Source organism: Novosphingobium endophyticum (assembly GCF_014640675.1).
Classification (GTDB): Bacteria; Pseudomonadota; Alphaproteobacteria; order Sphingomonadales; family Sphingomonadaceae; genus Novosphingobium; species Novosphingobium endophyticum.
Map to the genome: position 1 here is coordinate 1 of NZ_BMHK01000003.1, position 57,671 is coordinate 57,671.

The window sequence follows — 57,671 nt, forward strand, 5'->3', positions numbered from 1 at the left end:
GACCCGCGTCGCCATCTCCGAAATCTCCCCATCAAACAATTGGGGACTCACAGATTCAGCACTCTCACCAAATGTCACGCGCTAATTCACCCGATTGCCCTGCCCGCAGACCACGTTCCCGTTGACGGCCGCCTGCGAGCACTATGTCCTGCATGCCCTAAGGGGAAGCAAGCCGAGATAAGTCCTGCCCGAGCCCTCGTGGTCGCAGAAGACGGCGCCGGCCAGAACCGCGCCATCGGGTAAAACATAAGGGGGCAGCACCGCAAACGCTGCCCCTTTTATATCCATGTATGCAGTGGCGCTCAGGCCTCCATCGCGTTGCGCGTATCCTCAAGCGCCAGGTCGACAAGCACGTTCATGGCCTCAGCCGCGGCCTCAGGGTCTTCGGCCACGATGGCGTCGTAAACGCGGACGTGATCAGGGAGGGGATTACGCGGCAACGTGGGGGAGCGATGCTTGAACTGCGTGGTCCAGTTGACCGCCGCACCGATGCTGGCGCTGAGCGCTATGAGTGCCTCATTGCGTGTGGCATGGAGTATCGCGCTGTGGAAGTCGCGGTCCGCCGCTCGCCCTGTTTCAGTTGTCAGGGTATGCTGACGCATCGCCGCGAGCGCGTCCTTCATCGCCTTCAGGTCAGCCTTGTCGCGCCGCTGCGCGGCGAGGCGGGCAGCGGCCGGTTCAACGATGGCGCGAAGTTCGAAGAGGTTGCGAACGAATTCGATGTCGGGCTCACCGGCGAAGGCCCAGCCAAGAACCTCGGGATCGAGCAGATTCCAGCGATCGCGCGGCAGCACCCGCGTTCCGGTCTTGGGGCGGCTGGCGACAAGCCCCTTGGCCGTAAGCACCTGAATCGCTTCGCGATAGGCGCTGCGCGAGACGTTGAGTTCCTCCGCGAATGCCACTTCACCGGAAAGGATGTCACCCGGGACATATTTGCCCGACAAGATATCCGTTCCCAGCTTGTGGGCGATCGCGCCATGCAGCCGCCGCCCGGGACCACGCGCCACTTCGGTCTGTTTTGCAGTCACTTCATCTTTCACCAGCTTGGCTTCGGTCACAACTACCTTCCTTGATAGCCCCTATCAGCGCCCGCGACCTGAAGAAACGACAAACATTTGCGCTTCCCCTCATTCCATAATATGTCGGAGTAAATGAGAGTCTCCAGATGATCGAATTCCGTTCCGTGATCGCCGAAACCGGTGAGCCTATGGCAAGCCGCTTTCGACTCACGCACCCGCCGATGGAGCGTCCCCCCTGCGTCGCAGCGGACGCCGCATTCGACATCTGCCGCGCCGCCGCGCGTGAGGCATTCCCCCCTTCCCCCGAACGAATCGCGGCAGAAAATCTTGATCTGGACGATTACACGATCAGAACGACCACGACCGGAACTGTTTCGCCGCGCGCGCGTCTGGAGGGCAGGCGGGGCCGCACGGTCCGCCAGGTGCGCCTGTTCGCCGAGTTCATGCGCGATGGGATAATGTCTGGCAAAAGACCATACTGCGCGGGCGTCGTGAGATCGTCGCCGCATTTCACGACTGATTTTTTCCGAGGGGACCGATGAAACTTTCCATGAACGCCCGGCTTCGCCGCGCCACCGCCGCACTGCTCCTGAGTTGCGTGCTGGCGTCCGGCTCAGCTCACGCCGACACCAACGGGCAGCCGACCTCGGCGGTGATCCATGGCAACCAGCCCGGCCCGGTCTATGACAAGGGCATCTTCACCCAGTTCGCCGAGCACCTTGGCACCGGCATCTACGGCGGTCTCTGGGTGGGCAAGGACAGCGCGATCCCGAACACCAACGGCTTTCGCAACGACGTTGTAGCGGCGCTGCGAAAGCTTTCAGTGCCGGTGATCCGCTGGCCGGGCGGCTGCTTTGCCGACGAATACAACTGGCGCGAGGGCGTGGGGCCGCAGAGCCAGCGTCCAGTCAAGGTCAACACCCATTGGGGCGGCGTGACCGAGCCGAACAGCGTCGGCACGCATGAGTTCTTCGAACTGCTGCGCCAGGTCGGCGCCGAAGCCTACATCTCAGGCAATGTCGGCAGCGGTTCACCGCGGGAAACCGCCGAGTGGGTCGAATACATGACCGCACCCGCCGGCAGTCTCGCGGAGGAGCGGGGCAAGAACGGCCAAAAGGAGCCCTGGAAGCTTCCCTATTTTGGCATCGGCAACGAACTCTGGGGCTGCGGCGGCAACATGCGTGCTGAATACGCCGCCGACATGACCCGCCGGTATGCCACGTACGTCAAGGCGCCTGCCGGCACCCTGATCATGAAAATCGCGTCAGGCGCCAGCGAGGGCGACTACGACTGGACCGAGACCATGATGCGCGTCGCCGGCAAGACGCTCGATGGTCTGTCGCTCCACTACTATACCGTGCCCGGCGGTTGGCCGCCCAAAGCCGATCCGGTGAAATTCGACGAAGCGGCCTGGGCCGAAACGCTGCATAACACCATGCGCATGGACGAGTTCATCACCAGGCACAGCGCAATCATGGACAAGTACGATCCCGAAAAGCGCATATTCCTGGCCGTCGACGAGTGGGGCACCTGGTATGGGCAGGACCCAGGAACGCACTCCGGCTTTCTGCGTCAACAGAACACCCTGCGCGACGCGCTGGTCGCCTCGGTCAATCTCGACATCTTTGCCCGGCACGCCGACCGGGTGCGCATGACGGCAATCGCGCAGATGGTGAACGTGCTGCAGGCGATGATCCTCACCGATGGCGACAAGATGGTCCTAACGCCCACCTATCACGTCTTCGAGATGTACAAGCCATGGCAGGACGCCACGGTGCTGCCGATCGACTTCCAGACGCCCCGGTACCACAAGGGCGAGTACACGATGCCTGCCGTCAGCGGATCTGCAGTGAGAGGCAAGGACGGCAAGATCCACGTGGCCTTGTCCAATCTGGACCCCAATCAGCCCAACACGGTGACGATCAGGCTCGACGGCCTCAAGGCATCGATCATCTCGGGACGCGTGCTCACGGCGAGTTCGATAAACGCGCACAACACGTTCAAGGCTCCCGAAGCGGTGAAGCCGGCAGCATTCACCGGCGCGCGCATCAAAGGCAGCGATCTCGTCGTCACCCTGCCCGCCAAATCCGTTGCGGTGCTCGAACTGCGATGAGCGATACATACGTACTCGGCGATTGGGGCACGAGCCGCCTCAGGCTCTATCGGATGACCGATGGGCAGTTGACGGGCCGTCTCGACGGTCCCGGAGCCGGGGTGCTGGACACGCCCGCAGCAACTGTGCTGGCCGAACGCCTCAGCGTCTGGCTGGACGAAGGCCCGATTTCCGACGTTACGCTTTGCGGCATGGCGGGCGCGCCCGGAGCGCTGGTGGAGGCCGGATATGCCGCCTGCCCCGCCGCACCCGGTACATGGCTTGAGTCATTGACGCCGATTGATATCAGAGGCGTCGGCGTCCAGGTCCTGCCCGGCCTCAGTTGCCGGAGCGCGGCGAATGTTCCCGAAGTGATGCGCGGGGAGGAAACCCAGGTCTTCGGCGCTCTTGCGCTGCATCCGGAACTAAGCGAGGGCACGCATCTGATCGTGCTGCCCGGCACGCATTCGAAGTGGGTGGAGATAGAGGACGGCACGATCCTGCGGTTCCGCACCCACCCCACCGGCGAACTGTTTGCCTTGCTGGCCGCAAAGTCGACGCTGACCGGCACCGACACTCCTGGCGAAGGCACGTTCGACGACGGCTTCGCGCGCGGCCTCAAACGCTGCGGAGAACCGCTGACGGCAGCGCTGTTCGAGGCACGCGCGGCACGCATGCTCGATCGACGGTCGAAGGACTGGTCGTCGGGTTACCTCTCCGGCCTGCTGATCGGCAGCGAGGTTGGAATGGAAGCGCGAACACGCCCGGCCGTCGTGGTGATCGGCGATGCGGCGCTTTCCCATCTTTATGAACGCACCCTGGCACACGCCGGTTGCGCCATCCGCCGTATCGACGGCGATGCGGCCGTGGTTGCGGGTCTCGATATGGCAAGGAGAATGAAGGCATGAAGATCAACGCGGCACTTGCGGATGAAGCCCCGCCGATCGTGGCTATCCTGCGCGGTATCGAGACTGCGGAGGCGGTAGAGATTGGCGAAGCGCTGATCGAGGCCGGTATCCGATTGATCGAAGTTCCATTCAATTCCCCCGACCCCGCCGGATCGATCCGCGCCATGGCAATGGCGCTGGGTGGCCGCGCTGCCGTCGGGGGTGGCACGGTCACGACGCCCGAGCTTGCCGACGCTCTGGCCGACGCCGGGGGAACCTTCATGGTTTCGCCCAATGTCGAACCGGCAGTGATCGGTCGGTCGCTCGAACGCGGGCTTGACGTCCTGCCCGGATTCCTGACGCCTACCGAGGCATTCGCCGCTGTGCGCGCCGGCGCGCGCGACCTCAAGCTGTTCCCCGGGACAGTGCTGGGCAGCGGCTACATCAGGGCAATCCGCGAAGTCCTTTCCCCCGGCACCCGCATCTGGGCCGTGGGCGGCGTGGGGATAGCCAATATCGGCGAGTTCCGCGCGGCGGGAGTGTTCGGCATCGGCGTGGGCGGCAGCCTCTACAAACCGGGCCATGACGCGGTCACAGTCGCCGCCAAGGCGCGCGAACTCGTCGCCGCGTGGTCCGACGCGGCGGCATCAGAAGGCTGATCGTGTTCGGCGCGTCCCGGCGCTTCTCGCAATCGCGACCGGTGAAGGTTCGCTTCACCGTTTGATCCCTACCGGCCGAGGCGGGCATCCATACCCGTCCCGGTCGGCGATTGGCGGCCGTTCACCGGACCTCTCTCCTCCCGCTTCATCCCAACTGAAGCGTTCGGAGAACGGCCGCCATCGAAATCAAGCAAGGAAACGACCAATCGCATCGCGGTGAAGTATGGGCTTTCGGACATCCGACAAGCCCATACTTCACCGCCGAGCATCACTGCGCGCCCTGTCCGGCATCATCCGGAGCCGAGGCGAACGGCACGATTCTGAACCCGAACGTGATTGGCTTCAGGGGTATTCTGTACTTGCCGTGCGGGCGCCCGTCAGGGCTCCAGGCATCGTCTCCGCCCACGCCCGCCTGCACGGCATCCACGAGCAGCGAAACCTGCTTTCCTGGCACAACGTCCGAGCTGCGCCAGGTGCCGGGCTTGCGACGGGAAAGCAAATCGTAAGGAAATGCCAGCGCGTTGATCGATAGCGGTCGATCGCCTTCGACGCGAAGGCCCGGGCCTTTGTCGGCGGCGATTTCCAGCCAGCGCACATCCGTCTTGTTGCCGGTTTCCTGGGGGCGCATGTAATCGTGGTTCTGATCGGCGATGCGGCCCGTCCAGATGCCCAGCGCCGCGCCGCTGTTGCGATCGGCATAGCTTTCCTGCGGCCCCCGACCGTACCAGGCGAGACGGGTCATGCTTTCCGGGGCGCTGAAGGCAAAACCGACGCGCAGCGGGCCGACCAGGTTATCGCGCAAAGGCTCGAATTCGCCTTCCACGGAGAGGCTGCCATCGCTTGCCATGCTGTACCGCGTCGTGAAATTCACGGCGCCGGCGCCGGTGGCATAGGTCACCGTGACTGCCGCATTGTCCCGGTCCAGGGAAATGCCCGCCACACGGCGCTCCTCGCTCATCTGCTTCCAGATTGCGTGGGTCTTCTCCACCCCGGTGCCGATGTCATTGTCGGTCAAGGCGCGGTAGAAATTGGGAGTGCCGCCCGCAAGAAGCTGCCGTCCATCAAGGCTATACCGGCTGACAAGCCCCGTCGCGCGGTCGATTTCCAATCGCGCCTTGCCCGCCGCCAACACAATGGCACCGCCAGCTTCCGAGGCCGCGACCTTGCCGCTGCCCGCGAAGGTTGCCGGTTTCTCCGCTGCCGGGGAAATGACGAACTGCTCCCAAGCGAGGGTTTCGCCGGCCGGCACGAGCGCATAGGCCCCATTCCTGGCTTCGGCGCGCACCGTAAGGATGCGCTCCCCGCCGTCCCGGCTGGCCTTGTCCGGAAGTGGAATGCGGATGTTGCCGGTCCCGCGAGCGGTCACCTCGGGCGTGGGCAAATCGCCCTCCGCCACGGGCCGTCCATCGTCAAGCAAGGTCCAGCTGAACTTCAGACCGGACAGGTCGCGAAAGTCCTGGCGATTGGTAAGCTGGATCGTGCCGCTGGCCGGGGCCGCCGCCGTGAAAGTGACGGGCTGATAGACCTTCTTCACTTCGAAGAGATGCGGATTGGGCCGCCGGTCCGCGTGGACCAGACCGTCTCCAAACTCGATGTCACCGCCGGGATTGGGGCCATAGTCGCCGCCCATCTTCCAATAGAAGCTTCCGTCGGCCGTCCGACCGTTCATGCCTTGATCAACCCAGTCCCAGATGAAGCCGCCCTGCAGTTTGTCATGGGCGTTGATGACATCCCAGTAGTCCTGGAGGTTGCCTCCGCTATTGCCCTGCATATGGGCATATTCGCACTGGATCATCGGCTGTTTCATAGCCGGATCAAGCGCATAGTCCTGCATCTTCCAGAGACTGTCGTACATCGGCGCATAAATGTCGACGTAGCTGTTAGGGCGATGCTCCGCCCCCAGCGTTCCCCAACCGAGATAGCTGACAAGACGGTTCGGATCCCGCTTGCGGATCCAGGCGGCGGCCTTTTCGAAATTGGGACCGATGCCCGCCTCATTGCCCAGCGACCAGAAGATGATCGACGGATGGTTCTTGTCGCGCTCGACCATGTTGGCGACGCGCGAGACGTGCGCTGCCTCCCATGCAGGATCAAAGCCGATCTGATAGCGCGAACGGTGCGAAGGATCCTTGTTCCCGGCCTCCATATAGTCGTGCGATTCGATATTCGCCTCGTCCATCACGTAGAGGCCGTATTCGTCCGCCAGTTCGTACCAGCGTTCGGCATTCGGATAGTGCGAAGTGCGCACCGCATTGATATTGTTGCGCTTCATCAGTTCGATGTCGCGGCGCATGTCCGCTTCGGAAATCACATGAAAGGTATCGGGATCGTGTTCGTGGCGATTGACGCCGCGGATGCGGATCGCACGCCCGTTCACCATGACCAGGCCGTCCTTGATCTCGACGGTTCGAAAGCCGATGCGGCGGGCCGTGGACTGGATGAGCTTTCCATCGTGATCGAGCAGCTCGACCACGAGCGTATAGAGGTTGGGCGTTTCCGCCGTCCATTGCCTGGCGGCCGGGACATTGGCCTTGAGCGTCAGCTTCCGCCCCCTGCTCCCCGCCGGCAGCGCCGTCTCGCGGGTAAGAAGCGCTTTTTCCCCGTCCATCAGGCTCATGCGCGCCCTCGCCGCCTTTCCCGGCGTCACGGACAGGTCCACACCAAGCACACCGTCCCGGTACTGCCGATCCAGCCCCGCGTGGACGAAGAAATCCCGGATACGCTCCTTGGGGGCGGCCATCAGCCAGACGCTGCGCTCGATCCCCGACACACGCCAAAAATCCTGGTCTTCCAGATAACTGCCGTCCGACCAGCGATAAATCTCGATCGAGACATTGTTGGCGCCGGGACGCAGCAATCGCGTGATGTCGAATTCGGACGGGAGCTTGGAGTCCTCGCTGTACCCGACCTTGGTGCCGTTTACCCAGACATAATAAGCCGATCCCGCCGCACCGATGTGGAGGATCACATCGCTGTCATCGTTCAGCCAATCCGCCGACACCGTGAAGTCGCGTCGGTAGGAACCTACCGGATTGATCTGGTGGGGAATAAGTGGACGATTGGCGGGAAAAGGTTGGTTGATATTGTTGTAGCGCGGCTGGCCATAGCCTTCTGCCTGCCAGTTCGCCGGAACCTTGATCTCATCCCAGCCGGAAACGTCGTAATCGTCGCGCCAGAAACCCTTCTGCCTGCCATCCACGTTCGGCGAGAACCGGAATTTCCACTGACCATCGAGCGTCTGAAAACGCTGCGAGGCGGCCATATCCGCTGCCATGGCCTTGCCCCGATCCTCGAAAGGGAAGCCGGTGGCCCGCGCCGGCTCCTTGCCGATCGCGAAAACCGCCGGATTTTCCCAATCCGGCCGATCGGCAGAGACCTGGGGTTGGAGGGGCAACGGAACATCGCTGGCCATCCCGGCCGACGCGACACCGAGCACGAACCCTCCGGCGATCAATCTGGAAACAGTCGTACTGCGCATGCTGCCTTCCTTAGGGGTTGTCCACCCTGGTTTGAATTGCGGCTCCCGCCTCCCGATTCGATCAAGGGAGCAGGCTTTCGATCTATTGTATTTGTCGGAGTATATCCGTATCGTCAATGAGGCATTCAAGCGCATCCACCTCGGAGAACGTCGGGTTCAAACCGATGCGCTGCTGATGCGCGGAGTTGACACCCGGCCCCTCTCCGATAATGAGAGAATCTTCTTTATAGTATTGATATGATAATTAGCGGCAAGTGGTCCGTGCATGGAGGGCGTCAGTAATGGGCGGAAATCTCGTTCCCGGCTCACGCCGGTTTGCAACCCTGTTCCGGATCGTCGCGGCCGCTTTTGGCCTCGTCGCAGCGCAACCTGCTTTCGCCGGTGCCGGTTCGGGAACGGAAAACCCGCTCGTTGTCAGCACTCATGCACGAGGCGGTTTCGCGCTCGTGTCGGGTGGTGCGGCAACGCCCATTCTGATCGACCGGGGCGATGATACGCTCATCGTTCATGCCGCCGCCGATTTCGCCGAGGACCTTGCCGCCGTATCGGGCGTTCGGCCGGACGTTGTAACCAGCCCCGCCGGGAAGCCGTCCGTCATCATCATCGGAACTTTGGGACACAGCGCTCCCATCGACCGCCTTGTCTCCAGCGGCAAGCTGGACGCAGCCAAGCTGGGCGGAGCGTGGGAAAGTTTCATCATTGCCACCGTCGCCGATCCAGCGCCTGGGGTCGCGCAGGCGCTGGTGATCGCGGGGAGTGACCGGCGCGGTACGGCGTTCGGCGTCTATGAACTCAGCGAGGCGATCGGCGTCTCGCCCTGGTCGTGGTGGGCCGATGTCGCCCCGCAGCGGAAGGAAACGCTGGTGGTTCCCGCCGGTACGCGCAAGTTCGGTCCGCCGTCGGTTCGCTATCGCGGCCTCTTCATCAACGATGAGGACTGGGGGCTCTTCCCCTGGTCGGCGCGGACCTTCGATCCGAAGGGCGGCAACATCGGCCCGAAGACCTACGAACGCGTGTTCGAATTGCTGCTGCGGCTCAAGGCCAACACCTTGTGGCCGGCGATGCACAAGACGACCGCCGCGTTTAATGCCGATCCGGCCAATGCCCGACTTGCCGACGAATACGGCATCGTCGTGGGTACATCGCATGCCGAGCCGATGTTGCGCAACAATGTCGGCGAATGGAACGATGCCCCCGACCAGTACAACTATGCGACCAACGCCGAGGGCGTGCGCACCTATTGGGAAGAGCGCGTCCGCGAAAATGCCAGCTACGAAAGCCTGTGGACGCTCGGAATGCGGGGCATTCACGATTCCGGCATGGTAGGAGGCGGCGGCATTGCCGATCGGGTTGCGCTGCTCGACCGGATCATCGCCGATCAGCGCAAGATGCTGCACGACATCATCGGTCCGGATCCGCGCCGGACGCCGCAGATGTTCGTGCCCTACAAGGAGGTGCTCGAACTCTACCGGAACGGGCTCAAGGTGCCAGAGGACGTAACGATCGTCTGGCCCGACGACAATTTCGGCTACATCCGCCAGTTTCCTAGCGACGACGAGCGCAAGCGGCCGGGAGGATCGGGCGTCTATTATCACCTGAGCTATCTCGGCGCGCCGCTTTCTTATCTCTGGCTTTCGACGACACCGCCGGCGCTGGTCCAGGAGGAGATGACCCGCGCTTACGATCAGGGTGCGAGAACCATCTGGATCGCCAATGTCGGAGACATCAAGCCAGCCGAGATCGGAATGAGCCACTTTTTCGACCTGGCATGGGACATCGGCCGCTGGCGCGGTCACACCCAGCGGAATTATCTCGACGACTGGGCGAGCCGGACTTTCGACAGTGACACAGGCCGCGCGATTGGCGGGCTGCTGGACAGCTATTTCCGGCTCAACTTCGAGCGGCGGCCCGAACATCTCTGGTGGCAGAACCTGCGCGAGCGTTCCCATTCCTTCTCGTCCGCCGAAGTCGATGCGCGCCTTCGCCGCCTGGGCGATCTGGAATCCGCGACCATCGCCCTTCGTAAGCGCGTGCCGCCGAGCCTCGCAGATGCCTATTTCCAACTGATCGAATACCCGATCCGCGCCTCCGCTGCAGCCAATCTTCGCTATTTTGGCGCCGAGCGCTATGCCGAGCGTATCGACGACGAACCGGCATTCGCCCGTTCCGCCGGCGCCGCCGCGATCGCTGCCGACGAACAGATCAAGCGCCTAACCCGGCAATACAATGAGCAGCTTGACGGCAAATGGCGCTGGATTATGGCCGAGGAGCCGGCCGACAATCAATGGCGTCAATATCGCACGGCGCCCATCGCCCTGCCCGCGCCGGGACTCGCGGGCGAAGCGCGTCCATTTCTGGACCATATCGCGCGCGCCGACCTGACGCCGCCAGCGGACATCGTCGAAGCCGAGAACTATGCCCGCAGCAGCGCGTGGCGGATCGTCGAAGGTCTGGGGCGTGGCAGAGGGACGATGATGGCGCAGCGTCCCGGCGCGCGTATGCAGTTCCGCGTTACGGTGCCGGACGGCGAGGCGCGCAGTCTCCAACTCGGCCTGCTTCCTCTTTTTCCCAACGCCTCGGAAAGTGCGCTGGTGCTGGACGTGTCCGTCGATGACGGGGCGCCCCGTCGTATCGAGATCCCGCGTGAGGCCCAGACGCCCGAATGGTCGCAGGCCGTCCTCGACAATCTCCTGCGCGTCGGGGCGTCCGATCCGCTGCCTCCCGGCCGGCACGAAATCTCGGTAATCGCACGAAGCTCAGGCGTGGCGCTCGATCGCATGTTCCTGATCGCGCCGGAAACCAAGGCCCACGGGGGGCACTGAAGCCTGCCCTGCTGAAGGCGCCTCGCGCGTTTATCGGCAACCGGGCCGTCGATATGAAGTCAAGCCGGTGAGTGATCCGATCCGTACGGCTGGAAGGACCGCGTGGCCACCGCTCGGGCTTTTCGTTGCATCAGGCCTACCGGCGTCATCTGCTTTTCGGGGAAGTGCTAAAACGCTTGTCCGGCCGCCCAGCCGCTGGCCCACGCCCATTGAAAATTGTATCCGCCGAGCCAGCCGGTGACGTCCACCGCCTCGCCAATCACGTAGAGGCCGGGAACGCGCTTCGCCATCATCGTCTGCGAGGAAAGCTCGGCGGTGGAGATGCCCCCTGCGGTCACCTCGGCCTTGCCGAAACCTTCGGTGCCGTTCGGTGCGAAGACCCAGTCCGAAAGCCGGGACTGCGCGGCGCGCAATGCCTTGTCGGGCAGATTGGCGAGTTCGCCGCCGAGCCCCATGCGATCGAGCAGCGCGTCGACGAGACGCTCGGGCAGCCTCTCGGCCAGCACACGGCGCAGGCTGACACGCGGGCGCGCCCGCTTTTCCGCAAGCAACCAATCGGACGGCGCCTCGGGCAGGAAATCGACGCGGATGGGTGTGCGGGACTGCCAGTAGGAGGAAATCTGCAGCATCGCGGGTCCGGAGAGACCCCGATGCGTGAACAGCGCGGCCTCGCGGAAGCGGACCTTGTTCCAACGCACCGATATATGCGTCGAAACGCCCGAAAGCTCTTTGAACAGCGCGCAGTCCGGGCCGAGCGTCAAGGGCACAAGCGCCGGGCGCGGCTGCACCACTGCAAGGCCGAAGCGGCGTGCAACGTCATAGGCAAAGCCGGTCGCGCCCAGTTTGGGTATCGAGGGCCCGCCGGTTGCGAGGACCAGCGCACGGCCATGCAATTCCTTCCCGTCGATGGTTACCCGGAAACCCTCGCTGCCGTGCTCGATCGCGGTCGGCGGATGACCGAGCGCCATCGTGACCCCGGCCCTCGCGCAGTCCTCGACCAGCATGTCCACGATCTGCCGGGCCGAGCCGTCGCAGAACAGTTGCCCCAGCGTTTTCTCGTGCCAGGCAATCCCATGGCTCTCGACGAGTTCTATGAAGTCCCGCGGCGTGTAGCGGCTGAGCGCCGATTTGGCGAAATGCGGATTCGCCGAAAGAAAGCGGTCGGCGGCGGCGCCAAGATTGGTGAAGTTGCACCGCCCGCCGCCCGAGATCAGGATTTTCTTCCCCGGCGCATTCGCATGATCGACCAGCAACACCTTCTTGCCACGAGCGCCAGCGGTCATGGCGCACATCATGCCTGCCGCGCCTGCTCCCAGGACGATTGCATCATACGTCACGCCGTTATCTTGCCCTTGGCAACCGTTCCCGGTCCGCAAAGGCAATTTGCGCGGGGCTCGCCAAATGTTTGCGCCTCACCAATTCTGGGCAACAACTTGTTCCTGGTCTTTCTCATACGGCGCTAGAGCATAGATCAATAAGCATATGAAAAACATGCCCGCCGCTAATCAATATTTCTAACAATAAATACCATAAATAATATACAATCGCACCATATCAAACCTTACGGAATACGTAAGGTGACAGGGAAGTCTTCCAAAGCCATTTCTACGAAACCCTCATCCCAATGCGATTCAGTTAACTCCCAACGCCTATTCTCCGCATCTATAAAAGATTCCAGGCTGCCAAACAGCTTATTAATGATCGATACGCTCCGTTCACGCGACATACCATTACGCGGTGCACTTCGGGGGTAAATGCTCACCACCGCGAAATCCCATCCATCGACCCTATGAGACTGTGCCTTGTAAAGCTTGGTACCGGAACTTGATGATGTCAGCTCACGCAAAAACTTTAAGTGATAGTTTTTATATAGAGAAAGCCATTCATCCTGTTTTCCAGGCTTTATTCTATAATATGCTATCGATATTTGCTGCCCATCCAAAGAAATATTTCCTTGGGGAACCTCTTCAGATGATGCCCCATCCGCAGGACTTTGCGCGTATACTGCGCTATGCGCACCACAGATCAGCAGGGCAAACACTGCCAAATTACTACGAAAGCCTCTCATGCCAGCTCCATCTGATTGATTTTTGAAATCCAAGGCCTCCATCTGCCCCCCGAACTTCACGCCGCTCCCATTCCTCGCAAGGCCGGGTTCCATCGGCGCTTACGCTCAAAGACGCCAAATGTCGCGCCTCATCCTTTCTTCTGGGCGGCCGAAGCTCTATCTGGCGGCCGGAGAAGCAGAATCTATCGGGCAGTCGTGACTTCGCATCATTCCCGCACAAGCCTGAAAGCCGCGTTTCTCGATCACCGGGAGAAGCTGTTCAGATTCCTGCGCGCGCGCGGCGCGGGTGATGCGGCGGAGGATCTCGTGCAGGAAATCTGGTTGAAGATTTCGGCGCTCCCGACGGGAGCGGTGGACTCGCCGTTGTCCTATTTGTTTCGCGTTGCCGACATGCTCATGGTCGACCGGTTTCGGTCGATACGGCAGGCCGAAAAGCGCGATCGTGACTGGACCGAAATCAACGTCGGAGCTGAAGGCGGGGCCTCGCCCGAGCCTTCCGCCGAGCGCCGCATCGCGGCGGCGCAGGAAGCGACGCGGGTCCTGTCGATGCTCGACCGCCTCGGCCCGCGCGTGGCCGCTGTCTTTCGACGCCATCGCATCGACGGAGTGGGGCAAAAACAGATAGCGGCAGAGTTCGGAGTCAGTCTGAGCACGGTAGAAAGCGATCTGCGCACCGCCTATCGGGCCCTCAGCACATGGAAGGAGCGCGGCGATGAGGTTTGAGCCGATCGTTTCCGTCTTCGTCGCGGAAGGAGTGCGCGATGGCGAATGACGATACGACCCGCGAACAGGCTCTCGACTGGGCCGTGCGCGCGCTCGACCCTGCATTCGAGGATTGGGAGGGATTCTCCCGCTGGCTCGAACAGGACGCATCTCACGCGCGCGCCTACGACGAGGTCGCCGGAGCAGTGACCGAGGCAACCGAGCTCATAGCGGTCGCCCCAGCGAATGACGATACCGTCGAGGAAGCGGACGCGGCCCCTCAAGTGCGATCAGTCGCGCGCCGGCGCTGGCTTGGCGGGGCCCTCGCCGCCTCGATAGCGCTGGTTTCGGGACTGGCGCTGTGGCACGGCAGCGGGCGCGATCTCTACCGGATCGAGACCATGGCCGGACAGATCCACACGATTGCGCTCGATGATGGCAGTCGTATCGATCTGGCGGGTGGCTCCGCGATCGAACTCGACCGCGACGACGTACGCTTTGCCCGGCTTGAACAGGGGCAGGCGCTCTTCACGATCCGTCACGACGATGCCGATCCGTTCCGTGTGGCCGTAGGCGAAAACAGGCTGGTCGACATGGGCACCGTCTTCGATGTGCGCAACGATCGCACCGGGTTGAGTGTCGCCGTGTCCGAGGGTGCGGTGCAGTTCAATCCCGATGGCGAAAACATACGCCTTTCGCCGGGTGAGATGCTGAAGACGCACAAGGACGGCGGCGGATACGTGGTCAGCCCGATTGCGTCCGCTCGGGTCGGCGAATGGCGCGAGGGACGGCTGACCTTCACCGATGCCCCGCTGGAGCAGGTTGCCGCCGATCTCACGCGTGCCAGCGGCATTGTTTTCGTGGTCGCGCGTGGAAGCGGCGGACAGCCCGTCTCTGGCTCGGTTCTGATCGCGCCGCTCAAGGACGATCCGCGAACCCTGGGGCCGCTGCTGGGTCTCGCAGTGCATGCCGAGGGTGATCGCTGGATCATCGGCGCGCGCTGACCATGCGGGCTTCGCGCTGGATACTGGCCGTGCTGCTGGTCGCACCCATTCCTGCTATCGCGCGCGAGACCGCCGTCGCGACGCGAGCGGGGACGGCCGGTGATGCAGTGAGCGAGCTGGCGCGGCAGACGGACACGAGTATCGTCATCACCGACCCGGACATTGCCCGGCGTGCCATTCCGTCCTTGCGTGGACGCATGGACGCGGCCGAGGCGATCAGGAGGCTGGCTCGCGCCGCCGGCGCGCGCGCGGTCGCGGTCGGCCCCTCCGCATGGCGGATCGAGCCGGCGCCGGGACACGCTCGGCCGCTGACATCGACCCGCAAACCGGCACCCCGCGCCGACACCGAAGTACAACAGCAATCTCGGCCTGAACCGATCGTGGTGCTGGCATCCAAGCGTGACCTCAGGCTCGAGCAGGTTCCGGGCCAGGTTTCGATCCTCGACGGCAAGGTCCTGGAGTCCGGCGGTGTGGGAGGTACCGACAAGATCACGCAGCGGCTCGCCACGGTGTCCTCGACGCACCTCGGCAGCGGGCGCAACAAGGTGTTCATCCGCGGCATCGCCGATTCGAGCTTCACCGGGCCGACGCAGGCGACGGTAGGCCAGTATCTCGGAGACCTGCGCCTCACCTACAATGCGCCCGATCCGGACCTGCGCCTGTCGGACATGGCCCGCGTCGAAGTGCTCGAAGGGCCGCAGGGGACGCTCTATGGCGCAGGTTCGCTCGGCGGGATCATCCGGCTCGTGCCCCATCCCCCGGTCATAGGTGTGGCGAGCGCATCCGGCATAATCGGCGGCTCGCTGACGCAGGACGGTGACCCCGGCGGCGACCTGAGCGCGACCGTCAACCTGCCGGTTTCCGGGCAGAGGGCGGCGCTGCGGGCCACCTTCGATGCGACGAGGCGGGGCGGCTACATCGACAAGCCCGTACTCGGCCGCGACAACGTCAACCGCACGGACATCCTTGGCGGCCGCGTGAGTGCACGCGTCGAGATCGCGCCGGACTGGTCGGTCGAACTGGTTGCGCTGGGCCAGACGACCCACGCCGTCGACAGCCAGTACGCCGACCGCGGCGGCGCACCGCTGGCCAGTTCCGCGCGGGTGCGCGAGGGTTCCGAGGCAGACTATGCCATGGGGCAGTTCGTCATTTCCGGACACATCGGCGAGATCAGGGTCCGCTCGACGACCGGGCTGGTCCGCCAGCATCTCCACGAACGCTACGACGCCAGCCTGCCTGACGGCCCGCCACGCACCTTCGCGCAGGCCAATCGCACGCGGATGATCGCCAATGAGACACGGTTCTGGATGCCGGAGCGCCGCGGCTTCGGGTGGCTCGTCGGCGCCAGTTTCACGCACAACAATACGGTACTGACGCGCACGTTCGAGACCGCGAACACGCGCAGTGCCGCCACAGGTGTACGCAACACGATCGACGAGGCGACGATCTACGGCGAGGCGAGCCTGCGCGTGATGGGAAGCCTTGTCGCGACGGCGGGCGGACGCCTCACCCGTTCGCGGCTCGGTGGCGAGGGCGAGGACGTCCTGCCCGCGATTGCCCTCGCCAATGCCCGGGTCACTGCCAATCGCACGCTCGCGACCTTTCTGCCTTCACTGGCACTCCATGCCGAACTGGGGCCGGAGAGCGCGCTCTACGTGCGCTACCAGGAGGGCTTCCGGCCCGGCGGTTTCGCCATCGAGAGCGACTTCGTCCGCCGTTTCCGCAACGACCACACCGCAACCTTCGAGATCGGCGCGCGCCATGGGCGTCCTGGTACGGGGCCTTTCGATCTCTCCTTCAGCCTGTCCCATACGCGCTGGCAGGATATCCAGGCAGACTTCATCGACGATATCGGCCTGCCCAGCACGGCCAACATCGGCGATGGCCGCGTCTGGTCGGCGAGCGCCACGGGCGGGCTCGCGGTCACGCCCGGCCTTCGGCTCGAGGCCGGGCTGACCTGGAACGAAAGCAAGATCGACAAGCCGCCGCTTGCGCTGCTGACCCGGACCATGCAAGTGCCCAACATCGCGCATATCGCCGGACGCGCGGGCTTCACCTGGGACCACGAGATTGGCGAGGACCTGCGGCTCACGGCGAATGGATGGGTGAGCTATGTCGGCCGGTCGCGTCTCGGGATCGGGCCTGAACTGGGCGAGCCGCAGGGCGACTACCTCAACAGCGGCCTTGCTTTCCGCGCCGGTTCCGAAGGGCTGGGCGTGACACTCAGCCTCACCAATATCGCCAATTCGCGCGGCAACCGCTTTTCGCTCGGCACTCCGTTCAGTACGGGCCGCGACCAGATGACGCCGCTGCGGCCGCGTACCGTGCGGATCGGTCTCGACACGCGTTTCTAGAAATTTTTTCCAAGGCTGCCGACGCGCGTCTCCGTCTCAAGGGTCGATACCGACCTGAAGGGATTGAGATGTCGCGCTACCTGCTTGCCTCCACAGCACTGCTTGCCCTCGTCGCCGCCACGAGCGCCGGTGCCGAAGACGTTGCCACCAAGAAGACCAGCCCCCTGCGCACCTCGACCATCAAAGGCGGCGGCGCGGACACGATCAACATCACGAAAGACGGCTCGGTCGTTTTGACCGGCGGCACTGCCGTCACCATGGACAGCAACCACGCGGTCAGCAACGCCGGCGCGGTCACCATCAGCAACGCGAACGGTGCGATCGGTATTCGGGCCGTGGCCGGAACAAGCGGTGACATCGTCAATACCGGCACAATTACGATCGACGAACCCTACAGCGCGACGGACGAGGACAAGGACGGCGATCTCGACGGTCCCTTCGCGCTCGGATCGAACCGTTACGGAATTCGCACCGACGGCGCCCATACAGGTAAGATCGCCAGCAGCGGCACGATCATCATCGAGGGCAACAACTCCGCCGGCATCTCCCTGGGAGGCACGTTGACCGGCAATTTCATTCACGACGGCAAGATCGAGGTTCTGGGCGATCACGGCGTAGGTATCGAAACCGGCGCGATCAACGGCAACGTGCGCCTTGCCGGCAGCGTTGCGGCGAAAGGCGAAGGCGCCGTGGGCGCCCGCATTTCGGGGGATGTGAATGGCGCCGTGACCGTGCAGGGCGCCGTCGTATCGACCGGGTATCGCCACACCACGGTTCCCGGCGACACGTCGAAGCTCGACGCCGATGACCTGCTTCAGGGCGGTTCGGCGCTGGTGATCGAAGGCAATGTTTCGGGCGGCGTGATCCTCGCGGTGGCGCCCAAGGACAGCGATCCCAACAATGCCGACGAGGACGCGGACGGCATCGAGGACGCCAAGGAGGGCGCCGCAAAGGTCGTCTCCTTTGGCGCGGCTCCGGCCATGATGGTCGGCGCCGCCGGCCGGGACATCGCAATCGGACCGGTTGCCGGTACCGCGAACCAGTTCGGGTTGCTGATCGACGGTGCAGTCGAGGGGCGCGGGCTCTATTCGGGCGTCGGCGCCACAGGCCTCGCCATAGGCGGTCGCGGCGGCGATGTTTCCATCGCAGGCGGCATCGGCATTGCCGGATCGGTACTCGCCGAAGCGAAGGGGGCGAGCGCGACAGCCGTCAGCATTGGTTCGGGCGCTTCGACCCCGGTGCTGCGGGTTTCGGGCAGCGTGACGGCAAGCGGCGGCAATACCGCTACGACGCATGCCAGGGCACTTCACGTCGCCGAAGGGGCCTCGCTGCCCGCGATCCGCAACAGCGGCACCATCAAGGCGACAGCGGTGGGCGAGACCGGATCGGCCGCTGCCATCCTTGACGAGAGCGGCACGGTAACGCTGGTCGAGAACAGCGGCGCGATTTCGGCGGGCGGCGCCAAGACGGGCTCGGGGCGCAACATCGCCATCGATCTCTCGTCGGCGGCCGGCGGTGTCACGGTCAGGCAGACGCAGGTGGCTTCGGGCTTCGCGGCCCCGTCGATCACCGGCGACATTCGCCTTGGCGGCGGGGACGACGTGGTCGATATCGCCGATGGCGCTCTGGCGGGCGATATCGCATTCGGCAGCGGCAGCAATCGGTTGAGCCTGTCGGGTGACACCGCGCAGAAGGGAGCCATTGCCTTCGATGGAGGCGACGATACGATAACGCTTACCGGAAGCGCCAGCTTCACTGGCGCGGCGGATTTCGGCGGCGGCAATGATCTGCTCACGATTTCCGGAAGCTCGCTGTTCTCCGGCAGCCTGTCCAACGCTGCGAACCTCGCGGTCACAGTCGAGGGCGGCACGCTCGACGTCCGCGCGCCTTCGGGCATCGCCTCGCTCTCGGTCGGCGAAAGCGGCGTTCTGGCGGTCACGCTCAACAAGGCCGGCGGTTCGGCATACACCGTCGCGGGAACCGCCTCCTTCGCCGAAGGATCGAAGCTCTCCATCCGCCTGGCGGATGTTTCGACAGCGGAAGGCAGCTATCAGGTGCTCACCGCCGCAGCGATCGAGGGACTGGACGACCTCAAGAGGGTTACCGACCTCGTCCCCTTCATGTTCAAGGCGGAGCTGGACGAAAGCGCGGCAGCGAACACGATCGTCGTCGACGTGGCCAGGCGCTCGGTCGCGGAACTGGGCCTCAACCGTTCGCAGGCCTCTGCCTACGATGCAGTTTTCGCGGTGCTTGGCAACGATGACGAAATTGAGGGAGTCTTCCTCGACATCACCGACGGCGACCGGTTCCGCGAAGCCGTGGGGCAGATGCTGCCGGATCACGCGGGCGGTGCCTTCGAGGGCATCAGCCTCGGCGCGCGCACGCTGGCGCGCCAGCTGCAGGATCCGCAGAGTCCTCTTGTGGCGAGCGGACGCATGAGCGCAACCGTCAACCTTGCCTTCTGGGGCAGCGACAAGGACACGGGAAGCAGCGCTTCCTACGATCTCACCGGCTATTCCTGGTCCCTCACCGGAGAATACGAAACCGGCATCGGCCGCTTCGGCGCTACAGTCGCGCATCACTGGAACCGGCACACGAGGGGCCCCGCCAGTGAAGTGAAGTCAGGAGCATGGGAACTGGCGGGCCACTGGCGCGGCAACTGGGGCGCATTCAGCGGCTTCGGTCGCGCCTCGATCGGCCGGGCCGACTTCGAAAGCGAACGCAAATTCGCAGGTACGGCCGGGGCCGAGGACGTGAAGCGCACCATCGACGGCGACTGGAATGGCGACTTCGTGACCTTCGCCGCTGGCGCTTCGGCGGAAGGCGGCAGCCGATACTTCTATTTTCGCCCGGCGGTCTCGGTCGACTATGTCCAGCTAAAGGAGGACGGCTACACCGAGACGGGCGGCGAAGCGCTCGATCTTACCGTCAATTCGCGAACCAGCGACGAATTCGGGATCAACGGCGGCATGACGCTCGGCGTCGACCTGATGGGCATGGGCGCGCGTGACGCGAACTGGTTCCGGGTTGAAACGGAAGGCGGCTGGCGCGAGATCCTGAGCGGCGGGCTTGGTTCGACAACTGCGAGATTCGAGGAAGGCGAGGCATTCACGCTCGATGGAGAAAAGGCGAGCAGCGGCTGGTTCGCACGCTTGCGGGCCTTCGGCGGATCGGCCGGCTTCGTCCTGGGCGGCGAGCTCTCGGCCGAGGACCGGCACGACCATGTCAATCTGGCCCTGCGCGGCAGCGTGAAGGTTGCCTGGTAAACCTTGCAAGCAATGTTCCGGCGGAAAACCATGGCCGCCGGAAACAGGCCTCGCCGGTTGCCTTGCAAGGCGGCACGCGAAAGGGCGCGGCCGCCCGACCGCTCAGACCAGCAGCTCTTCCGCCTCGATCGTGGTGCGGTGCATCAGGCGATTTTCTTCCAGCGGATACTGGTCGACGCGGTGCATGGTACCGGTATTGTCCCAGATCAGCATGTCGCCTTCGGTCCAGCGGTGGGTATAGACGAACTGCGGCTGCGTGGCCCACTCGCGCAGTTTGGTGAGAAGCATGCGCCCCTCGGCCGGATCCATTCCCTCGACGTAATGCGCGGTCGAACCAAGGACCAGCGACTTGCGCCCGGAACCATGAGTCCACACCAACGGATGCACCTTGGGCGTGCGCATCTGCCAGAACTCCAGCTCGCGGGCGGTGGGCTCCGGGTTCACGTAGCGCTGCGAAATCTCGAAGCTATGGACCACCCTCAGGCCTTCGTAGCGGCGCTTGTCTTCCTCGGGCAGGTCATCCCAGGCGGCATAAGTGTTCGCGAAATGCGTGTTCCCCCCTGTCTTCGACAGGCTTTGCGCATTCAGCGTCGCTGCGAGGTTGGGAACGTCGTCGCTCGCGCCGTCGATATGCCAGAAGAAGGCACCCTTGATGTATTCCGCTCCGGGGTTCACGTCGGGGTCGATCGTGACCTTGAACACCCCGCCTTCCCCCTGCGGCTGCACCTTGCCGAGCGAACGGGAGAACGCCAGTTGCTGCTCGTTGGTCATGTGAAGGCCGCGAACGACGAGCACGCCGCGCTGTTCGAGCAACTCGCGGAGTTCAGGCCCATATTTGCCGGACGCAAGCGTTTCAGCGTCAGTCTTGAGCTCGGTGCCGATCCGCGGGGTGAGGTCGATTCTTTCCAGTGTCATGTCGTTTGCATACTGTGATCAGCTCCCGACTTCCATACGTCATGCAATGAGGTCGCCAGCGCAAAAACACAACCATCGTCCCTGCGGAGTTTTGAGATTTGCAACCAAACCGGCGCCTGCTTCGTCGCGCGGCCATGGGCAGGGGATCAGGAGGTGGCAGGCGCCGCGATGGCTCCGGCTGGGGCGACAGCCAGGCCTTGCCGGTCCGCGATGTTAGCTCGACCGCCGTATAAATTCAGGTTATCGACCACCCCCGAGAGCCTTCTGGCGAACCTCATGAGGGCACGGATCGAGGCCATTGGGGAGACCGGGAAAGCCCCTCGCCAAGCCCCTGCGTGAACGGCTGGGCTCGGCGTTCGGATAAGCGCTACAGCGCGTTAGGGAGTTGAAAATGGGAGGTTTGATATCGCAGCAACCAGCGGCGGCCGCGGAATGGCGGTCCCATTGGCCGCTCGTGCTCGCCGCTGCGATCGGCTTTTCGTTTCACTCCGTTGTATCCAATGCAATTGGTCTCTTCATCGAGCCCCTGAACGCCGAATTCGGATGGAGCCGAGCCGAAATTACAGCGGGCCTCTCGCTCACCGCGTTCATGACCGTACCGCTCGCACCTGTCGTGGGCGCGGCTATCGATCGGTGGGGGGCGCGGCGCCTGGCCCTTCCCGGACTCGTCCTCACGGCGGGTGCGGTAGCATCGTTCGGGCTTGCCAGCGGATCGGTCACGCAGTGGCTGGCGCTCTGGGTCATGTACGCCTTCATTTCCCTCAGCGTGAAATCCACCGTCTGGACGGCGGCCGTATCCGGGACGTTCGATGCGGGGCGCAGCCTTGCCCTTGGGCTCACACTCGCCGGCACTGCCGTCGCCCAGACTATCGTTCCGCCACTCGCCCAGTGGCTGATCGCGGACTTTGGCTGGAGGCAGGCCTGGTACATCCTCGGGTTCGGATGGGGTGCCCTGGCGTTTATTACCAGCGTCTTCTTCCTTTACGGCGCGCACGAACGAACGCGCGAGCGCGCCAAAGACCCCCGGGCCAAAGCCCCGCCGGTGCTGTACGGGCTCGACCTGAAGGAGGCGCTCAGAGATCCTGCCCTGCTCCGGATTGCGCTTGCCACGCTGATTACAATGTTCCTGGGGATCGCGGTCATCGTGCATCAGGTCCCCATCCTGACCGACGCCGGGGTTTCCCGCGAAAGCGCGGCCCTGCTGGCCAGTCTCGCCGGGATTGCGGGAATAGTCGGGAAGATCACGACGGGCTGGCTGATGGATCGCTTCACCAGCGGATGGATCGGCGGTTTCACTCTGTCCGCAGCCGCGATCGGGTTCCTGCTTCTGCTCGAGCCGTTTCGAACCACAGCCCTGATCGTGGTCGCGATGATCATCATCGGCTATTCGACCGGGGCCAATTTCCAGATCACCACTTATCTGACCAGCCGCTACGGCGGGATGAAGAGCTTTGGCAAGATTTTCGGAACGATGTCGATCCTGGTTACCGTCGGTGCGGGATTGGGGCCGGTCGTTGCCGGCGCAATCTACGACATGGCGGGAAGCTACACGCCGCTCCTGATCGCCGGCATTCCAGGAGCCATCATCTCGGGGCTGCTGATCGTGGGTCTTGGCCCCTATCCCGAGTGGAACGAAGGCCGAGTACAGGCGGAGGCATAACGCTCCGGTCGTTGCCCGTTGCCGGCGCGCGGCCTTTGCGCCACGTCGCGCCGGTCTTCACGTGCTGGATGCTCTTCTGGCGCGGCGGGCGGAGGTGTCACGCAGCGCCCATCGCAGAACCGCCGCCGCACCTTGCGCACCGCCACGGATCAGCAACCGCTCGGGTTCGTGGAGTGCGAAGCCGTGCATCCGCGCCGCCCACGCAGGCAGAAGGTCGATAGCGGCCTTATTGGTCACGGATTGGAACAGCGATGCTTCCAGCCTGCCGGAGCGAGGTTCCAGCAATGCGCGCGCGACGTCGCGCGTTCGTTCGTCGGCCCGCAACCGGGGGCGGACGGTCCTGAAGTAGGCTTCCATTTCCCCGAGCGTGACGGGCACCGAAACCGCCCCCAGCCGACGGGCGATATCGGACATCTCTGCAAGATACCGATCCTGGTCGGCATAGCGCAGCATCGGATCGCGATAACGGACGTAGGCGCGCAGGAAACTCGACGTCGAAGTGACATGCACCCATGTCAGCAAATCGGGATCGCGGGCCGAATACGGCGTGCCATCAGGAAGCCGCCCCTGAATCCGGCCGTGTATCTCGTTGATCCTGTCGATGAGCAGCAGCGCCTGCCGGGTGGAGCCGTAGGTCGTGCCGGAAATGAATTGGGCCGTGCGGCGCAATCTTCCAAGAGCGTCCTCGCGAAAATTGGAATGATCCCAGACCCCCGCGAGCACCTGGGGATGAAGCATCTGCAGCAGCAGCGCCGAGAGCCCGCCGATCATCATCGCCGTGAAATCGCCATGAACCCGCCATGTCACGGAAGAAGGACCGAACAGGCCGTGATCGCCGGCGGGACGATCCAGATCGACCTCGCCCGAACCGAAGCCGATCAGCTGATGAACCTGCCTTTCAATGGATCTGCGAACCTGGTCCATTCAATCGAGATAGGAACCGCGGCCCGCATGCCAATGGCTGACGAGCGGAACTTCGGTGCGCCGTGCTGGACGGTCATGCTCCGGCCGCGTAAGCTCGATGGTCCAGACACCTGATATTCAGGCACGTTTCGAGCGATGAAAATGCACGCGGAACAGACGCTCATCTTTGCGGAAGCGGCGCAAGGGGCGGCCGTTGCGGAGCGCCAGATCGCCGAGCTTCAGGTTCCGCTTGACGCTCTCGGCCGCAAGCTGCGCGATCTGGATCCGCCGCTGGTCCTCACGTGCGCCAGGGGGAGTTCCGATCACGCCGCGACCTTCGCCAAGTACCTTGTGGAAACCCATGCCCTTGCCCCTGTGGCTTCCTATGCTCCCTCGGTTTCCTCGCTGTACGAAACCCACTGGCGCAAGCTGGAAGGCACGCTCTTCCTCGCCATCTCGCAGTCGGGGCATAGTCCCGACGTCGTGATCTCGGCGCGGGCGGCGCGTCAGGCCGGCGCGCTGGTGGTGGCTCTGGTCAACGACCCGCACTCGCCGCTGGCGCTGGCATCGGACGTGGCGATACCCTTGCACGCCGGCACGGAACGGAGCGTGGCGGCAAGCAAGTCGTTCATCGCCTCGCTGCTGGCGATCATGGGGCTCGTCGCCGCCTGGACCGGGAGCGAAGAACTGCGGCGGCCTCAGGCAACCGTACCGCAGGCGCTCCGCGACGCCTGGCAGCTTGACTGGTCGCCGGCGGTCACCGCCTTGGCCGGAACGGACAACCTCTTTGTGCTCGGTCGCGGATTGAACTTTGCCGCGGCGCAGGAAGCGGCTCTCAAGCTGAAGGAGACCTGCGGCCTGCACGCCGAAGCGTTCAGTGCCGCCGAGGTGCAGCACGGTCCGGCAGCGCTCGTCGGCCCCGGTTTTCCGGTCTTCATGCTGACGCCCGGTGACAAGGGACGGGAGGACTTCGGACGGCTTGCGGATCAATTCGTTCGTCGCGGCGCCCCGGTAATCGTCGTCGGAGGCCCGCATTCCGGCACGTTGTCCTTGCCATTCCTGACGGAATTGCATCCGGCGGTTGCCCCGCTTGCCACGATCCAGAGCTTCTATCGCTTCGTTGCCGAGCTGGCCATCGCGCGAGGCCGGGATCCGGATCGCCCGCCTCATCTGCGCAAAGTGACCGAGACCCGATGAGCCGCATCGCGTTCATGCCTTCACGCGTCCTGACCCCGGCGGGATTTGAGAGCGACCGCTGCGTCGTCGTCGGCGAGGGGCGCATTGCCGGCGTCTTGCCAGCAAGCGAATGTCCGCCGGACGTCCCGGCAAGGAAGCTGGCGGGTGATCTCCTGCCCGGCTTCATCGACCTGCAGGTGAACGGTGGCGCGGGGGTGCTTTTCAACGATCGCCCGGCGATGGAAGGAATCGCAGCAATAGCAGCGGCACATCGCCGCTTTGGCACTACCGGTTTCCTGCCCACCATAATCAGCGACGATCTCGAAGTCGTCGCAGCGGCCATCGGCGCGGTGGATACCGCCATCGCGCGCGGCATGCCCGGCGTGCTCGGCATCCACATCGAGGGCCCTTTCCTCAATCCGGCAAAGAAGGGCATTCACGATGCATCCAAGTTCAGGATACTGGACGAAGAAGCCATCGCCCTGCTCTCATCGCTCCGGCATGGCCGCACCGTCGTCACGCTTGCACCGGAACTGGCTCCCGCAGGCGCCATCCGCGCGCTGGTTGACCGGGGCGTGATCGTCTGCGCCGGACACACTGCGGCTTCCTATCAGGAAATCCAGGTTGGCATCGCCGAAGGGCTGAGCGGTTTCACGCATCTGTTCAACGCGATGAGCCCGCTCGGAAGCCGGGAACCGGGCGCGGTGGGCGCCGCGCTGGACGGCTGCGGAACGTGGTGCGGCTTGATCGTCGACGGCCATCACGTCCACCCGGCTTCGCTCCGCATCGCCCTCGCCGCCATCGGCGCCGAACGCCTGGCGCTGGTGACCGATGCCATGCCGACGGTGGGATGGGATCGAAACGAATTCCAGCTCGGCGGGGTGAAAATCGCCGCCTGCGACGGCTACTGCATGGCTCCTGACGGGACTCTGGCCGGTTCCAACGTGAACATGGCGCAGGCCGTGCGCAATGCCTGCCGCATGATGCGCGTCGACGATGCGACGGCCATCCGCATGGCCACCGCCGTTCCCGCGTCCGCGATCGGGCTGTCCGATGAAGTGGGATCCATCGCGCCCGGACTGCGCGCCGATTTCGTTCTCGTCGGCCCGGACATGGACGTCATCGAAAGCTGGATTCGCGGGGAGCCGACGCGCCCCGGCCGGTAGCGGCCAAGAGCGCCGCTATTCCTGCCCGGCGCGATGGCGGGCCAGGAATATCGCGCCGTCGAGGGCATCGCCAAGCGGCGCGCGCAGGCGCTTGCGGACGCTGACGGCCAGCCACTCGCCTATTCGCTCCGCGATGCCGCCCATCAGGCAGCAGTGGGGAGCACCGAGGTCGAACAGCGTGCGGATCATTTCATCTATACGCCGCGCGGCCCCCTGAACGATCAATTCAGCGATCGCGTCGCCCGCATAGGCATGGTCCAGCACCATCGGCGCGAACGCTCCGTAGTCGGCCGGGGTCGCGCTTGCCGTCCAGTCAACGATCTCCCCGGCGGAGCCATGGAAGTGGGCGAGCACTTCGCGCGTCAGCGAGGAATGCTCGGTGCGTCCATCGCGCGCCCACAAGGCCCGCTTGATCGCGCGCAGGCCCAGTTCGGCGCCGCTTCCTTCGTCCGACACGGGAAAGCCATAGCCGCCAATCGTGAAAATCCGCTCGCCCACGCGGCCAAACCCGATGCTGCCGGTGCCGACGATGACCACGGCGCCGTCTCCTCCCGCATGGGCGCCAAGGTTCGCGATGGCCGCGTCGCTCGCGAAGGCGATGGATTTGAACGGAAATTCGTGATTCTTCAGCCCCTGGAGCATCCCGCGGCGATTGAGTCCGGCCATCCCCAGACCGGCGTTGATCGAGGCAAGGTCCTTCCCGGTCAGTCCGGCATCGGCCACGGCTTGTGCGCAGGCTTTCTCAACCGCCTGCAAACCGCGCTCCAGACCGAAAGGCGTGTTCGCCGCGCCGGCTTCTCCGAAACCCAGGACTTCTCCATCGCCCGAAACAAGCCTGGCCCGCGTATGTGTCCCGCCGGCGTCTATTCCGATATACAGTTCCATGGCTTCCTCGAATGTTCCTGCCGGCCTGGATAGCACGATCTTGTGACACAATCTCGCCAACGCCAGCACATGTTTACGGACAGGCAGGACAGCCCCGGCGTGCGAGCAAGGAGAGGCCTGGATGACAACCGAAGCGAGAAGCGCCCGCTACGCCGATCTCGATCTCTGGCCCACGGACGCGGCCGTCGAGGCCATGCTGGAGGCGCAGCTTGCCGCTGCGGCGGCGGTACAGCCGCAGGCCAGAGCTATCGCCCGGGCCGCAGATGAGGCCTCGGCCCGGCTCGCCGATTCAGCAGGTCGGCTAATCTACGTCGGCGCGGGCACGTCAGGGCGCATCGCCGTTCAGGACGGAGTCGAGCTGGGGCCGACTTATGGCTGGGACGGAGATCGGGTCGCCTACCTCCTTGCGGGAGGCGGGGACGCGCTCGTTTCGAGCGTCGAAGGGGCGGAAGACGATGCTGCGGCTGGCGAGCGGGAAATGCGCGACCTTGCGCCGACCGCTTCTGACGTGATCGTGGCGGTCGCTGCCAGCGGCACGACGCCCTACACCGTCGCAGCGCTTGCTCAGGGACGCGCAGACGGCGCGCTGACCGTCGGCTTCGCGAACAATCCCGCAGCCCCCCTGCTCGCTCTGGCGACGCACCCGATCCTCCTCGATACGGGCGCCGAGGTCGTGACGGGATCGACACGGATGAAGGCGGGGACAGCCCAGAAGATCGCCCTCAACCTCTTCTCGACCGCAATCATGCTCCGCCTGGGCCGGATCCACGCGGGCCTGATGGTCGACATGCGGGTATCGAACGCCAAACTGCGGCAGCGCGCGGTCGCGATGATCGGGGAAATAGCCGGGGTCGACGGGAAGGTCGCCGAAGATGCGCTCGATCAGGCGGCCGGCGGCATCAAGCGGGCCGTGCTGATCGCTCTCGGGCAGACACCCGAACAGAGTGCGATATCCCTGCGTTCTGCGGGCGGGAACCTTCGCCGGGCGCTTGGACGCGCCGATACCGACGAATAGAACGCGCGGTACGCAGACTGGCCCCAGGCCGTGCTCAGGCGAGGTCGAAGCGGTCGGCGTTCATCACCTTGGTCCAGGCCGCCACGAAGTCATTGACGAATTTTTCGCCGGCATCGTTTGCCGCATAGACTTCCGACAGTGCGCGTAGCTGCGAGTTCGAGCCGAACACGAGGTCGGTACGCGTCGCGGTCCACTTGTGCTGGTTGGTCTTGCGGTCCGTGCCGACAAAGGTCTCGTCTCCTTCGTCGTCCACCTGCTTCCACGCCGTGCCCATATCAAGCAGGTTGACGAAGAAGTCATTGGTGAGCTGTCCGACGCGGTTGGTCAGCACGCCGTGGCGGGAGCCGCCTGCATTGGCGCCGAGCACGCGCAGGCCGCCCACCAGCACCGCCATTTCAGGCGCCGAAAGGCCGAGCAATTGAGCGCGATCCACCAATAGCTCCTCGGTGGGCACGTTGAAGCGCACGCCGAGGTAATTGCGGAAGCCATCCGCCTTGGGTTCGAGCGGTTCGAAGCTCTCCGCGTCGGTCCATTCCTCGCTGGCATCTCCTCGTCCGCCGGTGAACGGCACCGTCACATCGTAACCCGCATCCTTCGCCGCCTTCTCGACCGCCGCCGAGCCGCCGAGCACGATCATGTCGGCAAGCGAGAGCCTGATTCCTGCCCTGATCTCCTCGAGCCTGGCCAGCACCCTGGCAAGCTCGTCGGGATCGTTGACTTTCCAGTCCTTCTGCGGCGCGAGACGGACCCGCGCGCCATTGGCGCCGCCGCGATGGTCCGACTGGCGATAAGTCGAGGCGGAAGCCCATGCGGCCTTGACCAGTTCGCTGACGGTGAGGCCGCTGCCCAGTATCCTTGTCTTGAGTTCGGTGACCTCGCTGTCGCTCGGCACGTAGCCAGCGGGCACCGGATCCTGCCAGATCAGGTCTTCATCGGGCACTTCGGGGCCGAGATAGCGCGCTTTGGGGCCCATGTCGCGATGGGTCAGCTTGAACCAGGCCCGGGCGAAGGCATCGGCGAATGCGTCGGGATGCTTGTAGAACCGCTCCGAGATTTCGCGGAATTCCGGGTCCATCTTGAACGCCATGTCGGCCGTGGTCATCATCGTCGGGACCTTGCGGCCGGGAGTGTGCGCCGCCGGGGCCATATCCTCCGGCTTCTGGTCCTTGGGTTGCCACTGCCAGGCGCCGGCCGGGCTCTTGACCAACTCGTAGTCGTATTCGAGCAACATCCGGAAATAGTTCATGCTCCACTTGATCGGCGTGGGCGTCCAGGGACCTTCGAGCCCGCTGGTTATGGTATCGTCTCCGATGCCGCTCTGATGCCCGCTCTGCCAGCCCAGGCCCTGCTGGGCGATGTCCGCCCCTTCCGGTTCGGCGCCGATCTTTGCCGCGTCGCCCGCGCCATGGCACTTGCCGAAAGTATGGCCGCCGGCCGTGAGCGCGACGGTCTCCTCATCGTTCATCGCCATGCGCGAGAAAGTCATGCGGATTTCCTTGGCCGAGGCCAAGGGATCGGGTTTGCTGCCAGGGCCTTCCGGATTGACGTAGATCAGCCCCATCTGGACTGCCGCCAGCGGGTTCTCCATCGCCTTGCCGGCATCCTCACCCATACGCGCTTCGGCGCCCTTCCCGACCCATTGCTCTTCCGAGCCCCAGTAGACGTCGTGCTCTGACTCATAGACATCCTTGCGGCCGCCGCCGAAGCCGAAGATGGGGCCGCCCATCGACTCGATCGCGACATTGCCAGCCAGGATCATCAGGTCCGCCCAGCTCAGGTTCCGGCCGTACTTCTGCTTGATGGGCCACAGGAGCCGCCTCGCCTTGTCGAGATTGGCATTGTCCGGCCAGGAATTGAGGGGCGCAAAGCGCTGCTGGCCCGAGTTGGCCCCGCCGCGCCCGTCGCCGGTACGGTAGGTGCCGGCCGAGTGCCACGCCATGCGAATGAAGAAGGGGCCGTAATGACCGTAATCCGCCGGCCACCAGGGCTGGCTGTGGGTCATCAATGCGGTCAGGTCCTTCTTCATTGACGCATAGTCGAGCTTCTTGAACGCCTCCGCATAGTCGAAATCGTCGCCGTATGGATCGGCAGTGGCACCGTGCGGGCGGAGGATGTCGAGCGAAAGCTGGTTTGGCCACCAGTCGCGATTGGTGCGGCCGAGCAGCGTGCGCAGCGCAGCGCCTTCCTGCATGGGGCTGCCGTGTAGCGGGTCGTCGCCGGTTTTCATGTCCATGGGGCGTCTCCTCCTGCACGGGATCTCACCCCCATCCCATGCGATTTTCCGGGATCAGTTCGAAGCACGGCATAATACCACAGGTTCCGGGGTAACCGAAACCAGAACATTTGGGGGGCACGGCATGTTGCAGGCCGGGCGCCATCGGTATGGCACCGGGCCTGTACTTCGAGCAATTGCGCCTCCTCGCCCAGGAGCCGGATCGCGATCGCAGGTCGTTTCAATCCGACTCGCAGGCGCCGTGGGCCGCGCCGCACGACCCGTGCCGGCCGGGGCGGGCCATCGCCGGCCTAAACCCGCTTATCTGCCTTCCGCGCGGATCGAAACCGGAGCCAGCCTGGGGCTGAGCACGTGCACGACAATCAATGCCAGCAGATAGGCGCATGCACAGAGCGCGAAGAGCACTTCGTAGCTGTGGGTTGCGTCCAGGATGTAGCCGGCGAACAGCGACATGCCCATTCCGCCAAAGGCGCCCAGCATGCCGCCGATGCCGATGACCGAACCCACCGCACCGCGAGGGAACACGTCCGAAGGCAAAGTGTAGAGATTGGCCGAAAACGCCTGATGTGCGGCTGTCGCTATGCCGATCACCAGAACCGCGGTCCAGACATTGTCGATGCTCTGCGCAAACCAGATCGGCAGCACGCACAGTGCGCAGATCAGCATCGTTACCTTGCGTGCGAAGTTGGGTGTGCGTCCCGCCTTGATCAGCTTCGAGGACAGCCAGCCCCCCGCGACGCTGCCGACATCGGAGATAAGATAGACCGCCGCCAGCGGCAGGCCGAAGGTCTTGAGATCGAGGTCATAGCGTTCGAACAGATAACCGGGCAACCAAAACAGGAAAAACCACCAGATCGGGTCGATCAGGAACTTGCCCAGAGCATAAGCCCAGGTTTCACGCACGGTCAGCAGGCGCGTCCAGCCGATCTTCTCACCTGTATCCGCGGGGTCCTGCTGGATCCAGGCAAGCTCGGCCACGCCCACGCGCTCGTGTTCGGAAGGGTGGCGATAGACCGCCCACCAGACCACAAGCCAGGCCACGCCGAAAATCCCCGTGACGAAGAAGGCCATGCGCCAGTCAAACCACAGCACCAGCAACGGCACGATCAACGGAGTGAGAATTGCACCGACATTGGCACCGGCATTGAACAGACCGATGGCGAAGGCGCGTTCCTTCTGCGGGAACCAGTCGGTCACGGCACTGATCCCGGCGGGGAAGTTGCCGGACTCGCCTATGCCGAGGCCAAAGCGCGCCATCGCGAACGAGGTCACGCCACTGGCGAAACCATGCGCCACATGGCTTATTGTCCAGATGACAATGGCGATGGTGTAGCCCAGCCGCGCGCCCAGCGCGTCCACGATCTTGCCGAATGAGATGTAGCCGATCGCGTAGGCGAGCTGGAACCAGAACACGATCGCCGCGAAGTCCGACTCGCTCCAGCTGAACTCAACCTCCAGCGTCGGCTTGAGCACACCGATCATCTGCCGGTCGATGTAGTTGATTGCCGTCGCCGCAAAGAGCAACGCAACGATCACCCAACGGAAACGCCCAATCCTGACGCTCGGCGCGCCGGCTCCGCTTTCCAACTGTCCCACGCGGGCTCCTGCATCCATTGACCCTGCTCCCTTGGCGGCGGGAATTCTTCGACCCGCCTGCTAGAAACTTCCAGAAACTGCTATCTGTCCGGCAATGCGGCAACTATGGCGCAGCGCACTGCGCCATGCTGCCCGAATGAGGCCGTCACCTGCTCGCCGGGACGCACGGGGTGAACGCCCGTAACCGCTCCGGTAGACACCCAGGTGCCACTGCCGCAGTCGATCCCGCGGCCCACCAGATTGCCGAGCAGGAAACGCACGGCGCCAAGCGGGCCGTCGAGCATGGCCGCCGTCGTGTTTTCGCCGGCGAGCGCTCCGTCGATCTCGAGGCGCACGGTGACGTCGTCGAAATCCATCGCTTCCCATCCGGCAAGGCCTGGACCGACGACGAGGCCAAAATTGTTGCCATAGTCCGACGCCGTGACCGGGGGACCATCTGCGTTGATGCCGGGGTACGGCGAACTCGCGACCTCAATGCCGACATGCACCGCGTCGAGAAGTGCGAGAGTGCCTGCATCGTCCTGCGGCACCGCGCCATCCCAGCCGGGTGCGACATGGAGCAGAAACTCGGCCTCGGCGGCGGCAAAGCCCCCGGCAAAGACGGGCATCGCAGGAGATTCGCCGCTCGGCGCCTCGACAACGCTGTCCGCGAAGATCGGCCCGGCAAGGCGGTTGGCGCCCAGTCGTGCATCATCCGGCGGATTGATCCGGCCGACCTTCCAGCCCGCAATCGGGCGGCCGTCGAAATCGATCGCAAGGTCCTGGATGCGGTAGGCCTCCGCCATGTCGGAAGGGGCCTCGCCAGGGTAGCGAGCGAGGACGCACCGGTCGCGCCTTGCGGTCACGAAGGCCTCTGCCACTGCTTTCGCCTGATCGGTCAATCTAAACCCCGCATGCATGAAGTGATTTCGGCTGCTCGCTAAAGGAAACCGGTGTCATGCGCAAGCCAATTTGATGGACACTTTGTTTTTCAAAGGGTTACTCCTCTTTTCCAGACGGCGATTGCTCGCTGCCCGCTGCGCTCCGCAGCGGTGGCCTCCCCGCTCGCTACGGCAAGGACTCGCGCCATGAAAGCGGCGTCTGCCGTCGCCGGCCCATCCTCGAGGGCCTGCGATGCGTCAAAGTCGATCCAGTGCGGCTTCGCTTCAGCCAGCGCGCGATTCGAAGCGATCTTGATCGTCGGCACTGGGAAACCCAGCGGCGTCCCGCGCCCCGTGGTGAAAAGAACGATCGTCGCCCCCGAAGCGGCCAGGGCGGTCGAGGAAACGGCATCGTTGCCGGGCGCTTCGAGTAGACTAATTCCGGCCCGCGCGGCCTGATTCCCGTAGTCGAGGACATCGGCCAACGGCGCCGAACCGGCTTTCTGCACCGCGCCCAGCGACTTTTCCTCCAGCGTGGTGATTCCTCCGGCAAGATTGCCGGGCGAAGGATTTTCCGAAACCGGCAGCCCCTGATCGAGGTAATAGCGCTTGAATCGGTTCACCAGCCCGGCCGCCCTGTCGAACACCTCGCGCGAGGCCGAACGGTCGAGCAGCGCCTGTTCGGCGCCGAATATCTCCGGAATTTCGGTCAGGATCACGCGTCCGCCCGCTGCGGACAGCGTCTCGCTGAAACGCCCGAGCAGAGGGTTTGCGGTGAGGCCGGAGAACCCGTCGGAGCCCCCGCATTTGAGCCCGACGGTGAGCGCGGATGCAGGCAAATCCTCGCGCCGGCTTGTCGCGGCCTGTTCGACCAGTTCATCGACCAGCCGGCCGGCCTCGGCAATCTCGTCGCCTGCGGACTGGCTGGACAGCACCCGCAGCTTTGCCCTCGCGTGCTCGGGTACAGCCTCGACAAGCCGGCCAAGCTGGTTCGATTCGCATCCCAGGCCCAGCAGCAGCACGCCGGCCGCGTTAGGACTGACGGCAAGTCCCGCAAGGACCGCCCGGGTGCCGGCTAGGTCGTCCCCCAGTTGCGAGCATCCGTGGGGATGGGTGAAGGCATGAATGCCGTCGATCACGCCGGCATGCCGCGCCTGTGCCTCGCGGGCGATCTGTTCCGCGGTTATCCCGACGCAGCCGACCGTCGGCAGGATCCACACTTCGTTGCGCGTTCCCGCCCGTCCGTCCGCGCGCGGATAGCCGCGCCAGGTGGCGACGGGAGACGCAGAGTCGAGAGCGGCGGCCTGCCCCGGCCGCCCTGCGGTATAGATGAGTTCTCCCGCGAGGGCGGAGACGAGGTTGTGTACATGCACATGCTCGCCTGCCCGAATCGCCTGCGTCGCGTGCCCGATCAACTGACCGTATTTGATAACGGTGTTTGCACGGGCATGATCGACCAGAGCGAACTTGTGCCCCTGCGCGATATCCTCCCGCAGGACCAGTCCGCACAGGTTTTCCCCGGCGGAAAGCGGCCGCAAGGCCACAGCGACCGTGTCGTGGGGATGTATCCGCAAGGAGGACGGGATGTTCGTCGGCATCGGTCGCGCGAAAGTCCAGGTGTTTCCGATTCTGCTGGTAACCGGTGTCAGCTTGCCTATAACACTGACTGATGGCAAGTCGTGGGCACAGTTTCAGCAGGGGAAGAGGCCATTAGCAGCAAATCTGACGGGCAAAAGCCGACGATCAACGACGTCGCGCGCCTTTCCGGGGTTTCCAAGAAGACCGTGAGCCGGGTCATCAACAAGTCGCCCCTGCTCAACCAGGCCACCCGCGAAAAGGTCGAGGCCGTCATTGCCGACCTGGGCTATGTCCCCAACCCGCAGGCGCGCGCGCTGGCGCTTCGCCGCAACTTCCTGATCGGTCTGATCCACGACAACCCCAACGCGCAGATGGTGCTGGGCGTGCAGGAAGGCATTCTGGACACGATCCGCAAGACCGAATTTGCCCTCGTCGTCCGCCCGGTCGACCGGCACTCGCCGACCATGTTCGACGACATCCGCCACTTCATCGAACAACAGCGCCTCTATGGGGTGATGCTGCTCCCGCCGATCTCGGAAAACGACGAGCTTGCCCGGATGTGCCGCGACTTGGGCTGTACCGTTGTCCGCATGGGCTCGGCCCGCCTCGACGACGATGCGCACCTCGTGGCTTCGAACGACCGGCAGGCCGTCTCCGAGGCGGTGGCATGGCTCGCCGAACTCGGGCACAGGCGGATAGGTTTCGTGGCAGGCCCCGAAGGCTTCCGGTCCGCCCGGGAGCGCGAGCTGGGCTTCGCCGACGGCATGACGCGCGCCGGCCTGGCGACCGAACCTGAACTGGCGGCGAGAGGGGACTATCGCTTCGAATCGGGCCTCGCTGCGGGAGCGCAACTGCTGTCGGTCGACCGGCCGCCCACGGCGATCTTCTGCAGTAACGACGAGATGGCGGCCGGCGTACTTCACGCTGCCCGCGCGCGCCAGATCGACGTTCCCGATGACCTCTCGATCGTCGGCTTCGACGATACCGCGACGGCCGCGCACATCTGGCCGCCGCTGACGACCGTGCGCTGGCCGATCGCGGCCATGGCGCAGGCTGCGGCGTCCAAGCTCATCGATCCCGCCAACGCCGCGTCGCAGCCTTCGTTCTTCCTTTCGGACCTTGTGCGGCGCGCGTCGACCGTGCCGCCACGAGAGTAAGTCGCGAGACGTTGACACCGGTTTCCAATTCGGGATACGAGTCCCGGTGAATTCCTTACCGGAGAGCTTATTCGTGTTTTGCAAGACCTACCACGCCACCCATCCCGACATGATGGAGAGTGTCACCAACGACGAGCTGCGCGACCGTTATCTGGTCACCGGCATGTTCGAGGCGGGCAAGGTCACGCTCAACTATTCCCACAACGAGCGCTTCGTGATCGGCGGCGCGGTACCCAGCGGCGGTCCGCTGAGGCTGCCGGCGCAGACCGACCCGCCGAGCGCGGAGGGCCACCCCTTCCTGGAACGCCGCGAGATGGGTGTCGTCAATATCGGCGGACCCGGCGCGATCACCGTCGATGGCCAGCGCTTCGAGATGGGCAACAAGGAATGCCTCTACGTGCCGATGGGCAGCGACGAGGTGATTTTTGAGGGCGAAGGCGCGCGGTTCTACATAGCCTCCGTGCCGGCGCACAAGGCCTGTCCAATCAAGCACATCACGCTGGAACAGGCGAATCCGCTGGCAAAGGGCGACCTCGCCAATTCCAACCAGCGTACGATCTACCAGCTGGTGATCCCCGGCGTGTGCGAAAGCGCGCAGCTCCTGCTCGGCCTGACGGTGCTGGAGGAAGGCTCCGTGTGGAACACGATGCCGCCGCACCTGCATGACCGGCGCAGCGAGATCTATCTCTACTTCGACCTTGCCGAAGAGAACGACCGCGTCTTCCACTACATGGGCGAGCCCGACGGAATGCGCCACATCCTCGTCGCCAACGAGGAGGCGGTGATCAGCCCGCCGTGGTCGATCCACATGGGTTCGGGCACCAAGTCCTATGCCTTCATCTGGGCGATGGGCGGGGAGAACCTGGACTATACCGACATGAACGTCCTCGACATCTGCCAGCTCAACTGACGATGGCCATTTCGTTCAGCCTGAAAGGCAAGACGGCGCTGGTCACCGGCGCCAACACCGGGATCGGCCAGGCCATTGCCGTCGCGCTGGCCGAGGCGGGCGCGAACGTGGCCGTGGCGGGGCGGTCCGAGCCGGCCGAAACTCTGCGCCTGATCGAGGAAACCGGGCGCAAGGCGGTGAGCATCAAGGCTGACCTGTCCAGCATCGAACCGGTGCAGCGCATCGTCGATGAAGCGCTGAAAAGCCTCGGACGGATCGACATACTGGTCAACAACGCTGGCATCATACGGCGCGACGATCTGCTGCGGTTCTCGGAAGAAGACTGGGACGCGGTGGTCGACACCAACCTCAAGACACTGTTCTTCCTCAGCCAGGCCGCCGCGCGCGCGATGGTGGAGGGCGGAGCCATGGGCGGGAGCCGGGGCAAGATCATCAACGTCGCCTCCCTGCTCTCCTTCCAGGGCGGCATCCGGGTGCCGAGCTATGCCGCGGCGAAATCGGGCGTCGCCGGCGTGACCAAGGCGATGGCGAACGAGTTGGCGGCAGAGGGCGTACAGGTCAACGCCATTGCTCCCGGCTACATTTCCACCAACAATACCGCCGCCTTGCAGGGCGACGAGACGCGCAACCGTCAGATCCTGGAGCGAATCCCGGCGGGGCGCTGGGGCCGGCCGGAAGACATCGCGGGCGCTGCCGTGTTCCTGGCCTCGCCTGCCTCCGATTATGTAACCGGGCACGTGCTGGCCGTCGACGGCGGTTGGCTCGCGCGCTAGGCCGCCGCCATGACAGGACACGTGACATGCTTTGGCGAAGTGCTGCTTCGCCTCGCGACGCCCGGCCATCGGCTGATGGTGCAATCGGATTCGCTCGATCTGGTCGTGGGCGGCGCGGAAGCGAACGTCGCGGCCGGACTGGCCTCGCTCGGGCACGAGGTGAAGCTGGTCTCCCGCCTGCCGGTCGGGCCGCTCGGCGACAAGGCGCGCTCCGCCGTCGCGGCTGCTGGAGTCGATACCAGGCATGTGAGCCGCGCGCCCGGCCGGATGGGCCTGTATTTCCTTGAAAGCGGCGCGGGGCTCAGGCCTTCGTCGATCATCTATGACCGGGCAGGCAGCGTCTTTGCCTCGTCCTCTCCGGACGATTTCGACTTCGCCGCCGCGCTGGACGGCGTGCGGCTGCTGCATCTGTCCGGCATCACTCCGGCGCTGGGGCCGGAAGGCTGCGCTCTGGCCCAGGCGGCCGTGGCAGCGGCGCAGCGCGCTGGCGTACCGATCTGCTTCGACGGCAACTACCGTGCACTGCTGTGGGACAGCTGGGACAGCGACCCGCGCAGGATCCTGACCGGACTGATGCAATCGGCCGCGATCATGATCGGCAACCACCGCGACATTTCCCTGCTGCTGGGCGAGACCTTTTTCGGCGACGGAGCCGACCGGCGCCGCGAGGCCGCCGATGCCGCCTTCGAGGCCTTTCCGGGCCTGCAATTCATCGCCTCGACCGCGCGCCATGTGGTCAATGCCGCGCACCACCGCATCGCGGCGCGCGTCGATTCCCGCGACGGCGCCCACCAGACGGCCGAAGTGGAAGTGACCGGGATCGTCGACCGCATCGGCACTGGAGATGCTTTCGCGGCGGGTGTGCTCCACCGCTGGCTGCAGGGGGCGGACATCGCCGCCATGGCCGAAGCGGGGCTTGCCTACACAGTGCTCAAGCATTCGCAACCGGGCGACATGTGCCGGGTGGGACAGGGAGAACTCGATGCCTTTTCCGCCAGTGGCGGCGATGTGCGGCGCTAGGACGAGCAGCGATCCGCTTGAAGGGCGCTGCACCCGCCGCACCCTTGTGAAGACGGGCGCGACGGCGCTGGTTGCGGCCGCCGCACCGTCGCCACTGCTGGCGCGCAGCGCGAAAGCGCCCCGCGTCGGCCGCTACACAGGTCTGGTCGAGGACGGAGTGCTGGCGTTCAAGGGCATCCGCTATGGCCGGGCGGAGCGCTTCGCCCGCGCCGTACCGGAACCGTGGGAGGGACCGGGCGTCACCGCCACCACGTTCGGCCCGATCTGCCCGCAGCGCGGCATGAAGGATGAGCCGCAGTCCGAGGACTGCCTTTACCTCAACGTCTGGACGCCCGAAGCGAACCCGGCGGCACGCCGCGCGGTCATGGTCTATTTCCATGGCGGGGCATACACGAGCGGCTCGGTGACCGATCCGCTGACGCATGGCGCGAAGCTGGCGGCGCGGGGCGACGTGGTGGTCGTGACTGTCAATCATCGCCTCAACGCACTCGGCTATGCCTGGCTCAAGCCGTTCGGGGGGCGCTATGCCGACAGCGGAAATCTCGGCCAACTCGATCTGATCCTCGCATTGCAATGGATTCGCGATCGGGTGGCCGCATTCGGAGGCGATCCGGCGCGGGTCATGGTCTTCGGCCAGTCCGGCGGCGGCGCCAAGATCGCCACGCTCATGGCGATGCCTGAGGCCAGAGGCCTGTTTCACGCGGCGGCGACGATGAGTGGTCAGCAGGTACAGGCCAGCGGCCCGATGCACGCCCGGGCGCGCACGCAGGCCTTCATGGCCGCGCTCAAGCTGGCGCCTGACGATGTCGAAAGCCTGCGCGCCATGCCGGTCGAGCGGCTGGTCGAAGGGCTGGGCGCGACCGATCCGGAAATGGGCGGTGGCCCGGTCTATTTCGGCCCGGTGCTGGACATGACCAATCTTCCGCGACACCCGTTCTGGCCCGATGCCGCGCCGCAGTCGCTCGGCGTTCCGATGATCCTCGGCAACACCCGCGACGAGACGCGCGCTTTCCTCGATCCGCGAGGCGCCAGGTTGGCGGGCCTTTCGTGGGACAATCTGGCCGAGCGGATCGGCCGCGAGGTCAAGATCGACCTCGATCCGGCGTGGGTGAGCGCGCAGTATCGCGCGCAATACCCCGACTGGCCGGTCGAGCGCATATTCTACGCGGCGACCACGGCGGGGCGCTCCTGGCCGGGGCAGGTGATAGAGGCCGATGCCCGCGCGGCCGCCGGAGCAGAGGCGACCTGGGTCTATCAGCTTGACCGGCCATCGCCTCTCGATCCGCTGCGCGGGGCCGCGCATACCGACGATATCCCTTATGTCTTCGGCACGCTCGACGCGCCGGGCAGCTATTCGGGCACGGGCACGGCTGCGCAAAGGCTGAGCCAGGCGATGATGGGCGCCTTTGCCGGATTGGCGAAGACCGGGCGCCCGGGCATCGCCGACTGGACGCCTTACCGCCTGCCGGAGCGGGCGACGATGATCTTCGATGATGCGGTGCGTGTCGAGAACGATCCCCGCCGCTGGCAGCGCGAATTGTGGGCGCTGGCTCCCTATGTCCAGCCCGGAAGCTGACGGGCGAGGCGCGCGTCAGTCCGCCGGGTTGGGATAGGCGATAATCAGCGAAAGCGGCTCATCGCCCCGCTGCCAGATGCCGACCACGGCGCCCTTGTAGAGGTAGGCGGCCATGCCGGGGCGCAGCGTCGCGCGCTCGCCGTCGGAAACCACCTCGCCTTCGCCGGAAAGCACATAGTAGACCTCGTCGTGGTCGATCGGATGCTCCCCGACGGCGGCGCCCAGGTGAAGCACGCGGCGTCGGAATTCCATCGCGCGCGGAGGCGGGGCCGCGTCGGAGATGCGATAGGCGGTGCTCATGCCGATCGCACCATGCGGAGGGGCTTCCTCACGCACGGTCTTCGTTTCGTCTATCACTGCCATCGGCGGAGCGGCCATGCCGAGCAGGGCAAGCGCAAGGATCATTTCGTCCTCCCCCCTTCCCGCATGGCCCTGTCCCGCGCGGTAAGCGTCTCCTGCGCGGCCGCCTTCTGGCCCGGATAGATGCCCGATTTCGGCGTCATCGCGGTGAGATCCCAGTCTTTCTCGACGAAGGGAGCGCGGGTCATGGCCGGATGCGGATAGCCGCCAAGCGTCTTCTCGTCGTCGATGATCTCGCCCCGCCCCTCGGCCACGAAGAACAGCACACGGATGTCATCGGGCGCACGGTCCCAGGGACGCGCGCCAACGGTCGAAAACAGGCTCGTCTCAAGGTCGGACGCGGGCAGGATATCGAAGCCGTCCAGGCTGGCGAGCGGCGACTGCTTTTCGATCAGCCTCGCCTTTGTCACGCCATAGCGGCCGAACATCGGCGCGGGATTGCCCCAGCGATCCACCGCGATGTTGTCACGCCCGTGATAGGCGAGATCGCCGTCCCCCCCCAGCATCAGGAACGGCAGACCGGGTTCGGTCGAATTGCCCGCGCGCATGACATTGCCGACCGCCGTGATCTCGCCGGTAACGTACTCGTGGCCGGCCCATTCCAGGTTCATCAGGTTGTAGTGCATCGCGCGGTGGCCCGGATCGTAAATCATGTTGTTGACCAGCAAGGCCTGGGCGCCACCCTTGATCAGCGGCGCACGCTCCACGTTGTGCGCCCAGAGGTTGCGATAGAAGACGACGCCGGTGACGTTGTCGTGGATCAGCGAGCCCTTGGAATGTTCGCCCTTGGGATGGCTGGCGTTGGCCAGACCCTCTGCCAGAAGATTTTCGCGGAACAGGATGTCGTGGCTGGTGTTCTTGCGCCATTCCGAGAGGTTCTTGCCCGCAAAGCGAGGACCGGACGCCGACATGTTCTCGTCGATCGCCCAGAGGAAGCTGCAATGCTCCACCACCACGTTGTGCGCCGCGACCGCCGAGAAGGCATCCGCTTCCCAGCCGGAGAGGCGCGGCTGACCATCGACCCCCGTCATAACCCGCAGGTGGCTGATTACGACGTCGTGGCCCTTGAGATCGATTCCTCCGCGGATGATCGTCACGCCGGGCGAAGGTGCCGTCTGACCTGCAATGGTGAGATAGGGCTCGCTGATCGTCAGAATCGAGCGTTCGAGGTCGATCACCCCGCCGACTTCGAACACGACGATGCGCTTGCCCTTCGCCTCGACCGCTGCCTTCAGCGATCCGGGTCCGTCCTTGGCGAGCGTGGTGACGCGAATGATTCGCCCCCCTTCGCCGCCCCGCGTTGGCTCGACACCTTCGGCCACGGCCGTCGCCGGAAGCATAAAGAGCATGAGAATTGCCAGGAAAATCCGGCTTATGGGCCTGTGTGAAATCACCGTCGATCTCCCGTTCATACTGATTCTTGACAGGGTCGGTCACCTGCGGCACTACTATTGACACCGGTTACCAACGCCGGCAAGAGCGTTCTTGAGGATCGCCAAGAGGCGCCACAAGGCGCGGGGATCAGGATTGCCAAGAAAAGAACGGAATATCCGTCACTCCTTTTGACACCGGTATCACAAAGGGCCTCAACGGCCATCATGAGGATGAGGACATGCGTCAGGCTGTTTCCAGAGTTTCATTTCTAAAGATCGCACTCATCGCGGGAAGCGCGCTGACGCTGCCTCAGACGGCTTTCGCGCAGGACGTGGCCGATGCCGGCGCGGAACAGGCCGACGGAGAAATCGTCGTTACCGGATTTCGACAGTCGCTCGAGGCCGCGCTGAACGTCAAGCGCGATTCCGTCTCCGCCGTCGACGCCATCGTCGCGGAGGACATCGCCAAGTTCCCGGACCAGAACCTGGCGGAATCGCTCCAGCGCATTCCCGGCATCTCCATCCAGCGGGACGCGGGCGAAGGGCGTGCGATCACCGTGCGCGGCTTGTCCTCGCAGTTCACCCGGGTGCGCGTGAATGGGCTGGAGACCGTCGCCACCTCGGTTGATGGCGCCAGTTCGAACCGCGACCGCGCCTTCGACTTCAACGTCTTCGCGTCCGAGCTGTTCAGCTCGATCGTGGTCCACAAGACGGCCGAGGCCTCGCTCGACGAAGGCTCGCTCGGCGCAGTGGTCGATCTCAACACCGGCAATCCGCTAGCGGCCAAGGCGGGCCTGACGGCGGCGGCTTCGGTGGTCGGTTCGTACAACGACCTTTCGAAAGACCTCGGGCCGCGCCTCGCCGGCCTGGTCAGCTGGCGCAACGACGCCGGCACATTCGGTGCCTCGATATCGGCCGCCTATTCGCGCACGAAGGTGAACGAACTGGGCAACAACACGGTCCGCTGGGCGCAGGCGCCGTTCGATTCGGTGGACGGGGTAGCCTGCTATACCAACAGCGAGGCCGACCTGACCGGCAGGCCGAACTCGGGCGGCATTTACACTCCTGGCCGCGTAGCCACCTGCGACGAAGCCGCCCTCGCCTTTCACCCCCGGATCCCGCGCTACGGCCAGGTCGCCCATGATCGCGAACGCCTCGGCCTGACCGGCTCGATCCAGTTCGCGCCAACCGACCGCACGAAGCTGTCGCTCGACGGGCTCTATTCCAAATTCAACGCCGCGCGCGAGGAAAGATGGGGCGAAGTGTTGCTTCGCTCGAACGAGCGGTCGATCGATGTCGTCGATCCTGTTTACGACGACAACGGAAACATGATCTCGGCCACGCTCAACGACGTATGGGTGCGCACCGAGCACTACCTGCGCAAAAGCTCGACCGAGTTCTACCAACTCGGCGCGACCTGGGACCAGGACGTCGGCGACAATTTCCGCTTCACGCTGCTGGGCGGCCTCTCGAAGTCGGACGCGCAGATCCCCGTCGAGACGACGATGATCTTCGATGACCGCGACGCGCAGGGTTATTCGTTCGACTATACCGACATGAAGCACCCGAGCCTGACCTTCGGCACCAGCGTGACCGATCCGGCCAACTTCCAGCTGGCCGAGATCCGCGACCGCCCGTCGCAAGTCATCAACAAATTCAAGACCGTGCAACTGCGTACCGAATGGGACGTGACAGACGGCTTCACACTGAAGGCGGGCGGCGTCTGGCGGCGCTTCAATTTCGACACGGAAGGCTTCAGCCGCGATACGGCCGTCTGCGGCAACGGCGGGCTCGACCGGGTTCTGGGAACCCTCACCTGCTCTCCCAGCGGCACGTTCGGTCCCGGTGCCGTCTACGGCTTCCCGGTCACTTCGGCCCTCTCGGAGTTGTTCAACCTCGGCAGGGCGGGGCAGCCTTCGGGCAACACCAACTCATGGCTGGTTCCGAACCTTGACGCGACGACGGACTTCACCGGTCTTTATGACCGCGAGCTCAGGGTCGAGGCGGGCAATACCCGAGGCGTACAGGAAACCACCAAGGGTGGCTATTTCCAGGTCGATGGCAAGGGCGAGCTTCTCGGGGTTGAGTACGCACTCAACGCGGGTGTGCGCTACGTCAAGACGGATCAAAGCTCCTATGGTCTCGTCAGCGGCGTGCAGAGTTCCGTCAAGCGCAGCTATGACGACTGGCTACCTTCCGCCAACCTGGCGCTGTTCCCGCGCCATGACCTCATCATTCGCGCGGCGATCGCCGATGTCGTGACGCGGCCTTCTCTGGGCTCGTTAACCCCAGGCGGCTCGGCCGACGGCTTCAACTACCGCGTAACAACGGGCAACCCGTTCCTGGAGCCCTACCGCGCCACCAACTACGACCTCGCGGTCGAATGGTACTTCGCTCCGCAGGCGGTGCTCTCGGTGGCCTGGTTCAAGAAGGACGTCCACACTTTCACCCGCTCCGATTCGCGCACCGGCCTGACATACGCCGAGACGGGCGCACCGGTCTCGGCGCTGACCCCCTCCTCGCCCGCGGCGCTCAACCCCTCGCAGCTCCTCGAGCCGCGCTGGACTCTGGCAACCACCGTCAACGGCGAGGGCGCCACGCTCAGTGGTTGGGAAATCGCCGCCCAGATCCCGTTCAACGCCTTCGTGGACGGCTTCCTCGGCAACTTCGGCATCCTTGCGAATGCAACCTTCATCAGTTCGACGGCCGAATACGAACTGCAGGGACCGGCCACGGTCCCCGGCGGACCGCTGACAAGGGTGACGGTGACCAACACCCTCCAGAACGTCTCGAAGCGCGCCTTCAATGGCACGCTCTACTACGACGACGGCAGGTTTTCCGCGCGCGTCATGGCAAGCTATCGCGGCCGCTATCACGAGGGCGCAAGCGGCACCGGCAACCTGCTCGAAGGTTTCGGCGCGACCACCAACCTCGACGCCTCGGTGCGCTACAAGCTCACCGATTGGGTCGAACTCTCGGTGGAAGGCAACAACCTGCTCGACACCTACCGCTACCGCTTTACCGACTGGGACGCGGACCGCAATTACGAGAACAACCACTACGGGCGCACGTTCCTGTTCGGCGCGCGATTCAAGTACTGAAGATGCACCGCAGGCCCGGAAAGAGCGGAAAGGAGAATGCAGGCATGACCATCGAGCGTCGACAGTTCATGGCGGCATCGGTTATCGCCGCGCTGGGCCTACGGGGTTCGGCGGCGGGGGCACAAACCCCGCCGCCCGTTTCCTCCGGCGGTCTTCCGCCCGGCCTGCCGCAGCCGGTCGAAACGATAGACCTCTGGCCCGGCGGCGCGCCGGCGGCGCTGGCGCGGCCGCTGGTTGAAACGGTCAACGAACGCTCCACTGACAGTCTCGTCTCCGACCGCGCGGTCTATGGCATCACCCGTCCGCGCATGGCCGTGTTCCGTCCGGACCGGCCCAATGGCGCGGCGGTGCTGCTCACGCCCGGCGGTGGCTACAGGTGGGTGGTCGTGGACAAGGAGGGCTATGAAATGGGGCGCTGGCTCGCGGCGCGCGGGTTCACGGCTTTCGTCCTGTTCTACCGCCTTCCCGGCGAGGGCTGGTCTAGCGGCCCCGACACGCCGCTTGCCGACGCGCAGCGCGCCATGCGGCTGATCCGCCACCGGGCGCGCGACTTCGCGCTGGAACCGGAACGGGTCGCAGCCATGGGCTTTTCCGCGGGCGGTCATCTCTGCGCCGACTTGGCCGCGCGCTTTGCCGCGACAGTCTACGAACCGGTCGACGACGCGGACAGGCATTCTGCCAAACCCTTCTGCGCGGCGCCCGTCTATCCGGTGGTCAGTATGGACCCGGCGGTTGCGCACGCCGGTTCCCGCCAGCTCTTGCTCGGACCATCGCCCAGCCGCGAACGCGAACGCGCCCATTCGCCCGATCGCAACGTGCCGGCAGGCGCCCCCCCGCACTTCCTCCTCCACGCCGAGGATGATGACGTCGTTCCGGTCGAAAACGCGATGCGCCTGCGAGCCGCGCTGAAGGCGCGCGACATTCCCGTCGAGACTCACCTTTTCGCGAGCGGCGGCCACGGCTTCGGCCTGCGCAAGGCGATTGGCAAACCCGTCGAAGTCTGGCCCGAGCTCTGGCGGGCCTGGGCGCGCGGCGTGGGATTCGGCTGATGCCTCTCCACCGGCGCGAGGCCCTGAAAACTGCCCTGCTCGGGGCAATAACCATGTCGGCACCGCTTGACGCGGTCGCCGCAGCCGGGGCGGGCAACCCCCTCCTCCTGCCCGCCCCGGCATCCTCGCGCCGATGGCGGCGCGGGCTGGACAACCAGCGCGTGCCCGATCTCAGCGACGGGACGTTCCTCAACCCGGTCCTGTCGGGCGACCGGCCCGATCCGGCGATCCTGAAGGACGGAGAGGATTACTACCTCACCTTCTCCAGCTTCGATTCCTATCCGGGCCTCACCATCTGGCACAGCCGCGATCTGGTGAACTGGCGGCCGCGCAACGCGGCGCTTCACCGCAACATCGGTTCGGTATGGGCGGTGAGCCTGGAAAAGCACCGGGGGCGCTACTTCCTCTACATCCCGGTAAAGGCCGATCCGAACGATATTCACGTCATCTGGGCGGATCATATCGACGGACCGTGGAGCGACCCCGTGCCGCTGGGGCTTCATCATCACATCGACCCCTGCCACGTCGTCGGCGAGGACGGCTCACGCTGGCTGTTCCTTTCCGGCGGCGACCGGGTGCGCCTGTCCGACGACGGCCTTTCGCTCGCGGGCGACGTCGAACATGTCTATGATCCCTGGCGCTACCCGGACGATTGGGACGTCGAGGGTTTCTCTCCCGAAGGCCCCAAGATCCACCGCCACGGCGACTGGTTCTACATGCTCACCGCCGTCGGCGGCACCGCCGGGCCGCCGACCGGGCACATGGTGATTGCGGCGCGTTCACGCTCCATCCACGGCCCCTGGGAACAGCATCCCGGCAACCCGCTGGTGCGCACGCAGGAAATGTCCGAGGCCTGGTGGTCGCGCGGTCACGCCTCGCTGGTCGAAGGCCCCGACAAGCGCTGGTACGCACTCTATCACGGGTACGAGGCGGATTTCTGGACGCTGGGGCGCCAGTGCCTGCTCGATGCCGTCGAATGGACCGATGACGGCTGGTTCCGCATGACCGGCGGCGACCTGTCCCGCCCGCTGCCCAGGCCGAAAGGCGGAAAGGCGCTGCTCCCCCACGGCCTCGCGCTTTCCGACGATTTCTCACAGCCGCTGGCCCTGGGCAGCAAATGGTCCTTCTTCCGTCCTACACTGGACGAAGCCGGCAGAGTGCGGGTGGCGGGCAACACGCTGCACCTTGCCGGCAGGGGCATCGCCCCTTCGAGCGGTTCGCCGCTGCTGCTGATCGCCGGCGATACCAGCTATCAGTTCGAATGCGACATCGAGGTCTCCGAAGAGGGGCGGGCCGGGCTGCTGCTGTTCTACGACGACAAGCTCTATGCCGGTCTCGGCTTCGACCAGGCCCGCTTCGTCACCCACCAGTACGGCATCGAGCGCACCCGCCCCGCCAACCCCCATGGCAGGCGCATGCGCATGCGCGTGACCAATCGCCGCCACATCGTTTCCTTCCACACCTCGGGTGACGGGGGGAAGACGTGGACGCGCTTCGACCGCGGCATGGAAGTTTCGGGATACCATCACAATGTGCGCGGAGGCTTCCTGATGCTGCGTACGGGCCTCTATGCGGCCGGCCCCGGCGAAGCGAAGTTCCGCGATTTCCGGTTTACCGCGCTGGAGGACTGAACGCGGGGGCCTCCTCGCCCGCCCGCGAGGAACGGCGCGCAAGAGCCTCGCAAATCTCCCGCTTGCGCCGGACTCGCCAAGACGGCATAGCCCGGCGCCATGCACGACATACGCCTCATCCGCGAAAACCCGGCCGCCTTCGACGCGGGCCTTGCCCGCCGCGCGGTGGAGCCGCTGTCCGCCCCCATCCTCGCGCTCGACGAGCAGCGCCGCGCCGTCGCGACGCGCATGCAGGAAGGCCAGAGCCGCCGCAACGATGCCTCCAAGGCCATCGGCAAGGCCATGGGCCAGGGCGACACGGCTACGGCTGAGGCGCTCAAGGCCGAAGTCGCCCAGCTCAAGGAAACCCTGCCCGCGCTCGAAGCCGAGGAGAAGGAACTGACCGCGCGGCTGCAGGACGAACTGGCCCGCCTGCCGAACCTGCCGGTCGATGAAGTTCCCGACGGCGAGGACGAGACGCAGAACGTCGAAGTGGGCCGCTGGGGCACCCCGCGCGAGTTTACCTTCACCCCCAAGGAACATGCCGACATCGGCCCGGCCCTCGGCCTCGATTTCGAGATCGGCGCCCTGCTTTCGGGCGCGCGCTTCACGTTCCTGAAAGGCCAGATGGCGCGCCTGCACCGCGCGCTGGCGCAGTTCATGCTCGATACGCAGACGGGCGCCCACGGCTACATGGAATGCAACGTGCCGCTGCTGGTGAAGGACGATGCGGTTTTCGGGACGGGGCAATTGCCGAAGTTCGAGGAGGATCTCTTCGGAACCGATCTATCATTGGACTACCGCGAGTATTTAGGGTTCAAGCAAGACGCACTTGACGAGGCGAAGAAGGACGGACGATTCCACCTGGAGGCAGATGTACTTGACGACCAGGTGTGGAACGCCCTGCCGTCACCTCCAACTCGCCGCTGGCTCATCCCCACCGCCGAAGTCTCGCTGACCAATGCCGTGCGCGAACAGATCGTCGATGCCGAGGCCCTGCCCCTGCGCATGACCGCCCTCACCCCCTGCTTCCGCTCCGAGGCCGGCTCGGCGGGCAAGGATACGCGCGGATTCATCCGCCAGCACCAGTTCGAGAAAGTCGAACTCGTCGCCGTCTGCAAGCCCGAGGAGAGCGAGGCCGAGCACGAGCGCATGGTCAGGGCCGCCGAGGCGATCCTCGAGGCGCTGGAGCTGCCCTACCGCAAGGTCCTGCTCTGCGCCGGCGACATGGGCTTCACCGCGCGCAAGACTTTCGACCTCGAAGTCTGGCTGCCGGGCCAGCAGGCCTACCGCGAGATCAGCTCGATCTCCAACTGCGGCGATTTCCAGGCCCGGCGCATGAACGCGCGCTACAAGCCCGAGGGTTCGAAGAAGACCGAGTTCCTGCACACGCTCAACGGCTCGGGCCTCGCCGTGGGCCGCACGCTCGTCGCGGTGCTGGAGAACTACCAGCAGGAGGACGGCTCGGTTGCGGTGCCGGACGTGCTGAGGCCATGGATGGGCGGGATCGAGAGGTTGGCGCCACAGGGCTGAACATGCGGGCCGACTGCCCACTCCACCGCTGTCATCCTGAACTTGTTTCAGGATCCATTGTGCCGATCAGCCCGTCGGTTCGAGTCGAGAGATAGACCCTGAAACAAGTTCAGGGTGACGAGAAAACGGGTGACGAAGGAACAAGAACCAATGCGCATCCTCCTCACCAATGACGACGGCATCAACGCGCCGGGCCTCTATGTCCTCGAAAAGATCGCCGCGCAGCTCTCCGACGACATCTGGATCTGCGCGCCGAGCGAGGAGCAGTCGGGCGCCGGTCACTCCCTGACGCTGACCCGTCCGATCCGCCTGCGCGAGCACGCGCCGCGCCGCTTCTCGGTGACGGGCACGCCGACCGATGCGGTGACAATGGGCCTGCGCAAGGTCATGCCCGAGCCGCCCGCCCTGATCCTCTCGGGCGTCAATCGCGGCGCCAACCTGGGCGACGACGTCACGTATTCGGGTACGGTCTCGGCCGCGCTGGAGGGCGCGCTGGCCGGCATCCGCTCGGTTGCCCTCAGCCAGGTCTATTCGAAGGAAGGCGTCGGCAACGCCGTCGATTTCTCCGCCGCCGAGGAATGGGGGGCAAAGACCCTGAAGCCGATGCTCGACATGCCTTTCACGCCGCGCACGCTCATCAACGTCAACTTTCCGCCGCTCGCCGCCGGGCAGGTGAAGGGCATTCGCGTCGCCCGGCAGGGCTTTCACGATTACGCGCGCGGCTCAGTTGTGGAAGGCATGGATCCGCGCGGTTTTCCCTATTACTGGTTTGGTTTACACGGGATTGAGCATACGCCCGGCCATAACACTGATCTGGAGGCCATAGCGGAAGGATACGTCTCGGTGACGCCATTGCAGATCGATCTCACGCATGACGCCTCGATCGCGGCGCTGGTGGAACGCTATCAGGCATGAGGCTCCACGTCCTTTTCCTTGCCGCGGCCGCGCTGACCGCCGCCGCCTCACCTGCTCTGGCGGAAGGGGCCGTTCATGTGGTGGAGCCGGGCGAGACCCTCAACGGGATCGCCAATCGCGCCGGAGTCTCGCCCGCGGCAATCGCCAGGGCCAATGACCTCGACCCGCCCTATGTGGTCAGGATCGGCCAGAAGCTCTCCATCCCGCGTGATGGAGCTGAGCCTGCCGGGGCCGGCGGATTTTACGAAGTGACCTCCGGTGAGACGCTGATCGGCATCGCCAACCGCAGCGGCGTTTCCGCCAAGGCGCTTGCCGAGGCCAATGGGCTGGAGCCGCCCTACATCGTGCGCGTCGGGCAGAAGCTGCGCCTCCCCGGCAAGACCGGCGGCAGCGCGGCGACGGTACGGACAGCAGCGCGAACGATCCCCGCGCGCGCTTCCACCGGCACTCCGCCCGAGGAGGAGACCCTCCACATCGTCACGCCGGGCGAAACGCTCGGCGGCATCGCCGCGCGCGCCAAAGTTCCGCGCGTACTGATCGCGGAAGCCAACGGCCTGGCGCCGCCTTTCACCGTCAGGGTTGGGCAGGAACTGAAGATCCCGCGTACGCGCCGCCACGAGGTCAAGGCCGGCGATACCGGCTTCTCCATCTCCTACAAGTACGCGGTTCCGTGGGAGCAGATCGCGACCGCCAACGGGATCGATCCGGAAGCGCCGGTGCGGGTCGGCCAGAACCTGCTGATCCCCACCCTGCTCAATCCGCCAGTAGCCGGCATCGCCACGCCTGCCGCCACGCCGGCCCCGGTCGCGGCGGCAACGGCCAGCCCGGCGGCCGTCACATCGCGCTTCCTCTGGCCGGTGAACGGGTCCATCCGCCGCGAATACAGCACCGGTTCGAACTATCACGATGGGCTGGACATCTCCGCGCCCAAGGGAGCCATGGTCCGCGCCGCCGCTGCCGGCACCGTCAAGTTCGCCGGCCAGGAAAAGGAACAGTTCGGCAATCTCGTCGTGCTCGATCACGGCGCCGGCTGGTTCACCGCCTATGGCTTCCTCAGCCGCATCACCGTGAAGCAGGGCGCGAAAGTCGCGGCGGGCGAGCGGATCGGCCTGGTCGGCAACACCGGCCTCGCCAAGGGCAACGAGCTGCATTTCGAGGTCCGCAAGGACGGCAAGCCTGTCGATCCGACGGGCGAGCTTCCCAAGGCTCCATAGCCGGACGGCATGTACAAAAGGCGGCACAATCCGGCGCTGTTCAAGCCGCTCCGCCGTGCCCTCCCGGTACCGGTGTGGGCCGATGTCTCGATCCGGCTGGCCCTCGTCCTCGGCCTCATTTCCATCGTGGTTCTCGTCCACTGGACCGACCGCGAAGGGCTGCAGGACGCCCACGACGGCGTCGTCAGCTTCCTCGATGTCGTCTATTTCACGATGATCTCGATCACCACGACCGGCTTTGGCGACATCGCGCCGGTGAGCGACAGGTCGCGTCTGGTGGAGGCGGTGATCGTCACGCCCATCCGGCTGGCGGTGATCTTTATCTTCGTCGGCACCGCCTACAACTTCATCATCAAGCACAGCTGGGAGACTTGGCGCATGAAGCGTATCCAGGAACGGCTCGAGAATCACATCGTCGTGCTGGGCTACGGCGTCAGCGGCTCGGAAGCCGTCGAGGAACTGATCGCGCGCGGCACCGATCCCTCCTGCATCGTCGTCATCGACCCCAGCTCCGCGCGGCTCGTCCTGGCGGAGAACATGGGCTGCAACGTCATGGAGGGCGACGCGACCCGCGACGAGACGCTGGAAGCGGTGCGCATCGGTAAGGCCCGCTCGATCCTGGTTTCGGCCGGACGCGACGACACGACGATCCTCATCATCCTGACCGCGCGGCACATGGCGTCCGGCGTGCCGATCACCGCCGTCGTCCGCGCCAACGACAACGAATTGCTCGCCCGTCAGGCCGGCGCGAACAACGTCATCAATCCCGTACGCTTCACCGGCCTGCTACTGGCAGGATCGGCGGAAGGGCGGCACATCTCCGAATACCTCTCGGACCTGGCTTCCGTCACCGGCCGCGTCCAACTGGTCGAGCGCGACGTGCGTGCCGAGGAATTGGGCAGGCCGCTGGAGCAGATCGCGACCGGAAAAGGCCTCAGGATCTATCGCGGCGAGCGCGCCATTGGCTTCTGGGAGCCCGCGGCGCAGTCACTCGAACCGGGCGATGTCATCGTCGAGATCACACACAACGACGATCTGGCGGGCTGATCAGCCCAGAACCCAGAACACCAGCCCCATCGCCAGATAGGCGACCAGCCAGAATGCGCAGTCGATCACCCTGCGCAACGGTTCGGTGCGGTTGCGCGCCTGGGTAAGCCAGACGGCCGGGATCACGAAAGCCGCGGCGATACCGCCCGTCTGCATGAAGTAGAGCCACGGCCTCGCGTCCAGCGTCTCACCGCCGATCCGCGCGAAATTGTGGCCAAGCATGGCAGCGCTGATGAGGAACACGATCCCGACTGCGGTGAAATTGCCGGTCCGTACGGAATTGCCCGGCAGAAGCTGGCGGCCGGTACGGAACAACGGGCCGGTCCAGACGAGCCCGATCGCCACTGCAATCGCGGCGGCGAGGAACACCGCCAGCCAGTTCACAGGTCCCATGGCAAGCTCCGTTCCCTCATTGACGCTATCTCGTTGAAAATTCGTCCCCGGCAATTCTCGCAGGGCGCTGCACCATGTGCAAGTGGGCAATCGCGCAACCCGATCTTCATTCAATTCGTGACTCGACCGGCCATTTGGCGTATCGGGCGCGGCTTCCCATGGCCATAGAACTCCCCTCCCCGCCCAAAGTGGGCATGGTCAGCCTCGGCTGCCCCAAGGCGCTCGTGGATTCCGAGCGCATTCTCACGCGCCTGCGCGCTGACGGCTACACGATGAGCCCGAACTATGCCGGGGCCGACGTGGTGCTGGTGAACACCTGCGGCTTTCTCGATTCCGCCAAGGAGGAAAGTTTGGCCGCGATCGGCGAGGCCATGGCCGAAAACGGCCGCGTCATCGTCACCGGCTGCATGGGCAATGAGGCGGAATCGATCCGCGCGAAATTCCCCGACGTCCTCGCCGTCACCGGCGCGCATCAGTACGAGGCCGTCGTCGAGGCCGTGCACGATGCCGCGCCGCCTGACCTCGGGCCGTATCTCGACCTGATTCCCCAGGCCTATGACGAGGCCGGCGTGAAGCTGACGCCGCGCCACTACAGCTATCTCAAGATTTCGGAAGGCTGCAACCACGCCTGCGCCTTCTGCATCATCCCGCAGCTGCGCGGAAAGCTCGACAGCCGCCGCATCGACGCCGTGCTGCGCGAGGCGGAAAAGCTGGTCGCGGCCGGCACGCGCGAATTGCTGGTAATCAGCCAGGATACCTCGGCCTATGGCGTCGATGTGCGTCACGAGGAGCGGACCTGGAAAGGCCGCGCGGTGCGCACGCACATGACCGATCTTGCTCGCGAGCTAGGCCAGCTCACCGATGCACAAGGCCGCAGGCCATGGGCGCGCCTGCACTACGTCTATCCCTACCCGCACGTCGACGCGGTGATCCCGCTGATGGCGGACGGCCTGCTTACGCCTTACCTCGACATTCCCTTCCAGCACGCCGCGCCATCCGTGCTCAAGGCGATGAAGAGGCCGGCGAACGAGGCCAAGGTGCTCGAACGGCTCCGCGCCTGGCGCGAGATATGCCCGGACATCGCCATCCGCTCGAGCTTCGTGGTCGGCTTTCCCGGCGAAACCGAGGCGGATTTCCAGTACCTGCTCGACTGGCTGGACGAAGCCCAGCTCGACCGCGTTGGCGCATTCCGGTTCGAACCCGTGGCCGGTGCCGCCGCGAACGCCCTGCCCGACCCCGTGCCCGACGAGGTCAAGGAAGAGCGCTACGCCCGGATCATGGAAAAGACCGCCGCGATCAGCGCCGCCAGGCTCGCCGCGAAGGTCGGACGCACCCTGCCCGTCATCATCGACGAAATTGGTGAGCCCGACGAGGACGGCGATATCGGCGCGACCGGCCGATCGCAGGCGGATGCACCCGAAATCGACGGCAATGTCTTCCTGCGCGATGTCGGAAATGGCCTGCAGGTCGGCGATATCGTCGAGGTTCTGATCGAAGACGCCGACGAACACGACCTTTACGGAGCCATCGGCCGGGGCTGAGGCCATCGGCTATGCGATACTACAATTGCAAAGCGTGCAACCGGTACAAAAGTTTTCGCATTTGCGAGACTCGGGCCGGACGCGCATATGGAGGGGGCCTTTCAGGCATCCTCTCCCAAAACTTCCAAGGGCTGGTCTTCGGACCGGCCCATTTTTTCGGCGCTTCGCGCCTTGAAGGTCCGTCGGCGATGAAAGCCCGCGCTTCGGCTCGAGACACGCGCGAGGGTCTGGCCCTGGCCGCACAATTGTCCTAGCCAGTCGCCATGCCCAGTTCGTCGCGAATCTATTCCGCCGCCCTTGTCGTGATCGGCGATGAAATCCTGTCCGGCCGTACCCATGACAAGAACATCGCGCAGGTCGCCTCATGGCTGCAGGTTCAGGGCATCCGGCTCAGGGAAGTGCGCGTCGTGGCCGATGATACGCCGGCGATCGTCGAGGCGGTCAACACGCTGCGCGCGCGCAACGACTATCTGTTCACCACCGGCGGCATCGGTCCCACGCACGACGACATTACCGTCGATGCCATCGCCGAGGCGGTGGGGGTGCCGGTAATCGTCCACCCCGATGCCCGCGCGATACTGGAACGGTATTACGATACGCGCGGCGGTCTCACCGCGGCCCGCCTGCGCATGGCGCGCACACCGGAAGGGGCCAGCCTGATACCCAACCGCTACACCGGCGCCCCGGGCATCCGCTATGGCAACATCTTCATCATGGCCGGCGTGCCCAGCATCACGGCCGGCATGCTGGACGCCCTATCCGGCGAGCTCGAAGGCGGCGCGCCCCTGCTTTCGGAAACGATCGGCTGCTGGGTGGGCGAAAGCGACGTGGCGGACCTGCTGCGCGAGACGGAGAAGGCGTTCGAAACCTGCCAGATCGGTTCCTATCCGTTCTGGGCGGAAGGCAAGACCGGCGCGAACTTCGTGATCCGCTCGGTGAACGCCGAAGATCTGGCCGCCTGCACCCGCGCGCTGATGCGGGAACTGGAAGGCATGGGCAAACCGGCGGTTCCGGGAGGTATCTGACTTGTTGCTGTCCCTTGCCGCAACGGCGAGCGCGATGAGCGGCCAACCGACGCTCGACGAATTCGAGGCCGTGCTGCGCAGGCATGACAGCGCGACGCTCGCGCTTGAGGAATGGTGCTCCAGCCGGGGAATTGCCGATCCGGCGCGTATCACCGCCCAAAGCGTGAGCGCCGCCGGCAACGATCCGCCGCGCTCCATGCGCAGCAAACTCGATCTCGATCCCGGCGAGACTTTCGCCATGCGCAACGTCGAGCTGCGCTGCGGACAGACCGTGCTCTCGGTCGCCTGGAACTGGTACGTCCCTTCCCGCCTGACGCCGGAGATGAACGAGACGCTGCGCAGGAGCGATACGCCGTTCGGCAAGGTCGTCGCCCCCCTGCGGTTTCGCCGGCGGCCCCTGGAAATCGTGCCGGGCCGGGCGGAGAACTGCCCCAAAGGGACGATCTCCACCCACCTGGCGATGCTTGTCCTGCCGGACGGGCGCCCCCTCGCCTATCTCATAGAGTGCTATACCACGGCGAACCTCGCCGGCCGCCGCTGAGAGCAGCCGAAGGGGCAGGCATTCAGGCCGCGATAGCCTCGCTCCCGGCGATCGAGGTCCGGTGCATCATGCGCCCGGTCGACTTGTCGTAGGGGATCGCCCGGTGCATTGCCCCGGTGTTGTCCCAGATCACGAAGTCGCCCTTGCTCCACTTGTGACGCAGCGAAAACGCGGGCTGGGCCGCCCATTCCTGGAGGCGGATCAACATGGCCCGGCCGGCGGGAATATCCATGCCGACGATATGGTCCGCGGTGGTGCCGATCACCATCGACTTGCGGCCCGAGGCATGGGTCCAGACGATCGGATGCTCCTTTACCAGCCCGATTCCGAGCACGCGGTCGCGATGCTTTTCGGGGATGGCGTCAGCGATCGGCGAAAGGCTGGCCTTGACCGAATGCACCGCCTTCAGCCCCTCGAGCGCCTGCTTCTCTTCCTCGGGCAGACCTTCGAACGCGGCATAGGTGCTGGCGAACTCCGTCTCGCCGCCCTTGTCCGGCGCGATGCGGCAGGACAGCAGCGTCGCGAAAGGCGGCGGCATGTCCACGGTGATGCCATCCATGTGCCAGAAGAACGTGCCGAGCACATATTCGGGCTGCGGATTGATCTTCTCGTCCAGCGTGACCTGATAGACGTCCTCGTCGTTGCTCTGGACGTTGTTGCGCGCGGTGAGGCGGACTTTTTCGCCCATGAGCTGCGTGATCCGGAGCTGCTCCTCGTCGGTGAGGTTCACCTCGGGAAACACGAGCACCGTGCGTTCCTCCACCTTCTCGCGAATCAGTCTGGCGGCCTCGGGCGTGAACAGGTCCGCGCGATCATCCCACGACACACGCGAGCCGATAAATTCCTTTATGTCTTCGAAACGTATGGCCATGGCGGCTGCTTCTCCCGGCACTGTGCTGAACAGGTGTACAGCACGTCCGATACTACGGAACACGCGGTCCGTAAACGGGGGAAGATTGCAGGCCCCACCCATCGCCATCCCGAAATCGCACCGGGCCCCTGACGATACTGGCGCGCGGCCGCCGAACGAAAAAGGCCGGCGAGGTTTCCCCCGCCGGCCCTTTTGCTGTTTCGTGCGGCCCCGAAAGGATCAGGCGCCGGCGACCTCGGTCGTATCGATCTTGAGACCCGGGCCCATCGACGAGGACAACGAGATCTTCTTCACGTACTTGCCCTTAGCGCCGGAGGGCTTGGCCTTGACGATCGCGTCGACGAAAGCGTCGAAGTTCTTGCGCAGGTCTTCGTCAGAGAACGACATCTTGCCGATGCCGGCGTGGATAATGCCCTGCTTCTCAACGCGGAACTCGATCTGGCCGCCCTTGGCGTCCTTCACGGCCTGCTCGACGTTCGGGGTGACGGTGCCGAGCTTCGGGTTCGGCATCAGGCCCTTGGGGCCGAGCAGCTTGCCGAGACGGCCGACGACGCCCATCATGTCCGGCGTGGCGATGACGCGATCATAGTCGAGGTTGCCGGCCTGCATGTCTTCCATCAGGTCCTCGGCGCCCACCTTGTCCGCACCGGCGGCAAGAGCCGCTTCGGCCTTGTCACCCTTGGCGAACACGGCGACCTTGACGGTCTTGCCGGTGCCGGCGGGAAGCGAGACCATGCCGCGCACCATCTGATCGGCGTGACGCGGATCGACGCCCAGGTTCATCGCGACTTCAACGGTCTCGTCGAACTTGGTGGTCTTCAGGTCGCGCAGCAGCGTGAGCGCTTCGCCCACGGGGTAGTGCTTCAGGTTGTCGCCCAGCTTTTCGGTCAGAGCCTTCAGCTTCTTGTTCAGCTTTGCCATGGAATCAGCCCTCCACCACTTCGAGGCCCATCGCGCGGGCCGAGCCTTCGATGATGCGGGTAGCCGCTTCGATATCGTTGGCGTTCAGGTCCTTCATCTTGATCTCGGCGATCTCGGTCAGCTTCGAGCGCGCGATCTTTCCGGCAGAAACCTTGCCGGGCTCCTTCGAGCCGGACTTGAGGTTGGCGGCCTTCTTGATGAGGAAGGTGGCGGGCGGCGTCTTGGTGACGAACGTGAAGCTGCGATCCGCATAGACCGTGATGATGGTCGGGATCGGCATGCCCTTCTCGAGCTCCTGCGTGGCGGCGTTGAAGGCCTTGCAGAACTCCATGATATTCACGCCCCGCTGACCCAGGGCAGGGCCGATCGGCGGCGAGGGGTTGGCTGCGCCGGCAGGCACCTG

The 57,671-nt window shown here is 64.9% G+C and carries 45 protein-coding genes (1 of these 45 running past the window's edge); 28 read left to right on the top strand and 17 right to left on the bottom strand.

Annotation, left to right across the window (positions count from 1 at the left end; translation table 11 throughout):
- Nucleotides 1–302: 302 nt before the first annotated feature.
- Nucleotides 303–1,058 carry a FadR/GntR family transcriptional regulator gene (locus tag IEX32_RS02810; protein ID WP_188768218.1) on the bottom strand — a complete coding sequence of 252 codons (756 nt, stop codon included), beginning with the start codon at nt 1,056–1,058 and terminating at the stop codon, nt 303–305.
- Between the two features lie 107 nt (nt 1,059–1,165).
- On the opposite strand from IEX32_RS02810, the gene IEX32_RS02815 reads away from it, so the two are divergent.
- Genes IEX32_RS02815 through IEX32_RS02830 form a run of 4 tightly spaced genes read left to right on the top strand, consistent with a single transcriptional unit; the run spans nt 1,166 to nt 4,657 of the window.
- Nucleotides 1,166–1,561 (top strand): hypothetical protein, encoded by a 396-nt coding sequence (locus tag IEX32_RS02815; protein WP_188768576.1) that lies wholly within the window; start codon nt 1,166–1,168, stop codon nt 1,559–1,561.
- 8 nt (nt 1,562–1,569) lie between these two features.
- Nucleotides 1,570–3,132 (top strand): alpha-N-arabinofuranosidase, encoded by a 1,563-nt coding sequence (locus IEX32_RS02820; protein WP_188768220.1) that lies wholly within the window; start codon nt 1,570–1,572, stop codon nt 3,130–3,132.
- Nucleotides 3,129–4,019, top strand: coding sequence for a 2-dehydro-3-deoxygalactonokinase (locus IEX32_RS02825; protein ID WP_188768222.1), 891 nt, complete (start codon nt 3,129–3,131; stop codon nt 4,017–4,019). Before IEX32_RS02820 ends, IEX32_RS02825 begins: the two co-directional genes overlap by 4 nt.
- A complete protein-coding gene (locus IEX32_RS02830; RefSeq protein ID WP_188768224.1) occupies nt 4,016–4,657 on the top strand; it encodes a 2-dehydro-3-deoxy-6-phosphogalactonate aldolase in 642 nt (213 codons plus the stop codon). The genes IEX32_RS02825 and IEX32_RS02830 overlap by 4 nt, the downstream gene beginning before the upstream one ends.
- A gap of 268 nt (nt 4,658–4,925) precedes the next feature.
- Here the strand turns inward: IEX32_RS02830 and IEX32_RS02835 are convergent, their stop codons facing one another.
- Nucleotides 4,926–8,135: a glycoside hydrolase family 2 TIM barrel-domain containing protein gene (locus IEX32_RS02835; protein ID WP_188768226.1), complete on the bottom strand. Its 3,210-nt coding sequence runs from the start codon at nt 8,133–8,135 to the stop codon at nt 4,926–4,928.
- A 281-nt stretch (nt 8,136–8,416) separates the two neighbouring features.
- Between IEX32_RS02835 and IEX32_RS02840 the strand changes: the two genes are divergently transcribed.
- On the top strand, nt 8,417–10,957 hold the full coding sequence (locus tag IEX32_RS02840; RefSeq protein ID WP_188768228.1) for a glycosyl hydrolase 115 family protein: 2,541 nt from the start codon (nt 8,417–8,419) through the stop codon (nt 10,955–10,957).
- Between the two features lie 167 nt (nt 10,958–11,124).
- Here IEX32_RS02840 and IEX32_RS02845 read toward each other — a convergent pair whose 3' ends face one another.
- Together IEX32_RS02845 and IEX32_RS02850 are read right to left on the bottom strand one after the other, a co-directional pair.
- A complete protein-coding gene (locus tag IEX32_RS02845) occupies nt 11,125–12,294 on the bottom strand; it encodes a BaiN/RdsA family NAD(P)/FAD-dependent oxidoreductase (protein ID WP_268236703.1) in 1,170 nt (389 codons plus the stop codon).
- 224 nt (nt 12,295–12,518) lie between these two features.
- A complete protein-coding gene (locus IEX32_RS02850; RefSeq protein WP_188768230.1) occupies nt 12,519–13,085 on the bottom strand; it encodes a hypothetical protein in 567 nt (188 codons plus the stop codon).
- A 135-nt stretch (nt 13,086–13,220) separates the two neighbouring features.
- On the opposite strand from IEX32_RS02850, the gene IEX32_RS02855 reads away from it, so the two are divergent.
- The 4 genes from IEX32_RS02855 (at nt 13,221) to IEX32_RS02870 (ending at nt 20,351) form a co-directional block, all read left to right on the top strand.
- The gene (locus IEX32_RS02855; RefSeq protein ID WP_188768232.1) at nt 13,221–13,748 is read left to right on the top strand and encodes an RNA polymerase sigma factor; all 528 of its coding nucleotides are present in this window, start codon (nt 13,221–13,223) and stop codon (nt 13,746–13,748) included.
- Nucleotides 13,749–13,786: 38 nt separating this feature from the next.
- On the top strand, nt 13,787–14,731 hold the full coding sequence (locus IEX32_RS02860) for a FecR family protein (RefSeq protein WP_188768234.1): 945 nt from the start codon (nt 13,787–13,789) through the stop codon (nt 14,729–14,731).
- A gap of 2 nt (nt 14,732–14,733) precedes the next feature.
- Nucleotides 14,734–17,085: a TonB-dependent receptor gene (locus IEX32_RS02865; RefSeq protein WP_188768236.1), complete on the top strand. Its 2,352-nt coding sequence runs from the start codon at nt 14,734–14,736 to the stop codon at nt 17,083–17,085.
- 68 nt (nt 17,086–17,153) lie between these two features.
- A complete protein-coding gene (locus IEX32_RS02870) occupies nt 17,154–20,351 on the top strand; it encodes an autotransporter outer membrane beta-barrel domain-containing protein (RefSeq protein ID WP_188768237.1) in 3,198 nt (1,065 codons plus the stop codon).
- Nucleotides 20,352–20,453: 102 nt separating this feature from the next.
- On the opposite strand, the gene IEX32_RS02875 is transcribed toward IEX32_RS02870, so the two are convergent.
- Nucleotides 20,454–21,266 (bottom strand): TauD/TfdA dioxygenase family protein, encoded by an 813-nt coding sequence (locus tag IEX32_RS02875; protein WP_188768238.1) that lies wholly within the window; start codon nt 21,264–21,266, stop codon nt 20,454–20,456.
- Between the two features lie 391 nt (nt 21,267–21,657).
- On the opposite strand from IEX32_RS02875, the gene IEX32_RS02880 reads away from it, so the two are divergent.
- Nucleotides 21,658–22,926: an MFS transporter gene (locus IEX32_RS02880; RefSeq protein ID WP_188768239.1), complete on the top strand. Its 1,269-nt coding sequence runs from the start codon at nt 21,658–21,660 to the stop codon at nt 22,924–22,926.
- A 57-nt stretch (nt 22,927–22,983) separates the two neighbouring features.
- Here the strand turns inward: IEX32_RS02880 and IEX32_RS02885 are convergent, their stop codons facing one another.
- A complete protein-coding gene (locus IEX32_RS02885) occupies nt 22,984–23,850 on the bottom strand; it encodes an oxygenase MpaB family protein (protein ID WP_188768240.1) in 867 nt (288 codons plus the stop codon).
- 141 nt (nt 23,851–23,991) lie between these two features.
- Between IEX32_RS02885 and IEX32_RS02890 the strand changes: the two genes are divergently transcribed.
- Both IEX32_RS02890 and nagA read left to right on the top strand, forming a co-directional pair.
- The gene (locus IEX32_RS02890) at nt 23,992–25,026 is read left to right on the top strand and encodes an SIS domain-containing protein (protein WP_229735833.1); all 1,035 of its coding nucleotides are present in this window, start codon (nt 23,992–23,994) and stop codon (nt 25,024–25,026) included.
- Entirely contained in the window at nt 25,023–26,171 is a 1,149-nt protein-coding gene (gene nagA, locus IEX32_RS02895) for an N-acetylglucosamine-6-phosphate deacetylase (RefSeq protein ID WP_188768248.1), read from the top strand. The genes IEX32_RS02890 and nagA overlap by 4 nt, the downstream gene beginning before the upstream one ends.
- A gap of 15 nt (nt 26,172–26,186) precedes the next feature.
- On the opposite strand, the gene IEX32_RS02900 is transcribed toward nagA, so the two are convergent.
- Nucleotides 26,187–27,056 (bottom strand): glucosamine kinase nucleotide-binding domain-containing protein, encoded by an 870-nt coding sequence (locus IEX32_RS02900; RefSeq protein WP_188768249.1) that lies wholly within the window; start codon nt 27,054–27,056, stop codon nt 26,187–26,189.
- 121 nt (nt 27,057–27,177) lie between these two features.
- On the opposite strand from IEX32_RS02900, the gene IEX32_RS02905 reads away from it, so the two are divergent.
- Nucleotides 27,178–28,071 (top strand): N-acetylmuramic acid 6-phosphate etherase, encoded by an 894-nt coding sequence (locus tag IEX32_RS02905; protein WP_188768252.1) that lies wholly within the window; start codon nt 27,178–27,180, stop codon nt 28,069–28,071.
- A gap of 34 nt (nt 28,072–28,105) precedes the next feature.
- Here IEX32_RS02905 and katG read toward each other — a convergent pair whose 3' ends face one another.
- The 4 genes from katG to IEX32_RS02925 all read right to left on the bottom strand — a co-directional run bounded on the left by katG (nt 28,106) and on the right by IEX32_RS02925 (nt 34,358).
- Nucleotides 28,106–30,304, bottom strand: coding sequence for a catalase/peroxidase HPI (gene katG / locus IEX32_RS02910; RefSeq protein WP_188768260.1), 2,199 nt, complete (start codon nt 30,302–30,304; stop codon nt 28,106–28,108).
- Between the two features lie 300 nt (nt 30,305–30,604).
- The gene (locus IEX32_RS02915; protein WP_188768262.1) at nt 30,605–31,918 is read right to left on the bottom strand and encodes an MFS transporter; all 1,314 of its coding nucleotides are present in this window, start codon (nt 31,916–31,918) and stop codon (nt 30,605–30,607) included.
- Nucleotides 31,919–31,980: 62 nt separating this feature from the next.
- On the bottom strand, nt 31,981–32,799 hold the full coding sequence (locus IEX32_RS02920) for a 2-keto-4-pentenoate hydratase (protein WP_229735834.1): 819 nt from the start codon (nt 32,797–32,799) through the stop codon (nt 31,981–31,983).
- Nucleotides 32,800–32,870: 71 nt separating this feature from the next.
- A complete protein-coding gene (locus tag IEX32_RS02925) occupies nt 32,871–34,358 on the bottom strand; it encodes a UxaA family hydrolase (protein WP_188768266.1) in 1,488 nt (495 codons plus the stop codon).
- A gap of 81 nt (nt 34,359–34,439) precedes the next feature.
- Here IEX32_RS02925 and IEX32_RS02930 point away from each other — a divergent pair, with 81 nt between their 5' ends.
- The 5 genes from IEX32_RS02930 (at nt 34,440) to IEX32_RS02950 (ending at nt 39,774) form a co-directional block, all read left to right on the top strand.
- The gene (locus IEX32_RS02930; RefSeq protein ID WP_229735836.1) at nt 34,440–35,495 is read left to right on the top strand and encodes a LacI family DNA-binding transcriptional regulator; all 1,056 of its coding nucleotides are present in this window, start codon (nt 34,440–34,442) and stop codon (nt 35,493–35,495) included.
- Nucleotides 35,496–35,568: 73 nt separating this feature from the next.
- Nucleotides 35,569–36,405 (top strand): 5-dehydro-4-deoxy-D-glucuronate isomerase, encoded by an 837-nt coding sequence (gene kduI, locus IEX32_RS02935; RefSeq protein WP_188768267.1) that lies wholly within the window; start codon nt 35,569–35,571, stop codon nt 36,403–36,405.
- A 2-nt stretch (nt 36,406–36,407) separates the two neighbouring features.
- The gene (gene kduD, locus IEX32_RS02940; protein WP_188768269.1) at nt 36,408–37,178 is read left to right on the top strand and encodes a 2-dehydro-3-deoxy-D-gluconate 5-dehydrogenase KduD; all 771 of its coding nucleotides are present in this window, start codon (nt 36,408–36,410) and stop codon (nt 37,176–37,178) included.
- A gap of 9 nt (nt 37,179–37,187) precedes the next feature.
- Nucleotides 37,188–38,198 carry a sugar kinase gene (locus IEX32_RS02945; protein WP_188768271.1) on the top strand — a complete coding sequence of 337 codons (1,011 nt, stop codon included), beginning with the start codon at nt 37,188–37,190 and terminating at the stop codon, nt 38,196–38,198.
- On the top strand, nt 38,185–39,774 hold the full coding sequence (locus IEX32_RS02950) for a carboxylesterase/lipase family protein (protein ID WP_188768556.1): 1,590 nt from the start codon (nt 38,185–38,187) through the stop codon (nt 39,772–39,774). Before IEX32_RS02945 ends, IEX32_RS02950 begins: the two co-directional genes overlap by 14 nt.
- 15 nt (nt 39,775–39,789) lie before the next feature.
- On the opposite strand, the gene IEX32_RS02955 is transcribed toward IEX32_RS02950, so the two are convergent.
- Together IEX32_RS02955 and IEX32_RS02960 are read right to left on the bottom strand one after the other, a co-directional pair.
- Nucleotides 39,790–40,179 carry a cupin domain-containing protein gene (locus IEX32_RS02955; RefSeq protein ID WP_188768273.1) on the bottom strand — a complete coding sequence of 130 codons (390 nt, stop codon included), beginning with the start codon at nt 40,177–40,179 and terminating at the stop codon, nt 39,790–39,792.
- The gene (locus IEX32_RS02960) at nt 40,176–41,483 is read right to left on the bottom strand and encodes a pectate lyase family protein (protein ID WP_229735839.1); all 1,308 of its coding nucleotides are present in this window, start codon (nt 41,481–41,483) and stop codon (nt 40,176–40,178) included. The genes IEX32_RS02955 and IEX32_RS02960 overlap by 4 nt, the downstream gene beginning before the upstream one ends.
- A gap of 263 nt (nt 41,484–41,746) precedes the next feature.
- Between IEX32_RS02960 and IEX32_RS02965 the strand changes: the two genes are divergently transcribed.
- The 7 genes from IEX32_RS02965 to IEX32_RS02995 all read left to right on the top strand — a co-directional run bounded on the left by IEX32_RS02965 (nt 41,747) and on the right by IEX32_RS02995 (nt 51,976).
- Nucleotides 41,747–44,608, top strand: a complete 2,862-nt coding sequence (locus IEX32_RS02965; RefSeq protein ID WP_188768277.1) for a TonB-dependent receptor — start codon at nt 41,747–41,749, stop codon at nt 44,606–44,608.
- 44 nt (nt 44,609–44,652) lie between these two features.
- Entirely contained in the window at nt 44,653–45,657 is a 1,005-nt protein-coding gene (locus IEX32_RS02970; RefSeq protein WP_188768279.1) for an alpha/beta hydrolase, read from the top strand.
- Between the two features lie 53 nt (nt 45,658–45,710).
- Nucleotides 45,711–47,288 carry a family 43 glycosylhydrolase gene (locus IEX32_RS02975; RefSeq protein WP_229735840.1) on the top strand — a complete coding sequence of 526 codons (1,578 nt, stop codon included), beginning with the start codon at nt 45,711–45,713 and terminating at the stop codon, nt 47,286–47,288.
- A 99-nt stretch (nt 47,289–47,387) separates the two neighbouring features.
- Complete coding sequence (gene serS / locus IEX32_RS02980) at nt 47,388–48,800, top strand: serine--tRNA ligase (RefSeq protein WP_188768281.1); 1,413 nt, start codon at nt 47,388–47,390, stop codon at nt 48,798–48,800.
- Nucleotides 48,801–48,950: 150 nt separating this feature from the next.
- Nucleotides 48,951–49,715: a 5'/3'-nucleotidase SurE gene (gene surE / locus IEX32_RS02985; RefSeq protein ID WP_188768283.1), complete on the top strand. Its 765-nt coding sequence runs from the start codon at nt 48,951–48,953 to the stop codon at nt 49,713–49,715.
- A complete protein-coding gene (locus IEX32_RS02990) occupies nt 49,712–50,929 on the top strand; it encodes a LysM peptidoglycan-binding domain-containing protein (RefSeq protein ID WP_188768285.1) in 1,218 nt (405 codons plus the stop codon). The genes surE and IEX32_RS02990 overlap by 4 nt, the downstream gene beginning before the upstream one ends.
- 9 nt (nt 50,930–50,938) lie before the next feature.
- Entirely contained in the window at nt 50,939–51,976 is a 1,038-nt protein-coding gene (locus IEX32_RS02995; protein WP_188768287.1) for a potassium channel family protein, read from the top strand.
- Here the strand turns inward: IEX32_RS02995 and IEX32_RS03000 are convergent, their stop codons facing one another.
- The gene (locus tag IEX32_RS03000) at nt 51,977–52,369 is read right to left on the bottom strand and encodes a DUF1761 domain-containing protein (protein WP_188768289.1); all 393 of its coding nucleotides are present in this window, start codon (nt 52,367–52,369) and stop codon (nt 51,977–51,979) included.
- Between the two features lie 158 nt (nt 52,370–52,527).
- Between IEX32_RS03000 and rimO the strand changes: the two genes are divergently transcribed.
- The 3 genes from rimO (at nt 52,528) to IEX32_RS03015 (ending at nt 55,476) form a co-directional block, all read left to right on the top strand.
- Nucleotides 52,528–53,910 (top strand): 30S ribosomal protein S12 methylthiotransferase RimO, encoded by a 1,383-nt coding sequence (gene rimO / locus IEX32_RS03005; RefSeq protein WP_188768291.1) that lies wholly within the window; start codon nt 52,528–52,530, stop codon nt 53,908–53,910.
- 263 nt (nt 53,911–54,173) lie between these two features.
- Nucleotides 54,174–54,935, top strand: coding sequence for a competence/damage-inducible protein A (locus IEX32_RS03010; RefSeq protein WP_188768293.1), 762 nt, complete (start codon nt 54,174–54,176; stop codon nt 54,933–54,935).
- 34 nt (nt 54,936–54,969) lie between these two features.
- The gene (locus tag IEX32_RS03015; protein ID WP_188768294.1) at nt 54,970–55,476 is read left to right on the top strand and encodes a hypothetical protein; all 507 of its coding nucleotides are present in this window, start codon (nt 54,970–54,972) and stop codon (nt 55,474–55,476) included.
- A 22-nt stretch (nt 55,477–55,498) separates the two neighbouring features.
- Here the strand turns inward: IEX32_RS03015 and IEX32_RS03020 are convergent, their stop codons facing one another.
- The 3 genes from IEX32_RS03020 to rplK form a co-directional block, all read right to left on the bottom strand.
- On the bottom strand, nt 55,499–56,347 hold the full coding sequence (locus IEX32_RS03020) for a TauD/TfdA dioxygenase family protein (protein ID WP_188768296.1): 849 nt from the start codon (nt 56,345–56,347) through the stop codon (nt 55,499–55,501).
- Nucleotides 56,348–56,566: 219 nt separating this feature from the next.
- Nucleotides 56,567–57,268: a 50S ribosomal protein L1 gene (gene rplA / locus IEX32_RS03025; protein WP_188768298.1), complete on the bottom strand. Its 702-nt coding sequence runs from the start codon at nt 57,266–57,268 to the stop codon at nt 56,567–56,569.
- Between the two features lie 4 nt (nt 57,269–57,272).
- Nucleotides 57,273–57,671 carry the 3' portion of a 50S ribosomal protein L11 gene (gene rplK, locus IEX32_RS03030; RefSeq protein WP_188768299.1) on the bottom strand. Its footprint extends 33 nt past the window's final position, so the window shows 399 of its 432 coding nt (coding positions 34–432); the start codon falls outside the window, past its right edge; the stop codon is at nt 57,273–57,275.

Bases quoted from the DNA above. Each gene is read 5' to 3' on its own strand.
- IEX32_RS03015 (WP_188768294.1), top strand. From the start codon at position 54,970: ATGAGCGGCCAACCGACGCTCGACGAATTCGAGGCCGTGCTGCGCAGG.
- IEX32_RS02900 (WP_188768249.1), bottom strand. From the start codon at position 27,056: ATGGAACTGTATATCGGAATAGACGCCGGCGGGACACATACGCGGGCC.
- IEX32_RS02990 (WP_188768285.1), top strand. From the start codon at position 49,712: ATGAGGCTCCACGTCCTTTTCCTTGCCGCGGCCGCGCTGACCGCCGCC.
- IEX32_RS02965 (WP_188768277.1), top strand. From the start codon at position 41,747: ATGCGTCAGGCTGTTTCCAGAGTTTCATTTCTAAAGATCGCACTCATC.
- surE (WP_188768283.1), top strand. From the start codon at position 48,951: ATGCGCATCCTCCTCACCAATGACGACGGCATCAACGCGCCGGGCCTC.
- rplA (WP_188768298.1), bottom strand. From the start codon at position 57,268: ATGGCAAAGCTGAACAAGAAGCTGAAGGCTCTGACCGAAAAGCTGGGC.
- IEX32_RS03010 (WP_188768293.1), top strand. From the start codon at position 54,174: ATGCCCAGTTCGTCGCGAATCTATTCCGCCGCCCTTGTCGTGATCGGC.
- IEX32_RS02890 (WP_229735833.1), top strand. From the start codon at position 23,992: ATGCACGCGGAACAGACGCTCATCTTTGCGGAAGCGGCGCAAGGGGCG.
- IEX32_RS03020 (WP_188768296.1), bottom strand. From the start codon at position 56,347: ATGGCCATACGTTTCGAAGACATAAAGGAATTTATCGGCTCGCGTGTG.
- IEX32_RS02920 (WP_229735834.1), bottom strand. From the start codon at position 32,799: ATGCATGCGGGGTTTAGATTGACCGATCAGGCGAAAGCAGTGGCAGAG.
- IEX32_RS02955 (WP_188768273.1), bottom strand. From the start codon at position 40,179: ATGATCCTTGCGCTTGCCCTGCTCGGCATGGCCGCTCCGCCGATGGCA.
- IEX32_RS02870 (WP_188768237.1), top strand. From the start codon at position 17,154: ATGTCGCGCTACCTGCTTGCCTCCACAGCACTGCTTGCCCTCGTCGCC.
- IEX32_RS02835 (WP_188768226.1), bottom strand. From the start codon at position 8,135: ATGCGCAGTACGACTGTTTCCAGATTGATCGCCGGAGGGTTCGTGCTC.
- IEX32_RS02975 (WP_229735840.1), top strand. From the start codon at position 45,711: ATGTCGGCACCGCTTGACGCGGTCGCCGCAGCCGGGGCGGGCAACCCC.
- nagA (WP_188768248.1), top strand. From the start codon at position 25,023: ATGAGCCGCATCGCGTTCATGCCTTCACGCGTCCTGACCCCGGCGGGA.
- IEX32_RS02885 (WP_188768240.1), bottom strand. From the start codon at position 23,850: ATGGACCAGGTTCGCAGATCCATTGAAAGGCAGGTTCATCAGCTGATC.
- IEX32_RS02820 (WP_188768220.1), top strand. From the start codon at position 1,570: ATGAACGCCCGGCTTCGCCGCGCCACCGCCGCACTGCTCCTGAGTTGC.
- IEX32_RS02825 (WP_188768222.1), top strand. From the start codon at position 3,129: ATGAGCGATACATACGTACTCGGCGATTGGGGCACGAGCCGCCTCAGG.
- IEX32_RS02915 (WP_188768262.1), bottom strand. From the start codon at position 31,918: ATGGATGCAGGAGCCCGCGTGGGACAGTTGGAAAGCGGAGCCGGCGCG.
- katG (WP_188768260.1), bottom strand. From the start codon at position 30,304: ATGGACATGAAAACCGGCGACGACCCGCTACACGGCAGCCCCATGCAG.
- serS (WP_188768281.1), top strand. From the start codon at position 47,388: ATGCACGACATACGCCTCATCCGCGAAAACCCGGCCGCCTTCGACGCG.
- IEX32_RS02950 (WP_188768556.1), top strand. From the start codon at position 38,185: ATGTGCGGCGCTAGGACGAGCAGCGATCCGCTTGAAGGGCGCTGCACC.
- IEX32_RS02840 (WP_188768228.1), top strand. From the start codon at position 8,417: ATGGGCGGAAATCTCGTTCCCGGCTCACGCCGGTTTGCAACCCTGTTC.
- IEX32_RS02945 (WP_188768271.1), top strand. From the start codon at position 37,188: ATGACAGGACACGTGACATGCTTTGGCGAAGTGCTGCTTCGCCTCGCG.
- IEX32_RS02925 (WP_188768266.1), bottom strand. From the start codon at position 34,358: ATGCCGACGAACATCCCGTCCTCCTTGCGGATACATCCCCACGACACG.
- IEX32_RS02880 (WP_188768239.1), top strand. From the start codon at position 21,658: ATGGGAGGTTTGATATCGCAGCAACCAGCGGCGGCCGCGGAATGGCGG.
- IEX32_RS02860 (WP_188768234.1), top strand. From the start codon at position 13,787: ATGGCGAATGACGATACGACCCGCGAACAGGCTCTCGACTGGGCCGTG.
- IEX32_RS02995 (WP_188768287.1), top strand. From the start codon at position 50,939: ATGTACAAAAGGCGGCACAATCCGGCGCTGTTCAAGCCGCTCCGCCGT.
- rimO (WP_188768291.1), top strand. From the start codon at position 52,528: ATGGCCATAGAACTCCCCTCCCCGCCCAAAGTGGGCATGGTCAGCCTC.
- IEX32_RS02875 (WP_188768238.1), bottom strand. From the start codon at position 21,266: ATGACACTGGAAAGAATCGACCTCACCCCGCGGATCGGCACCGAGCTC.
- IEX32_RS02970 (WP_188768279.1), top strand. From the start codon at position 44,653: ATGACCATCGAGCGTCGACAGTTCATGGCGGCATCGGTTATCGCCGCG.
- IEX32_RS02830 (WP_188768224.1), top strand. From the start codon at position 4,016: ATGAAGATCAACGCGGCACTTGCGGATGAAGCCCCGCCGATCGTGGCT.
- kduD (WP_188768269.1), top strand. From the start codon at position 36,408: ATGGCCATTTCGTTCAGCCTGAAAGGCAAGACGGCGCTGGTCACCGGC.
- IEX32_RS02865 (WP_188768236.1), top strand. From the start codon at position 14,734: ATGCGGGCTTCGCGCTGGATACTGGCCGTGCTGCTGGTCGCACCCATT.
- IEX32_RS02815 (WP_188768576.1), top strand. From the start codon at position 1,166: ATGATCGAATTCCGTTCCGTGATCGCCGAAACCGGTGAGCCTATGGCA.
- IEX32_RS02960 (WP_229735839.1), bottom strand. From the start codon at position 41,483: ATGCTCTTTATGCTTCCGGCGACGGCCGTGGCCGAAGGTGTCGAGCCA.
- IEX32_RS02905 (WP_188768252.1), top strand. From the start codon at position 27,178: ATGACAACCGAAGCGAGAAGCGCCCGCTACGCCGATCTCGATCTCTGG.
- IEX32_RS03000 (WP_188768289.1), bottom strand. From the start codon at position 52,369: ATGGGACCTGTGAACTGGCTGGCGGTGTTCCTCGCCGCCGCGATTGCA.